Consider the following 57,671-nt stretch of genomic DNA (forward strand, 5'->3'; position numbering starts at 1 on the left):
TAGATATTATTTCATTTATAATATGATAATCGTTTCATCAAAAAAAACATATGATTTAATTGTTTTTCATAGAAAAAATGACGAGAAATTTTTATTCATTATAAAATTTATAAGAGAAAAAATTATTATGATTCATATAAATTTCCCATAAAATACAGCATATACCGACACTCCCTCCCATTCCTGATCCTATCAATGTTCCTATTATCATTCCGGCAGAAAGTGCTACTCCTATACCCATTGTGATAACTGGACCAAATCCTGGAAGAGCAATATAACCATAAGCTGCAAGAGTTGCCGCGATAGCTCCTGATATGCTACCATTTAAACCGCCAATGAAAGCAAATTCTTTAATAAAATGGCAGCACTTTTTTAATCTTTTTTTCTTACAACTATGAAAAGAAACGTTGCTGTAAGTTTTAAAATCAATCATATTTTTTTCTTTCATTTTGAATGCTAACTGTTCCTGAATAGTCAACCGATACGAAAAAATGAGACTTTTTAAATTTTACTAAAGCACGCCAGATGCCTTTGTCATCTAAACGCAATCGTTTAATATTCTCAAAACCATTTTGCATAAGACAATTTTTAACTTGTGAAGCAGTAAATGAGTTCTGACCTATTTTAGTGACATTTTGAGTAGAACTATAGGTAAAGGTTTGACAATAAGGAAGATGAAAAACTTCACTGATTGAAGTAGTGACTATCAACGAGACACATACAATCATTATAAAAAAAATACTTAATTTCAAAAATTTATTTAGTTTCATCTTGTCACCATTTGTTGAAACAACACTTCATTAACCTCTGTGTTACTAACAGGTTCCCAAGATGATTTTATTTTTATATTATACTTAATAATAAAAAATTTTGAAAAGCTATTGATTAAATAAAAATGTTTTTTTAGTATTTATTTTATTATTAAAATTAATGTTATAAAATAACTTTTTCAAAACGGTATTATTTTTCATTTGCTTTATATTGCAAAATTTAACAGCTATAATTTAGCAAGATATCTTTACAATTTCAGCTGTAGTCTATAATTAAGTTTTCTCTTATTTCATATCATTATGCTAAATATATATAATAATTTTTAATAAAAAATGATTTATAGTAATGTTAATTATACATGTTTTATTAGAAAGAACAAAAAAAATTTCACATCAGTAATAGATATGATTCAAAATGTAATATTAAACCATAGAGCGATTATATCGCTTATTATTGCTCAGTAGAGCTGTTTAGATGATTTTGTTGAAAATATTTGCATAATTTCCTGGAATCCATAACGTGGATACATTCCTTCACGCATAAATAAATTACGTAATGGTGAAAAACTATGTAACAAACCAAGGCCAACGCTTCGTATGATATGAACAGGCAACATATGAGAAAGTAGAGCAGAGTTAAGTGTATGAACAGCTCCACTTCGGATTAATATATCTGGTTTGCGGCATTTGTTATAATGTGCAACAATCATTTCAGAGTTAAAATTAGATATTTTATTGGATAAAATATTAATCAAAGTTTGGACATCACGGAATCCTAAATTCAATCCCTGTGCACCAATAGGGGGGAAAACATGAGCGGCTTCACCCACTAAAATTGTTCGATTAGCAGCAAAATAATGAGAAAGAAGTCCTGAAAGCGTCCATGCTTGAATTGATGTTTCTAAGCTTACCTTTCCAAGCATTGATTGCATTTGGTTTTCGATCATTTTTGCAATTACTTTTGGTTCTATATTCAATAATTCCTCAGCACGAGAAGGATTAACAACCCATACAAGACTAGATCTTCGCCCTGGTAGTGGAACCTGTGTAAATGGACCATGTTCTGTATGAAATTCGGTTGATGTATTTTGATGAGAAAACTCATGAGAAAAGTTGAGAACAAGTGCTTTTTGTGGATAATTCCACTGTTTGACACTTATCCCTGCTGCTGCACGTGTAATAGAGTGACGTCCATCGGCTGCAACAACAAGTGGTACTTGAAGGACTCTACGATCAGCAAGAGTAATACATACATGTTTTTTTGTGTGATGAAAAGATTTGGCTGCAGAAACAAATCTTGTAATATTAGGCGTATGTGTAACAGCATCGACTAAAGCACTGTTCAATTTTACATTAGGTATATTATAGCCAAAAGCTTTTTCACCAATTTCAGCAGAAGAAAAATGCACCGTAGGAGCATGCACAATTCTAGAAGTTATATCTATAATTCTCATGTACGATAAAGCAGCTGCATGTTTTTGAAGATTATCCCAAATATTGAGTTTTTGAAGCATGCGTATTGCAGGCATCATAAGAGCAGTTGTCCGTAACTCATCTGTATGAGCAGAGGGGCCAACAAGAAAAACAGAAAGCCCCTCATGTGCAAGACTCAGAGCGGCTAACATTCCGACAGGACCTGCACCAATAACAGCAATATCTTTATGCTCTTTCTTTTCAAAGATCACAACGATTTGAACCTTTATCCATTGAGAAAATATTTTAATATTTCCAAATGATCACTCTCTTTTTATTATATGAAGCTCTTCTATTATAGTATGTAATAAATAATGCGATATAAAAAAGTAACCTTTTTATGATTTTTTTAATGCTGAGTTATATCATCGGTAAAAAATGGCGTATTGATAAATGGTTGAAGACTTTAAAAACGAGGATAAGAAAACCTTGAAACGTAAATTAACAAAGAAAATTAAAACAAATGCTAAATTATTACGCCATAAAAAAGTAACAATGCCACAAGCAAAGGCTTTTTCTGTTCATTTACTAACAGCTTCGGGATCATTTTTAGCGTTTCTTTCTCTTATATCAGCCTCTCAAAAAGAATGGACAGCTATGTTCTGTTGGCTTGGGCTTGCACTTCTCGTTGATGGTATAGATGGACCAATTGCACGAAAACTTGATGTTAAATACGTTCTTCCAACATGGTCTGGAGAGCTGTTAGATAATATCATTGATTACGTGACCTATGTCTTAATTCCTGCTTTTGCACTCTATCAAAGTGGTTTTATGGGGGTAGGGTTATCATTTTCATTGAGTGCAATTATTGTTATCTCATCTGCTATTTATTATGCAGATACTGGTATGAAAAGCAAAGAAAACTTTTTTAAAGGATTTCCTGTTGTTTGGAATATGATGATTTTTACGCTTTTTGTCGTAAGACCGGGAGAGTGGATTACTTTTATCATTATTGTTTTATCGGCGATTATATCTTTTTTGCCAATTTATTTTATCCATCCAGTAAGAGTTCTTCGCTTACGTAGAGTTAATTTCCCAATTTTTCTCTTATGGTGTTTTTTTGGTGTTTCTGCATTCTTTTATCAATTAGAAGCTCCCTATTGGGTTAAAATAGGAATTTCGGTAACAGGAGTTTATATATATTGTATTGGCGCAATCATGCAAATATTTCCTCAACTTGGAGCAAAAGATATAAAAAAATAATAAAATAGTTGTTTTACGAATTGTGGTGTGAGATGCAAATCGATTTTGGAGCAGATGATGATATTTCTTTTACGAAAGAAGGGTGTGCTGGTATTATAAAGCTCACACGCCCTTCAGCATTAAACGCTCTTAATCAACGAATGGTTTCAGCTTTAAAAAAAGCTCTCAGAACATGGGAAACAGATGATAATGTTTCTTGTGTCTTAATTGAAGGGGAGGGGCGTGCTTTTTGTGCTGGTGGAGATGTTGTAGAAATCTATCATATGGGAAAAAGTGCCTTTGCTTGTCAATACTTTAGTGACGAATATAGTTTAAATGCTTATATCAAACGTTTTTCAAAGCCCTACATTTCTTTCTTAAACGGTATTTGGATGGGAGGAGGGGTAGGTATTTCTATCTATGGTTCGCATCGGATTGTTACAGAAAATACAGTTTTTGCTATGCCAGAAGGTGCAATTGGATTTTTTCCAGATGTAGGTGCAAGTTTTTTCTTACCATCTCTTCCTAATCATTTTGGCATCTATCTTGCATTAACGGGTGCACGCATAAAGTGGGGAGATTGCTTAAATTTAGGATTAGCAACACACGCCGTTGCTGAAATTGAATTCGATATGATTAGAAAAGCTATTATTGAGCAAGGAGATCCTACTTTAGCTTTAAACGAGCAAGCAATTACAAAAGACTATGAAACGAGTCATGAAATACGTTGTATTATTAACACTTGTTTTAGTGTCCATACCTTAGAAGAATGTCTTGAATTGCTATATAAAAAAAGTGATGAAGGTATTTTATTTGCTAAAGAATGTTTGGATATTTTGCAGTCACATTCTCCGATAAGTTTAAAAGTTATCTGGAAACAAATGAAACAAAATTCATCTCAAACATTAGAAGATTGTATGAAAATTGAAAACCGTATTGCACATCATATGATTAATTCACATGATTTTCATGAAGGTATACGTGCTATGTTAATCGATAAGGACAGAAGACCTCAATGGCAGCCAGATAAACTTTCAAGTATAACAAATGAAATGGTAGACTCTTACTTTCAACCCGTTGAGAAAGAGTTATTATTGTGAAAAATAATTCACACAAACAGATTTCAAAAATCAATTTAATCTATAACTGTTATTTACGATTTTTGGCACTTATTTGCTTAGTCCTAGGTATTTGTTATTGGATACGCCTTGTTGGTGTTTTTCCAGGTATTCTATGGCGTTTTGATCTTATGCCTTGGCAGTGGCAATTTGCATCAGCTATATTGGCTATTCTCTATCCTATTGCCTTAGTTGGACTTTGGATGTATTCATTATGGGGTATCATTGTGTGGTGTATTGCAGCATTGATTGAAGCAATAACAATATATTATTCCGATTTTATTTATCAGCCATTTGTACCATTATTTCATGGAATATTGTTTTTAGCTTTCATAATCTTACAAATTGTGATGATTTTTTTTAAAAGAGTAAAAAATAAAAAAACATCGTGATTGAAATTTTCGAGCCAGAATAAACAGTTTTCAAACATACGTTCCTCAAAGCGCTAATGCTAATATACTCTTTCAATAAGTTCCATAATATATATTATGCGATAATAATCGAACAGCACATTAAAAGTTGTAATGAAATTACGTCGTATAAATAATAAAAATTACTGGACTATTTTACAACGTTTTATACGTGCAAGATCACTTAAAGCTGAAATTTCATTACTTTCATTTGATTTTACATCCATAAAAAATAAAGCAGGTACAAATATAACACTTGCTGCTGCTAAAGCCACGTTTTTATTTCTTGCTTTAGAACGCTCTGCAATTGTATCATTAGTCTGACGTTTATTAGCAAAAAACTCCCGTTGAATATCGGCACAACTCATTGATCCGTCATGTATTGTTGTCGTTGAAATATTTTTTTCTAAACGCCCTCCACATGCTGTCAAGGAAAACGCTAGAACCACAATACATACACCTCGCTTAAAATTCTTATACCTAAAAGCCTCATATTCAATATAAAGAGCACTAAATATGCCAAAAGTAAAAAAATAAAGGATAAATTTAAAAGTATTTTATTTAACTTAAAATATTGCGCATAATAAGCTTACGCATCTGTTTCAAAAGTAAGACCTTGATATGCAGGTTTTACATAGGATGGAACATAATTTATAACCTTGTTGTAATCCAGCGATCTGTCCATATGTGTAAGTATTGCTTGTTTTGGCATTAAATATTCTATCCATTGTAATGCTTGATCAACAGAAAAATGACTCGGATGGGATTTAAATTGAAGAGCTTCAATGACAAGAACATCTAAATTCATCAATTTGGATAAAGTTTTTTCAGGAAATTCACTAACATCCGTACAATAGGCAACATTCCCAATCCGAAAACCTAAGGAATGGATGTTTCCGTGGTGTTGTAAATGTGTATTGACACTTATTGCTCCGCCCTGCCCCTGAATAATAAATTGGCTATCTTCATTGATAAGGTGCTCTTTTAAAATGGGAGAATAAGATGAATCTTTTGGTGTTTGAAAACAATATCCGAAAGCACTTTTGAGATGCTCTAGTGTAAATCTGTCGGCATAGACATCTATTAAACATTTTTGTGCAAGTGCATAGCTGCGTAAATCATCAATACCGTGGATATGGTCTGCATGAGAATGTGTGTAAAGAGCAGCATCAAGATGGCTTACACGCGCATCAATCATTTGTGAGCGAAAATCTGGACCTGTATCAATAACGATCGTTGTTTTCTCTCCTGAAGGTTTAATACGTTCAACTAATAAAGAACTTCTGTAGCGTTTATTTTTAGGGTTATTCGGATCACATGTTCCCCAATCACCATTGGGTCGTGGTACTCCTGGAGAAGGACCACAACCTAATATTGTAAATCGGTATTGATCACACATAATCTTTTGCCTTATTTCATTTTGCTAAATAAACGAAAAGCATTACGCGTTGTTATTTGAGCTGTTTCTTCAACGCTTAAGCCAATTGTTTCAGCCAAAACAGCTGCTGTATAGCATACAAAAGATGGTTCATTTGTTTTTCCCCGATGGGGACTAGGTGCTAAGAATGGAGCATCTGTTTCCACTAATAAATGCTCATGGGGCACAATTTTTGCTATTTCACGGATTTCAAGTGCGTTTTTAAAAGTAAGAATACCTGAAAAAGAAATATAACCACCAAGTTCAATTCCAGCACGAGCAAGTTGCATTCCAGACGAATAACAATGAAGGATAAAGGGAAAAGCTCCTTTTTTTATCTGTTCACGTAATATTTTCTCCATATCGATATCTGCATTGCGTGAATGTATAACAAGAGGAATCTGTGTTTCTCGAGAAGCAATGATATGTTCTTGAAAAACTTTCTTTTGTTCTTCTGGTGTAGAATAATCATAATGGTAATCAAGTCCCCCTTCCCCAAACGCAACAATTTTAGGGTGATTCGAGAGCTGTATAAGCTCTTCCGCTGTAATATTTTGTTCTTCATGCGCATGATTGGGGTGTGTTCCAACGGAACAAAAGACTTGATCATAGCTTTGTACAATGGCTAACAGCTTATCTAACTTATGAACATGGGTTGAAATTGTTATCATACGTTTAACGTCAGCATCTAAAGCCCGTTGGATAACATTATCCAAATCTTGTGAAAAATCTTCAAAATCAAGATGACAATGTGTATCAATCAACATGATGAGTGTCTTCTTTCTTCAAGATATAACGAGGAAAAATCGGTTCTGGTGGTGGAAGATCAAGCCCTTCTTGAATTTTTGAATGACTTATATGATATAATAACCGATCATCTTCAGCAACCGCAAGGCTATCAAGAAGTTTCTCTGCTGATTGGGGTATGAAAGGCAAAAGCATAATTCCTATTCTCCGCAAGGTTTCTACAGTTATATAAAGAACTGTAGAAAATCTCTCTCGATCATTTTTACGTAAACTCCAAGGTTGTTCGTTAGCAAAATAGCGATTGGCATCTGCTACAATTGAAAAAATAGCTGAAAGTGCTAAATGCATACTATAAGAAGACATAGCTTGGTGTACAGTTTCAAGCACTTGAAGAGATTGTTCTAAAAGTTGTTTATCTTGAGCTAAAAATGAAGTTAGTCTAGGGACTTTTGCATCACAATTTTTGGCAATCATAGACAAGGAGCGCTGCGCTAAATTACCAAGATCATTAGCAAGATCAGCATTAATACGGTTTACAAGGCTTTCATGGCTATAACTACCATCTTGTCCAAATGGCACTTCACGGAGAAGAAAATAACGAACCTGATCAAGACCATAATGATCAACCATTTCAAAAGGATTAACGACATTTCCAATAGATTTTGACATTTTTGCACCACGATTAAGTAAAAAACCATGTGCAAAAATATTTTTAGGCAATTCAATTCCAGCTGACATTAAAAATGCCGGCCAATAGACTGCATGAAACCGAATAATATCCTTACCAATAATATGCGTATTTGCAGGCCAAAAATCACGTTTTTTTGAATTTTCATTGAAAAACCCAATTGCAGATAGATAATTTGTAAGCGCATCAACCCAAACATACATCACGTGCTTTGGATTCTCTGGAACAGTAATTCCCCAATTAAAACTTGCGCGTGAAATAGAGATATCTTTTAAACCTGATTTGATAAAACTTATAATTTCATTACGCCGCTCAAATGGAGCAATAAAATCAGGATGTTTTTCATAATATTCAAGAAGAGGCTTTTCATAGTGAGAAAGTCTAAAAAAATAACTTTCTTCTTCATTCCATTCAACTGGAGAGCCTAATTCCTTCTCACGACGGATGTTGTCTGGTCCAATTTCCGTATCTTTTTCTTCATAATAGGCTTCTTGGCGAACCGAATACCACCCCGTATAACGACCGAGATAAATATCACCATTTGCTTCCATCTTTTTCCAAATTTCTTGACAAGCTTGATAATGGCGTTCTTCTGTCGTACGGATAAAATCATCGTTAGAACAATTTAATACTGCAAGCATTTTTTGAAACATAGCACTATTACGATCTGCAAGTTGCTGAGGTGTCATGCCTAATGCTGCTGCGGTTTGTTGCATCTTTAGACCATGCTCATCTGTACCAGAAAGAAAAAATACATTTTTTCCGTTTAATCGTTGAAAGCGGGCTAAGACATCGCTTGCAATTGCACTATAGGCATGTCCAATATGTGGAGAACCATTAGGATAAAAAATGGGAGTTGTTATGTAATATGTGTCACGCATGTCATACTCGTTATAAAACGCTATAAATAAAAGATATAATGACATAACGTCTGTTCATCGCATTGTCACGGAAAAACTAATCCTCATGAATGATCTTATGAACTTTTAAAAGTAAGTTAATAACAAACTGCTTTTTATCGAGATTAAACAGTTGTATTTCCTCTATTTCTTGATGAATCTCCTGCCATTTTTCCGCATATTTTTTTGAGAGAAATAAGTCTCCCTTTTCAACGAGCATGATAGCTTTTTTTTGAATTTTATTAAGAATTTCATCACAAAATTGTTGAAATTGGAATGTAGAAGAAACAGATGAAAATGTTTGTGCAAGAGCATGTACAATCATTGCGTTACAAACAGGTTTCTCTAGGAGAGCATCAATTGTTTTAATAATTTCAAGACCGCCATGGCAAATAAGCAAAGCAGCTTTTCGAGGACTTCCTTTAGATTTTTTAATAATCATTTCAATTGTTTTCTCATCAGGTAAGTCCTGATTGATAAAAATATGTGCAATAATTTTTTTCATTTCATCGTTATTCAACGGACGAAAAGAAATTTTCTGACACCGTGAATGGATTGTTGGAAGCAATTTTCCTGAAGAATGCGCGATAATAACAAATAACGTTTTTGTAGGTGGTTCTTCAAGTATTTTGAGAATTGCATTTGCTGCATTTCTATTCATATCATCTGCAGAATCAATAATAACAATACGCCATCCATTATCTTGCGATGTTCGGCTTAAAAAATGCATAATATCACGAATATCATCAACGAGTATTCCTGTTTTAAACTTTTGCGTTTTTACATCAAATTGACGTGAAATATACAAAAGACCAGGGTGACTTCCTTGTGTAATTTGGCGCCATGGAGTAGAATAAAGATCGGGTTTCAAGAAAGCACCCTGTTGAGAACTTAAAATGTTCCAAGCAAGATGAAAGGCTAATGTAGCCTTTCCAATCCCATATTCTCCTTCAAATAATAATGCATGATGCAAACGCTCTTCTTTAAGCATTTGTGTCAAAAAATGACGAACATCCTCATGACCAAAGACAACATTATTCTGGGATGGTGATAAAATTGTATCAATATCATCATATTGGCGTAAGATATTTACATTACTCATGAAAGCTAATCCAACAATATCTGATGACAAATATTTTTTATTTGATGTGCAATGGCTTCCACTGAGCCAGTGGCATCAATGACTCGAAATCTATGGGGTTCCTGTTTGGCCAATTGAAGAAAAGCTTGACGCCTTTGTTCTTGAATTTCCAACTGATCTTTTTCAAAATAATCAATTTCTTCTGTTTTTTTTCTTCGTAAATTTGCACGCTTCATTCCACACATTGCTGGCATATCTAATAAAAATGTTAAATGAGGCAAGATACCATTGAGCGCAATACACTCTAAAACAGCAAGAAGAGAAGAACTGACTGTATTATTGAGTCCTTGATAAACGCGTGTAGAATCAATAAAGCGGTCACATAAAACGATTTTACCTTTTTGCAAAGAAGGTGCGATAACCTCGGTCACATGGTCGACACGTGCAGCTGTAAACAAAACAGCTTCAATCAACGGTCCATACTGTTGTGCCTGCCCTGACAACAAAATATGCCGGATTGCTTCTGCTCCTGGCGTTCCTCCTGGTTCTCGTGTTGTGACAACATCATAACCTTGGTGAGAAAGAGACTCAGCAAGTAAAGAAATCTGCACTGTTTTTCCTACCCCGTCCCCTCCTTCGAATGTGATAAAATAACCTGACAACACGTATAACCTTACCTTATTAGCGTGTAACTAAAAATATTTCCGTAACCATCCAATTGTTATTTCATAGAATGCATTTTTTACTTTTGCAAAGAAACTTCCTTCCTGAATATTCATTCCGGCAAAAACTGGTTTTTCCAGAAGAACCTTTTTATCTTCTAAAATTTGAATAACGCCAACTGATTGTCCAGAAACGATAGGAGCTTTCAATGGACCATGATATTTAATTTTTGCTTTAACATTTACTTTTTTTTCATTCGAAAGCATAAAACTTATTGGTTTTTTTACAATGAGTGGAATAAATTTTTGCTTACCACCATAAACAGAAGCATGACCAACCGTTTCTTCTTTTGTGAAAATCGTTTTGAGATCAAATGCCGTCATTCCCCATTGAAGAATGCGTTCTATTTCTTTTGTATATTTTTTACCATCTTGCAAACCATTGATTGCTAAAAAAAGACGTCGATGATTTTTAGAAATGGTAGCAACCATTGAAAAACCTTCTTTTTCACTGTAGCCAAAACCAAATCCTTCTACACCAATTTCCTTAGAAATAAGAGGGTTTTTATTATCTTGAAAAATATTATTCCATGTAAAATGAGGCTCACGATAAAGTGCATAATAATCCGGATATTCCTGAACAATATGACGTGCTAATATAATCATATCACGCACGGTTACAAATTGTCCCTTTTCGGGTAGCCCTGTTGCATTAACAAAATGACTCTGAGATAATCCAACTATTTTTGCGCGCTGATTCATCAGTTTTGCAAAATGAACCTCATGCCCTGATATTCCTTCAGCAAGAATAATAGCAGCATCATTTCCATTCACAATAATTAAACCACGTAAAAGATCAGAAACACTGATTTCTGTCTTTATCTTTGCAAACATAGTGGTTGTACCGGAAGGTGCTCCACCTTTGCGCCAAGCATTTTCACTGACCTTGAATTTCTGCGTACTCTTTAACAATCCCTCCTTTAAGAGATGAAATACGACTTCTACTGTCATCAATTTTGCTAATGAAGCAGGAAAAAAAGGAATATCACTTTGTTTTTCATAAAGTATTGTCTCTGTATCATCATCGAGTAACAACAATTGTGATGCAGAAATTTGAAAATCTTCTGCTCTCCCCCACGTGTCAAATGCTAATATTCCCCATAAGGTCAATAAAATCCTTAATGTTATATACATAGCTGCTCCTCCCATCCCAAAGATTAACATAAAGAATCTTATATAGGAAAAAACTTTTTTATTTCTGTAAATTGAAGAATTATTGACAACTCAATAAAATATTTTATTTTTATTCAGCGTTAGCGAAAGTAATATGATGCACTTTTTATCTTTTACCTAGGTTAAGTTTAATGTTTTAAATTATGAGAGACAAAAAGATTTTTTATTTGTTGTTTTATGTTGATAGTACATTGAGTTATTATATCATTTTAAATTGTATATGATTAAAAACACTGTAAGATTCTTTCGTTATATTTCCTATTATATTGAATTCAATAAAATCGTTTGCTTACGCATCATAAATAGGGTTCATATATAGATAAAAATTATTAAAAAAAGAGAGTAAAAATACTTCTTATCAACCTCTCAAGTGTTAAGAATTATCGCACAAAACATTGGGGGCTTGCAAAGTGTATGATGGTGTCGGTTTATATCTTCATAAGTGTAAAGATAGTGATGTCTAAAGGCGTTACAGCCATACCACTCACAGGCGCTATCGTAAAATAGGCTTGTAGCGTGTTGAAATATGCCTCTTTTAAATAAGTACGTGAATTGGCAATGTAAATGTATTTTGTTTGAAACACTCTGTTTTTGTGAGGGGATTTACTCCATTAAAGAACATGATAAACAAAAGCATGAGTTAATACGAGGTAATACATAATCTCTTCATAAGATATTACCGTGGATACTTTGGAAAAGTGCAAAGCCGAATCAAAAGAAAATATTTTTTTACTTATTAAGCTTTTTATTTCTCTCAAATTGAGAGTATAGTTGTTTTGGAGATTACATAAACAGACGGATACAATAATCTATTATCGTCTAGAAAAAGCTATTACAGCAAGAAAAGTACATGCTTTATTAAGCAACCAATATCATAAAACAACGAATAGAGCAGCAATGGAGTGAAAAGAACGTACTGAATTTATAATAATACCCAACCACGCTTTTTTAAAAGGATAACGCGCTTTAAGATGAAAACCCTACACTAAATCCGTAAGTTCTTACCTTTTTTATTAGAATAATTATATAGATAAAAAATTAACGCATTTTTTCTTAAAATAGTTGTAGCTAATTGACCTTTGTTTTTTTGTTTAGCTTATTTATAGAAGCCACTTGATCGAATGGCATCGGCTTATCAACCATGATAGGACCAATTTCTGGCAATTTAACTACAACAGTTTTATTACGTTTTTCCTGTTCAACAGCAGCTGCTTTAGCTAATTCTTCTTCGTTTCCTGTACTGCGCTGCTCTTTTAACAAAACAGTTTCTCTTTTTTTCGAAACATTTTCCGACACTAATGAATATGAGGCAGCATTTCCAGGAGTATAAGAGGCCATTAAATATGCACCATCATAATAGCCAACGGGTGCTTCAGCAATATATTCTACTTTAACATCTGCAACCCCCCTATCTACATACCCGAGTATTGCTGCAGCTTGCCTTGATAAATCAATGATTCTGTCTTTCATAAAAGGTCCGCGATCATTCACTCTAACAATGATTGAAGATCCATTTTTCAAATTAGTAACACGAGCATAGCTAGGTAAAGGCATTGTAGGATGAGCAGCAGTCAAAAGATTCATGTCATAAATTTCACCGTTGGCAGTTAAACGTCCATGAAAATCTGAACCATACCATGATGCTTCGCCAACACGCTTATAAGTTGGATCATTTTGAGGATAATACCACTTTCCTTTTATTTGATAAGGTTTACCAACAATAGCTCGTCCACGCTTTTTTTCTTCCGATTGATTCTTCTTATTGGATATTTGTTGAGGTAGTACAGAAGTGTTTACGTTAATTGGTTTATTATGATAGGAATCTTTTATTGAAAAATTCATAGTTTGGCTTGCACAACAAGATACCAGTGACTGAGAAATGACGATCATAGAAAACAATTGAAGTGTTGGTTTAATAATAAAAGTAAATTTCTTTTTCTTATTTGAAGGCATCTATTCAGTCCACTTATTTCTGTTAAGTACTACTTGTAAAAACCATGTCACGCTTTTTGTACGCCAGGGAAGAATTTACGTTTTTAAATGATTTTCCTCGCGCATATACCATTCCTGAAATTGGCCCCTTTTATCAAGAAACTAACATATTGTTAACCTTTTTATGGTTTTAGTAAGAAATAAATGTACTATAGTAGATGTTAAAAAGAATGAAAATTAAACAAATCAACATCTTATAGAAAAGTCATATTCATAATATAAACTGTGAATAAGTGGTGATTTTGGCAACTTTTTTGCGAATCATGTAATGCAATGGGTATTAAAAAATCAACTTATGGATTGACAAAAGTAGCAACCACATGTGCTGCCAACGCAGGTGCAACCATATCGTAAGCTTAAAGCTCTTTTTTGTTGGACAGGAGACAGTATAGCATCGCTCTATTCCAAAACATCTGACAGAAAATGACTGACTTATAGAATCAATAAAAAACTTTAAAAAGAATCGGAACAATAAAAACAAAAAGAAGAAATATTCTTAGATCTTTGTATAGTCTATTGGATATTATTTAAAGTTGGTGAGCGCGCAGGGATTCGAACCCTGGACCTACTGATTAAAAGTCAGTTGCTCTACCGGCTGAGCTACGCGCTCTCACACAAGCTATCTAGTTTACAGACTATCTAATTTGCAGAAAGTGAAGGGAACATACGGTTGACTTTTCATTTGGTCAACACTTTTTGAAGAAAATATTATTATTTTCTTCAGTTATCAATAATTTTCCGTTTTCTTCCTTTTCTTCATCATTGTATAGGTACTCTTTAATCTTCTATTTGAAGTCTCAATAAAGAAAAAATTTCACTGCAAAATATTGCATAGATTCGAAGCGCTAGAATTATAAGAAATCACACCCCTCCCCTCACATGGGTTATTGAGCATAATGGGTAGAGAAGAAAAAATACCTTTTATTATAATATTATTTTTATATCTTTATATTTTAGTTTTCAATATTTCAAATATGAATACAGCTTTATAAAATAATATATTGATTTATAATAATTTATCGTTTCCTCACTTGAGTAAGAGATCTCAAATACTGTAAGCTTCTCTCATTTCAAATCTTTTTTATATTGAAACAGCAAAAAGCATTTTCTTGACTGATACAAGTGGGAGAATAACGCTATAAAAAAGAAATGAAAATACCTTTTATGCCTCCTTTCAATAACCAAAAATTATCGCAACATTCGGGTTCAGCAAAATAGTATATAGCGTTGGCACGTTAGACAAGAAAATGGGACAATGAGCAACAATAGCATTTTGAGGGTATGATTTTTATTCATGCATAATGAATATATAACGAAAGCCAATTTATCCTCCCGAATGACTATAAATTATGCTCACTATTACAGCTGTAGATAATTTTACTAAAAAAAGCAGAAATAATATGAAAAATGATTCTAAATACCCATAGAGTGTTTTAAATATATAGAATGCCTTCTAATTAAATTTTTTATATCAGAAATTACAAAATACGTAGATATATTTTTAGAAGAAAAGGATAACACTGATCATAAAATCTAGTGTTTGATAATTCAGTCAGAGCTATAAAGTATTTTTATACCTTATTTAATATTAATGTAGATATATAATATATAAATAATAATTTAATAAAATTTTTAAAGTAATTATTTATATAAATAATAATTTAAATATGTCTATAAATAAACACATTGCTTTATTAAATTAACTTATAAGATCAAAAATAAAGAAAATAATTTTGATTTGGCGAAAAAAATTGTAAAATTTTTATATATACATACATTTTTACTTTACTCATTTTTTATTATTTTGATTGGAATATTGAATGCTAACATGTAAACAATATGAGCTACTCTTGTTTATTCATAACCATACAAAAGAAACTGGTGTTCCTCCTTCTTTTGAAGAAATGAAAAATGCATTAGAACTTTCTTCAAAGTCTGGTATTCATAAGCTCATTATAGCCTTAGAACAACGAGGGTTTATACGTCGTTTGCCCAATCGCGCTCGTGCAGTGGAGGTGATTCGACTCCCTGAGAAAATAACATTTAACCTTTCTTTAGCACGTAAAATTTCTCCCAGTATGATAGAAAAAAAGAAAAGGGAAATATCAAAAAGCTTGAGTAACCTTGATCACTTTGATGAAGAGGAAAAAAAAAATATCATCATTCCTATTATGGGACGTATTTCTGCGAGCGTGCCTGCCTCTGCTATACTGCAACAAATAAACATTCTTTCTCTCCCACGCGATATGGTTAATACAGGTGAGCACTACGCATTAGAAGTTAAAGATGATTCTATGATGGAGGCCGGTATCCTTGATAAAGATACGATCATTGTGAAACGTCAAAATACAGCAATAACAGGAGAAATTATTGTTGCGTTTATTGATAAAAAAGAAGCCACATTAAAACGTTATCGACGCAAAGGAGCTTCTATTGCATTAGAAGCCGCAAATCCTCATTATGAAGTACGTACATACGAATCCGAGCGTGTAGAAATACAAGGCAAACTTACCGGACTTATTCGCAAATATTAAAAATAAACTTTATAGTACGCGATAGATATCGCAATAAGAAGCTGTTGAGTATTTTTTATTGTACCACACGCAATTGACTTCCTCTCCACAGCCAAAGAATGCCCCCAATTCGGTCTATAAACAATCCGGATCCTTATCAAGCGGGTTTCACTTTCCTTTCCATCCATGTCTTTCACTTACGAAAGGCATAACAAGTAAGCTTTAAAATATTCACCACGTACTTTAAAAAGAACTTGAATTCTTTGAAGAAAGCAGCCTTATATCATCGCCCTCAATGACGGAATTTTACGATATAATAAGACAAAATTGTATGCATGCATAAAAACATATAAAATTTTGTAGAAAAAAATAAAATAACTTTGTAACAGATTGTAAAATAAAGAACATTATTTTTAAGTTATAAAAGCGTAACTCAATCATTCATAGTAATTGTAGGATCATCATGGTAGCACCTCGTATTAGTTTTGTTTCCCTCGGATGCCCAAAAGCACTCGTAGATTCTGAGCGAATTATTACAAGCCTTCGCTCTGAAGGGTATGAAATTTCACGTCAACATCAAGGAGCTGATGTCGTTATTGTGAATACCTGTGGTTTTCTTGACTCGGCAAGGAGAGAATCATTAGCCAATATTGATGAAGCTCTCAAAAAAAATGGAAAAGTTATTGTAACAGGGTGTCTTGGTGCTGATCCTGATGTTATTCGCCAAACATATCCTAATGTATTGGCTATTACAAGACCGCAAGCTTATGAAAGCGTTATAGAAGCTGTTCATACAGCAATTCCTCCTGTTCATGATCCTTTTCTTGATTTAGTTCCTCCCCAAGGTATTCGTTTAACACCTCGCCATTACGCCTACTTAAAGATTTCTGAAGGATGCTCTAACCGGTGTAGTTTTTGTATCATTCCTACTCTGCGTGGTGATCTCACTTCACGTCCCATCAGCGATGTTCTTCGTGAAGCTGAAAAACTCGTGCAAGCGGGTGTAAAAGAACTTTTGGTTATTTCACAAGATACGAGTTCTTATGGTATTGATCTTAAATATCTCGAAAATTCTTGGAAAGATCGTACAATCAAAACGAAATTCTTTGATCTTTGTCGCGAACTAGGCGATATGGGTATTTGGATACGTATGCATTACGTTTATCCTTATCCCCATGTCGATGAAGTTATCGAACTTATGGCCGCAAAAAAAATTCTTCCTTATCTGGATATTCCTTTTCAGCATGCATCACCAGCTGTTTTGCGTCACATGAAGCGTCCTGCACTCATAGAAAAAACAAACCGTAGAATTGAAAAATGGCGAAAAATATGTCCAGATCTTACTTTGCGATCAACATTTATTGTTGGTTTTCCTGGTGAAACGAATGAAGATTTTAATATACTCCTAGAATGGCTAGAAGAAGCAAAAATTGAACGCGCTGGGTGCTTTAAATATGAAGAAGTAAAAGGAGCCGCTGCAAATGATTTGGGATTAGAAAATATTCCTGAAGAGGTGAAAGAAAACCGCTGGCATCGTTTTATGGCAAAACAACAACAAATTTCTACACATCTTTTAAAGAAAAAAATTGGAAAAAGACTCCAAGTGCTTATCGATGAAAGTCAAGGAAAAGTTGCCAAAGGACGTAGTCAATACGATGCTCCAGAAATAGATGGTGTTGTCCATATATCATCACGACGCCCATTGCGTGTTGGTGAATTTGTCAGCGTTAAAATTGAACAGTCGGATGCCTATGATCTTTATGGTGTAGCAGTTTGAAAATTTAACTTCTTCCCTCTCCTCAATGATGAAGATTTCTATCAGCATTGGTTTATAAAAAGATCGGCTACTCATAATCGAGCTTGATCACTTATGTAACTCACTTCATGAGAATTTACGAGCAATCCTTGCCCTGAATGTTTGGCTATACATTCCAAAAATATCAAGCAGTTATATATTCTCTTAGTTTAATGCCTTAAATGAGCCTTAAATGACGTGACGGAGGCACAACAGAATAAAATCAAATCCATAATGTTTACCATTTTTACTTAACAAAAGAGCAAATCAACAATTGTACTATTTTCCCATTTTTTATATTGCAACAGTCATTGGTTAGTGAAAGAAAACTTTTTTCAATAGTGTTTTATGCACACAAGAATTTCCTTTGTAATATGCAAGCGGATGTTTTTTATGGATGCAATATAAGAGAATTTGAAACAAAACAATCTTACGGTATTTAAATTAAAAAACAATAAATTATCATTATAAATAAGTATCTTACCTTAAGCTCTTTGAACTTATTTTTAAAATATCTAATTTTTATTAACACATTTTAAAATCAAAGAATTTCTTATCAAGCAAATGACTTGGGCGTACATTTGTTAAAGCGCGAATCATCGTATCTTTACGTCCTGGCATTTGTCTTTCAATATCTTTAAGCATTTCTTTCATTGCATTACGTTGTAAACCATCTTGACTACCGCAAAGATTACAAGGAATAATTGGAAATTGCATTGCTTGAGAAAATTTTTCCATATCTTCCTCAGCAGCATAAACAAGAGGACGTAACACAAAAAGATCTCCTTCATCATTTTTAAGTTTTCCAGGCATAGCAGCTAATCGGCCACCGTGAAACAAATTCATAAAAAATGTTTCTAAAACATCATCACGATGATGACCTAAAACTAATGCAGAACATCCCTCTTCACGTGCAATACGATAGAGATTACCACGTCGTAATCGAGAACAAAGTGCACAATATGTCTGCGACTCTGCCAATTTATCTGTAACAATGGAATAAGTATCCTGATATTCAATACGATATGGAATTTTATAAGAACTTAAAAAGTCTGGAAGAATATGCTTAGGGAATCCTGGTTGCCCTTGATCAAGATTACAGGCAAGAATTTCAATGGATAAAAGACCTCGCCACTTTAAGTCTAAAAGAAGCGCTAATAAACCATAAGAGTCTTTTCCACCCGATAAAGCAACAAGCCATTTTTTTCCTGTAGAGAGCATAGAAAAATCATCCAAAGCTTGTCGCATATGACGTAAAAGTCGTTTGCGCAATTTATTAAATTCTACGCTTGAAGGAGCAACACGAAACATTGGATGACAATTATCTGCTTCGCTTATTAAAGGATCATCTCTCCCTTCGTTTTCTTCTATTGCCTGATATTCAACTGAAACATTATTCATAATAACATATCCTGCACAATAAACAGCTCGTTTTGCAAAGATAAAAACAAATATTAAAGCAAGCTTACATTTATGTTTTTTGATTTTATAAATTAGATACACAAATAAAGAAATGGAACTATATAAGTTTATGACTATAAAACATAACAATAAACTTAATATAGAACCATTCACAAGTATTTATTAACTTCAAAGATTGTAAAAATAACACAATATTTTGAAGTTATAATAGTAGAAGAGAGAAACAACCTCTCTTACAGAAAAATTATCGAGAATAAAATTCAACAACCAAATTAGGTTCCATTTGCACAGCATAAGGAACATCTGCAAAAGCAGGAATACGTGTAAAGGTTGCTTTCATCTGTTTATGATCTGCTTCAATATAATCAGGGACATCACGTTCTGCCAATTGCACTGATTCTAAAACTAAAACAAGTTGTTTCGATTTTTCTCGAACCTCAATAACATCACCTGGTTTACAACGATAAGACTGAATATTTGTGCGCCGCCCATTTACATTAACATGACCGTGATTGATAAATTGGCGAGAGGCGAAAATCGTAGGCACGAATTTTGCACGATAAACAACAGCATCCAAACGTGATTCTAACAGACCGATAAGATTTTCACCGGTATCGCCCCGTCGACGAGCAGCCTCTTCATAGGTTTTATGAAATTGTTTTTCTGAAATATCTCCATAAAACCCTTTCAATTTCTGTTTAGCGCGCAACTGCACCCCATAGTCAGAAAGTTTTCCTTTACGACGCTGTCCATGCTGACCTGGGCCATAATCACGACGATTGACAGGAGATTTTGGACGACCCCAAATATTTTCTCCCATACGACGGTCAATTTTATACTTTGTTGTTTCGCGTTTACTCATCGCATTTCCTTATAAAATAAAACACGAGATCTTAAGACCCCAAGGAAACGCGCCCTCCTCTGCCTTTAAATACTAAAGACTGACAGAATACCTTAACATATCAATATGCAAAGTTATCCACGGGACACGTCAATTAATGCTACTTTCTTGAAAAAAATAGCCAGATCATCATTATTGGTCTCGTAATCCAAAGTCAACTCCTTTCATGAGTTTTAAGCCAAATCCTTTAAACAAATTCTCCGTTAAAGAAGTGATATTTTTCGATGTCAAAAACGCAACATCTTGATCTTTCTTTATATATTGATGATGTATTTTTCCCGACAATGGTAATAATGATCTGATATGCTTGGCGATCGCTTTCGCTGGATCAATCCACTCAACGGACCATAAAGCATGTTCACGAAAGAAGTTAATCAAAAAAGGATAATGTGTGCAGGCTAAAACAATAACATCAGTATATTGTCCATTTTTTTCCACAAAACATGGCAGAATTTCTTTTCTTAACTCTTCTGAATCGATAGATTTTCCCCGTAAATAATCTTCAGCAAATCCAGCCAACTTTTTACTTCCCACAAGCTGAACATGATACTGTCCAGCAAAAGAGTTAATTAATTCATTTGTATAGGCACGTTTAACTGTTCCAGGAGTAGCTAATACGGAAATAAAACCAGATTTTGTTTGTTCAGCAGCTGATTTAATTGCAGGAACCGTTCCTACAAAAGGGACATGAGGAAAATTTTGTCGTAAATCTGCCATCATCAGTGTAGAAACAGTGTTGCAAGCAATCACACATAAAACTGGATTGTAGCGTATTAAAAGATTTGTAAAAATCTTTAAAATACGCTCTTTCAAAATATTTTCTTTCCAATTTCCATAAGGAAATCCTGCATCATCAGCAACATAGATAAATTGCATTTCAGGGATAAGAATACGCGCTTCCCTGAACACTGTTATACCACCAATACCGCTATCAAAAAAAAGAACAGGTCGTTCATACATTAGTTATCACACTTATTTTTAATTTTTTTACGTTCACGCTCTTCAGGTGCTCTACTCCCCCGTGGATATTGTGGCGAAAAATGATCCAAAGAAGATATAATGCCTCGCAATAAACGAACCTCAGGTTCACTAAAGTTAGCGCGCGTAAAAACAGAGCGCAAATTTGCAAGCATTACTTCTTTGCGTTCCGGGGGTCTAAAATACCCACGGATATTCAAAGCCTCTTCTAACTGAGATAAAAAACCATGAAATATTGTTTTATTTGCAGGTTCCATCTCTGCGGCACGAAATGCCGTATCACTAACATTCTCTAGACCTGTTTTCATCCATTCGTAAGACATTAAAAGAACCGCTTGCGCAATATTAAGTGACGCAAAAGCAGGATTAACTGGAAAAGTAATAATTTCATCAACAAGGCTAATTTCATCATTTTCTAGTCCCCATCTCTCTCTTCCAAAGACAATCCCGGTCTTATGTCCGATACTTTCACGCTGACGTAATATGCTTGCTGCTTCGACAGCACTTTTTACAGTTTTAAATCCACATCTTTCACGTGCTGTTGTAGCAAAAACATAGTGTAAATCTGCAATTGAATCACGTAATGTGTTAAAAATCACAGCGTTGTTAATGACATGATCAGCTTTACTTGCAGCAGCTCTAGCTTTTTCATTTGGAAACATTTCTCGAGGTTTGACTAACCGAAGCTTAGAAAGCCCAAAATTTGCCATTGCCCTTGCGACCATACCAATGTTTTCAGGAAGCTGCGGTTCAACTAAAATAATAATGGGACCATTTGTTAAATTTTTACGATTCTTATTCGTTCCAGCCATCAATTTTACCTAGTTTCACTTAACTATCTCCCTCTCCATTATTTTTTATGAAACTTTCTTCACAGTACTCTAATGCTGTTTAATAATAAATTATAGACAATGTTATTTTTCACTCAAAGATAATAAATTTTAAAAGCCATTAAAGTGAACGATGGAATTTATAACAATTTATACAAAATATCGTAGCGTTTTTTACATCAATTTTATCTTTTTTAACCCTTACAAATCATAATCTCAGTTGAATTATGAAATCATAAATCCTAAAAAAGGGATATGCACTTTATTCTCAAACTTTTTCCTGCAAAGCTTATCCGTCGTTATAAACGTTTCCTTGCGGATGTTCAACAAGATGATCAGCATATCCTCACCGTGTCTGTACCTAATACAGGATCAATGCTTGGATTAACAGCTTTCAACTCCAATATTTGGCTTTCATACCATAACAACATCAAACGAAAATATGCCTATCAATTAGAAATTATTGAAGCCGATAATACTTTGGTTGGCATTAATACTGTTTTACCGAATAAACTTGCATTAGAAGCAATTCAAAACGGATTACTACCAGAATTAAATGGATATAAAACAATTTTAAAAGAACAACGCTATGGGACACAATCACGAATTGACTTTCTTTTACGTGATGACATTCTTCCTGATTGTTACCTAGAAGTCAAAAATGTTCATTTTATTCGTCAAAAAGGATTAGCAGAATTTCCTGATAGCGAAACAAAACGTGGTGCACATCACCTTGATGAGCTCATAGGAGTTGTACAACACGGAAAACGAGCTGCTATGCTTTATATTATTCAACGAGAAGATTGCGCAGCTTTTACAATCTGTCATGATCTTGATCCACTCTATGGACGTAAATTTGATTTAGCATTAAAATCAGGGGTAGAATGTTATGCTGTAAAGTGTCACGTAAGTGTAGAAGGCATTTTTCCGATTCAGAGAGTAAAAATAGAAAACAGAAAAAACAATGACTGAGTATATTGAATATAATAAAAGCCCTTTAAAATTTAATGGAAAAATTCGCATTTTCGATGATTATGCTTTTGCTAAAATGCGTGAAGTTGGTCGCATTGCTGCAGAATGCCTTGATGCGCTTACGGATATTATTAAGCCAGGCGTTACTACGCAAGAAATTGATGATTTTGTATTCATTTTTGGTGCTAAGCGAGGAGCGCTTCCTGCTGATCTAAATTATCATGGATATAGCCATTCATGCTGTACATCTATCAATCACGTTGTCTGTCATGGCATTCCCAATAAAAGACCCTTGCAAGAAGGCGATATTGTGAATGTTGATGTAACCTTTATCCTTGATGGTTGGCATGGGGATTCAAGCCGAATGTATCCTGTTGGAAAAATCAGGCGTGCTGCTGAACGCCTGCTAAAAATAACCTATGAAAGTCTTATGAAAGGAATCGCTGTTGTTAAGTCTGGAGCAACCACAGGTGATATTGGTGCAGCCATTCAACAGTATGCAGAATCTGAACGATGCTCAATTGTGAAAGATTTCTGTGGACATGGTATTGGACAGCTTTTTCATGATGCACCCAATATCCTCCATTATGGAAACCCTGGAGAAGGAATAGAATTAAAACCAGGTATGATGTTTACAATTGAACCTATGATTAACCTTGGTAAACCACAAGTCAAGATTTTATCTGACGGTTGGACTGCTGTTACCCGTGACCGCTCTCTGACAGCACAATATGAACATACAATTGGTGTCACAAATGAAGGGTATGAAATATTCACACAATCTCCTAAAAATATTTTTTACATTCCAAATTCGCATACCTAACGCAATGTAGAGATGTTATGGCTAAAAAATTAAATCAAAAGGAAGATAGTCAAAGTAATCACTTTGCATTAACATCGAGTTCTCCACTCACCCCAGTATCAGAAAGAAAAAGTGAAGAGCTTCAGAAAAACGCACAGCTCTATAAACATTATCAAGGACATCGTGAGCGTCTTCGGAAGCGCTATTTAAAGTCAAAAGGAAATGCAATCGAAGATTATGAATATCTTGAATTATTGCTTTTTCGCACAATACCCCGTGCAAACACAAAACCCATAGCTAAAAATTTGATAGCACGTTTTGGTTCATTAGCTGATGTGTTGGGAGCAGATATTCACCGACTTCAAGAAATTCCAGGATGCGGTCCCGCCACTGCAATTGATTTAAAAATTATTTCAGATGTTGCTGGACGTCTTGCTCGTGCGCAATTGTTTAAACGCGATATTTTTTCATCATGGGATAAAGTATTAGCTTATTGTAAAGCTGTTATGGCTCATGAAACACGTGAACAATTTCGTATTTTGTTTCTTGATAAGAAAAACGGCTTACTTGCTGATGAGGTGCAACAAACTGGAACCATTGATCATACCCCTGTTTATCCTCGTGAAGTTATTTCTCGAGCTTTACAGTTATCTGCATCAGGACTTATCTTAGTCCACAATCACCCTTCTGGCGATTCCACCCCCTCTGATGCAGATATAACAATGACATATAGATTAAAAGATGCAGCAAATGCATTAGGCATTATTATCCATGACCATCTTATTATTGCACGAAATAACCATACGAGCTTTAAAGCGTTAAAACTTATATAAATTTTATAGGATAAAAAAGACTTTATTCAACTATGAATAACGAATTAATTTTCTAAATCAATATCTAATATAGCCATTGAGAAATTATAGGAGAGCTCATCTTCATCTTCATCTCGATAGATAACACCTAAAAACTCATCTCCCATATAAACCTCACAAGAATCACCCTTTTTAGGCCGTGCTCTGACTTGCAATGCTGAGTTTTGGAATATATTTTTTAAATAATTATCAAGTTTTTTTATTTCATCAGCATTCACTATGCTCTCCTATTTTTTAAAACGATTAAAATAATTGCGTGTCGCGCAAATAAGACACTCTCATGATTCTGTAAAGTCAGTAAAAAAGCTTAATCTGAATATTTACTTAATGTTACATATATTTACAACGTCCTTTATACATTCATAAAGAACTTTTACAAAAGGATTCTATCATTATTAAATATACCCATATAGATTTAAAAATGGCTAAAAACTGTATATTTTTAATAATTTTACTTTATCTCCAATTTTAGCATCTGCATTTAGAATTCATATTCGTAAGAAAAATTGATCAATAATTTATCATTTTGTTCCTTTTATAAAAAATACAAATAACAATAATTTTTTTATTCAAAACTACATTTTTTAGCAAAAAATATTATTACATCACTCAAAAATAATTCTTTTTAATAACTTTTAAAATATAAATATCTAACCTTAGACGAATTACATCTCTAAAAAATATACAAAATAAGCTAATAAGAGTTTATTTTTCTTTCCATTTTTTATAAAAACTTATGTCATAATAGAAAAATCTTTAAAAATTTTCAATTTATATGAGATCAAAATACTGAGCATTTTTGTAAATGCTAAAACCTATAAAGAATGCTTATCTTATAGGATAACGAGAAAGAAAATCTATAACACCTTTTTTATAAACTTTATCGCCTACAGAAAGCATATGATCTCGACCAGGAATTGATAAAGCTTCACCACAAGGCAATAAAGCTGCTAATGGCTCTGCAGCACCGCCAATTTCATCTAATGAACCAACGGCAACAAGTGCAGGTTGCTTAATTTTGTAAACTTCAGACGCCGTTAACTCCTGTTTTGATGTGATAATACATGCAGCCAGTGCACGTCTATCGCTTTTCGTTTGATCTGCAAATTTACGGAACATTAAACCGCGCGTATTGGTAATGGTAGAAATATCTTCTGCTAAAAGGGCTTCAGCAACAGGCTCCCAATTTCCTGCTCCCGTTACCATACCAATACCTAAGCCACCAAAAATAACACTGTGTACATATGTTGGATACAAAAGAGCCATGAAAGCACTAATACGAGCTCCCATAGAATATCCCATAACATGGGCTTTAGATAACTCTAAATGCTGTAGTAACTTTATTGCGTCGCCGGCCATAGCTTGAGATGTATAAAAGACAGGATCATAACTTTTAACTGAATCTCCATGACCGCGATTATCAAGAGCAATAACACGATATCCTGCTTCAGTGAGAACACGAAACCAACCCGTTGCATACCAATTCACCCGTGCAGAAGATCCAAAACCATGGATCAACAAAATAGGCGCGCCCTGCCCTTCTTCTCGATAAGCAAATCGCAAACCATCATATTCAAAAAAACGAATATCTTCAGCGGTCATTTTTTATTGCACTTTCCACAAAGTACAGGATGAATAACACGTTGCCCTTTTTGTATCTTTTTTTTAAAAACTTCACCAGCGTTAATCTCAAGTGCAAAAGCTGCAGGAACCTCTGATGAAATGGTATTTCTAGAAAATGAAGAAGTATTTTCAATAATTGATACAATAATTCCTTCAGAGTTTAAGAAAATCATATCTAAAGGTAAAGGCGTATTTGCCATCCACATAAAAATTTTCTGCTCATCTCCCGATTGAGAACTTTTTAGCTGCTTAAAGAGCATTGCACGATCGCGTGGAAAATCAGTCCGATACATTAAACCAGCTGCTGCTTGAGATGGCGTAAAAGCAATCTCTACCTTATAAAAAACCGTACCTTCCTTTGTATGTATTTCTAAAGGAATCGGATGAACAGGAATCTCTATGGGCTTTTTTGCTACAACAACACGCATTTCTAACATAAAAAGCATCACCAATAAAATAATATGCCCCTTTTTAAAAGGCTTTAACATTCTTGTCTCCACTACAGAAAAATTTTAAATTTTGTTTCTAAAATAAAAAGTACCAGAGTTTAAAAGTCAAAAACAAGAGGATTGCTTCCTTGTTGTTTTCTGATTTCTTCCAACGCAATATGCGCAATTTTTTCCATTTGGTTTATCGATTCACTAGAGCCATATTTTCTTTAAAAATCTACCTCTATAGCAATTTACGGAATAACTACTTTTAAAAAATAGAAAATATACTGATTTCACTCGTGAAATTCAATGCGTAGCTAAAGGAATGCCTATATCCGGATAAATCTCTGCTGTCATTAAACCTTTTTCTCCTTTACCAAAACGTACAAGAACAACTTGTCCGGAACGAAGCTCTGCTAAACCAAAACGGCGCAACGTTTCCATATGAATAAAAATATCTTCTGTTCCTTGCCCACGGCTAAGAAAACCGTATCCTTTGTCACGATTAAACCATTTAACAATTGCACGTTCTAGTCCACTTTCTGGAGTAACAACAACATGGGTACGGGCTGGAACTTCTGATGGATGAATTGCTGAAGAACAATCTATGGATTTCACCTGAACGCACTTTAACCCTCGTTCAGTTTTTTCCACAGCACAAATAACTTTAGCTCCCTCCAAAGCTGTTTGAAAACCATCCCTTCGCATTACCGTAACATGCAATAATATATCGGGGAAATGAGGTAAATCAGGTACAATAAATCCATACCCCTTACTACCATCAAACCACTTAATGACACCACTGATTTCGATAATCTCCCCACAAGCACCTATACTATCTTCAGATAGGGGACAATCCTTTAATGCATCCTTACTCGTCATAATAACGTGATCCTGTAGCTTATAAATTGTACGATATTGATTCTCTAGGTTTAAGTAAACATTGCTCTTGTATCAACACGCAAGCCCCAAGATAAGATTTCCCCATATTGTCGTATCTTCTATGTTGATGTCAGAGAATATCAACATGAATATTTATAAAACTATTTGATTGTACGCTTTACATATCTTACAAGGAGTGGACTACAAAAGAGGTTATATGAAAGTTTTTTACATAATGATATTTTCGTAAATGTGTAACTTGCATGATGAAGAAGTTCAATATAAGGTGCAAAAATAACAATGCAATTAAGGAAAATGCGCAATGCAATTGAAGAAAATCCTTACGACAATCACAGCATTCATAGCATTTACAGCAAATGTTTATGCAAGTGAACCCATAAAAATTGGTGTTTATCTTCCATTAAGTGGTCAAAATGCATTTGGAGGTCAGCTTGAAATTAGAGGTATAGAATTAGCCCATAAAAAAATCCCAGAAATTTTAGGACGTAAAGTGGAACTTGTTATTATTGATAATAAGTCTGATAAAGTAGAAGCGGCTAATGCTGTTATGCGTTTAACAGCAAGTGAAAAAGTGAGTGGAATCATTGGTAGCTATGGTTCCTCGCTTTCGTTGGCAGGTGGTGAAATATCTGAAAAAGCAAAGACTCCAACCATTGCAACTTCCTCAACGAGTCCTCTTGTTACACAGGGTAAAAAATATTATTTTCGCGCTTGTTTTATTGATTCCTATCAAGGGGTAGGAATCGCGACTTATGTAAGTCAAACTTTACACGCAAAAAAAGCAGCTATCCTCAAAGATATTTCAAACGATTATGCCATTGGTCTTGCAAGCTATTTTATGCGTGCTTTCAAAAAATTAGGTGGTGAAGTTGTCTCAAATTTAAACTATAATTCCGGAGAGCAGGATTTTTCAGCTGTTCTTACGCAAATTATCGCACAAAAACCTGATATCTTATTCATTCCATCTTACTTTTCTGAGGGTGCTATCATTATGAAACAAGCACGAGAATTAGGAGCAAAGTTTCAAATTATGGGTGGAGATGCTATGGATAATCCAGAAACTATTACGATTGCAGGAAAAGCTGCAGAAGGCTTCTTACATACAACACTTCCCTATAGTGAGGATATGCCAAATATGTCAGTAGCTGCACAAGAATTCACAGAAGAATGGAAAAAAGCCTATCCTGACAAAGAGCCGAATATCAATTCTGTTTTGGGATATACGAGTTATATGATGTTCATGAAGGCTATTCAAAATGCTGGTAGCACTGATCGTGAAAAAATTACTATTGCTCTTAGCAAATTAAAAGATTTTCAAACCCCCTTCGGTGATATGTCAATGGATGAAAATCATAACCCTAAAATTCCTATTGGTATCATTAAAATACAGGATGGAAAACGTGTTTATTTAGAAGAAGTTAAGCCTGCTTTTTAATTAAAAAGTTTTACTTATTAAAATGCAAGAATTGATTGAGGATTTTTCTTCAACCAACAACTTAGAAATTTCTTGTTATCCTATGTAAATTAACAAATGTGGAAGGATGAGAGATGAGCACTGAAATGTTCATCCAGTATTTTTTTAATGCACTGGCATTGGGATCTCTTTATGGGCTTATCGCTATTGGTTACACCATGGTCTACGGTATACTGAGACTCATTAATTTTGCCCACGGTGATATCTTTATGCTGGGAGCATATTTTGTTTTCTTTTCCACAATTAGCTTTATGCCTGCTTGGGCAGCACTTCTTCTTTTGTTTTTCGCGGCTCTTATTTATTATTCGGTCTTTGTAGGATTTAAAAGGCGCCCTTCAATTTATTGGATTGCTGTTTTTTTAATTTTTGCATTAATTTTTGTTTATTATTTTAAAATTTCTCCACAAGATTTTACCCCAATTTGGGTTTTAGCTCTTTGTTTTTCTATTTTTATTACAAGTGCAGTGGGTATTATTGTTGATCAACTTGCCTATAAACCTCTACGCCATGCTCCACGTATCTCGGCACTTATCGGTGCAATTGGTGTTTCTTTTTTTATTGAAAATCTTTCTACTGTACTCTTTAGTGGTGTTCCGAAAGGTGTAAAACAACCAGATTTTCTTGTAACACCATTTCTATGGCATTTAGGATCAGAGGCAGATGGTATCATTAGAATTGCTCCCATGTCTCTGATCGTTCCCGTTGTGTCATTGATTCTTATTGTTTTACTGTTATGGATTATCCATAAAACAAAACCGGGTCTTGCTATGCGTGCAATCTCCCATGATATTGAAACAACGCGTTTGATGGGTGTATCTGTAAATAAAGTTATTGCATTTACATTTGGAATAGGCTCAGCTCTTGCAGCTATAGCAGGTATTATGTGGTCTTTACGTTATCCTCAAATTCAGCCTTATATGGGCGTTCTTCCTGGTCTCAAAGCATTTATCGCTGCTGTTATCGGAGGTATTGGTTCGATACCAGGAGCAATGTTGGGAGGATTATTATTAGGGTTTATTGAAATTATGATTATCGCATTTTTACCTGCGCTATCTGGATATCGAGATGCCTTCGCTTTCATTTTATTGATTCTGATTTTATTGATATTACCCACAGGATTAATGGGTAAAAAAAGTCAGGAGAAAATCTAATGGAAAAGTCAGTGACAACTGTTTTATCGTGTATAAGTGTTTTAGTTCTCATAGTTTTTTTATTTTATGCTGATAGCCATTTTAATGACTATACGCTTCGTATCATAAATCTGATTGCTATTAATGCGATATTGGCAATTTCGCTTAATTTAATTTACGGTTTCACAGGTATGTTTTCTCTTGGACATGCTGGATTTATGGCTATTGGTGCTTATGTTTGCGCAATTTTACTTCTTTCCCCTGAACAAAAAGAAATGATGTGGATTCTGGAGCCTATCGCTGAACCATTATATCATCTACAATTACCTTTTTTTGTCGCTGTTGTTATAAGTGGTATATGTGCTGCAGTTGTAGGTTTATTGATTGCTTTGCCAATATTGCGTCTTGGTGGTGATTATCTTGGAATTGCAACATTGGGTTTTGCAGAAATTATTCGCATTGTCATTACGAACGCAACATCGCTTACAAATGGCTCTTTAGGAATCAAGGGAATACCTCAAAATGCAACATTATGGTGGAACTATGGTTGGTTAGCATTTACAGTTCTCTTTATTGTCCTTTTACTGCAAAGCAATACTGGTAACGTATTACGTGCCATTCGTGATGATGAAATTGCTGCGAAAACTATGGGAATTAACGCTTTTTTCTACCGTAGTTTTTCTTTTACTGTTGGAGCGTTTTTTGCAGGTATAGGTGGAGCATTAATGGCTGCTCTTATTTCAACCATTGATCCCAAAATGTTTAATTTTCTTCTAACTTTTAATATTTTGATGATTGTAGTTGCTGGTGGTCTCGGTTCAATTACAGGAAGTATTATTGGCAGCATTATTATTACAGTTATGCTTGAATGGCTTCGTATTATTGAAAGTCCATTTGACTTAGGTTTTATACATATTCCAGAAACACCAGGACTTCGCATGGTTGTTTTTTCTCTTTTATTGCTAGTAATTATCTTGTTTTGGAGAAAAGGGTTGATGGGACAACAAGAATTCTCATGGAATGGAATTTATAGCTTTTTGACACGCAAAAAGCTTCCTAATACTGAGGGAAAGCTATGAACGACACCATCCTTTCACTCAATAATATTGTAATGCGTTTTGGCGGATTAGTTGCTGTAAATAATGTTAATATGGCAATTAAACGAGGAAGTATTACTGGATTAATTGGTCCCAATGGTGCTGGAAAAACAACAGTTTTCAATATGATTTCTGGATTTTATGCTCCTACAAGCGGTAACATTCTTTTTGATGAGCAAAAAATTTCTGGAGCGTCTCCTTACATTATCTGTAGACGCCATATTGCCAGAACATTTCAAAATATTCGTCTTTTCTCAGGATTAACGGTTTTGCAGAATGTTATGGTGGGAGCGCACGTTCGACAAAAATATCCTTGGTTTTCTTCAGCTCTATTTTTTTCAAAAGCAATGAAAGAAAAGAAGGAAGTTTATAAAAATTCCTTGGAGCTCCTTGAACAGCTACAACTTGATCACCTTGCCAATCAATCGGCAACAGCTTTACCTTATGGTGTGCAACGACGTCTAGAAATTGCACGCGCGTTAGCCACAAAACCCAAATTGCTTCTTCTTGATGAACCTGTTGCTGGCATGAATCCACAAGAAAGTGAAGATCTTAAAAAATTCATAGCAAAAGTGCAAAAAGACTTTGATCTTACAATTCTTCTTATTGAGCACGATATGAAAGTAGTTATGGAGCTTTGCCAACATATTTTGGTTATGGAATATGGCTGTTGCATTGCCCATGGTACACCAGATGAAATTCGTAATAACCCTAAAGTTATTGAAGCTTATCTTGGCGGAGATGTTTATGGATATTCTTAAAATAAAAAATCTTTACGTTCATTATGGCGTCATTAAAGCTGTCCAAAATCTTTCTATGTCTATAAAAAAGGGAAGTATTGTTACTTTAATTGGAGCTAATGGTGCAGGAAAAAGCAGTATTGTACGTTCTATTACAGGACTTAATCGCTCTGTTTATGGAAAAATTACCTATAATGGTGAATCTATTATTAAAAAATCACCAGAAGAGATTTTGCGATTAGGTATTGCTCTAAGTCCTGAAGGACGACGTATCATGCCCCATCTCACTGTTTTAGAGAATCTTCATCTAGGCGCTTATATCCGTCGTGATAAGCAAGGAATTTCCTGTGATATTGAATGGATTTTTGATCTTTTTCCGCGCCTACGTGAAAGAGCAAAACAGTTGGGAGGAACAATGTCAGGTGGTGAACAACAGATGGTTGCCGTGGGCCGTGCACTCATGAGCAATCCTGATATGATCATATTAGATGAACCCTCATTGGGGTTAGCCCCACTTCTCGTTCGAGAAATTTTTTCGATTATTCGAAAAATTAATGATATGGGAAAAACTGTCCTTCTTATTGAACAAAATGCGTTTGCTGCGCTTTCCATAGCTGACTATGCTTATATTTTAGAGGTAGGACATATTTTATTTCACGGTGAAGGAAAAACTATGCTCTCTGATTCGCGTGTTAAAGAAGCCTATCTTGGTGGATAAAGACTACGAATTAAGGAAATAGCGCTCATCCATCCACCTTTTAAAGAAGCATTTCTCATCCTTAATGAGAAATGCTTCTTTGTGAAGTTTGACTATTACATCCACCATTTTTCTACACTGAATATCCCTGCTTCTTTTTCAATAATGTGCGCTATCTGAAAAATGATTTCTTCAGCAAAAGGTTTACCAATCAATTGCAATCCTAAAGGTAAACCATTTGATGACAGACCTGCAGGAACAGAGATTCCTGGTAAACCAGCCATATTAACTGGTACCGTAAAAATATCATTAAGATACATTGCTATAGCATCATTTTTTATTTTTTCATCCGCAATACCAAAGGCAGGTGTTAGTGTTGCTGGTGTCAGAATAGCGTCAATGCCTGAAGCAAAACATTGATCAAAATCACGTTTTACGAGTGTTCTTACTTTTTGAGCTCTTAGATAACAGGCATCATAATAACCAGATGAAAGAACATAAGTCCCAACCAAAATACGTCGCTTGACTTCATCACCAAAACCAACAGAGCGCGTATTTTCATACATCTCAATGATGTCTTTTCCAGGCACGCGCAGACCAAAACGCACACCATCATAACGCGCTAAATTAGAAGAAGCTTCTGCAGGAGCTATAATATAATAAGAAGGTAGAGCATATTTTGTATGGGGCAAAGAAATATACTTAATCTCAGTTCCTGCTTCTTTTAACCAACTTATGCCTTTTTGCCAAAGCTCAATAATTTCTGGAGACATTCCATCCATATGATATTCTTTTGGAATACCAACTTTCATTCCTTTGATTGATTGACCAAGATAACTTTCATAATCAGGAATTGGAAAATTCACGGAAGTAGAATCTTTTTCATCAAAAGAGGCCATTGATCTTAGTAAGATAGCACAATCACGAACATCTCTAGCAACAGGTCCAGCTTGATCAAGAGATGAAGCAAATGCAACAATGCCCCACCGTGAACAACGTCCATAAGTTGGCTTTATTCCTACAGTTCCAGTAAAAGCTGCTGGTTGACGTATTGAGCCACCTGTATCGGTTGCAGTAGCACCAGCACAAATTTGAGCTGCAACAGCGGCAGCAGATCCTCCTGAAGAACCACCGGGGACAAGTCTTTCATTCGAGCCTTTTTTTCTCCATGGATTAATAACGGGACCATAATATGATGTTTCGTTGGATGAGCCCATAGCAAACTCATCCATATTAAGTTTTCCTAACATCACAGCACCGTCTTGCCATAAATTAGCCGTAACAGTTGATTCATAGTGCGGTTTAAAACCATCAAGGATATTTGAACAAGCTTGAGTATGAACACCATAGGTTGCAAAAAGATCTTTAACCCCCAAAGGGATTCCTTCTAAAAGCCTTCCCTGCCCTCTCGCTAAGCGACTATCTGATTCAGCAGCCATTTTCATTGCTTGTTCTGCTGTTATTGTTACATAAGCATTCAAAATTGGATTAGCTGATTCTATTGCTTGTAAATAAGATTCCGTTAATTCTGTTGCTTTGAGATTTTTCTTTATTAGAGCATCACGAGCTTGCGCAATTGTGAGGGTTGTTAAATCAGTCATATTGGTTCTCAAATATTCAAAAATATAAAAAGTTACTCAACAATTTTTGAGACAAGAAAAAAATTTTCTTCTGTAACAGGGGCATTGGCTACAATATCTGCTGCTTTATCGCCATCTGTAACACTATCTTCACGCATTCGTAGAGTCATCGGCATCACAGATGTTAATGGCTCAACTCCACTGACATCAACTTCATTCAATTGCTCTACAAAACCTAAAATAGCATTGAATTTTTTTGTCACAGGTTCTATCTCATCATCGTAGATAGCAATCCGCGCTAAATGTGCGATCCGCTTGACGGTTTCTTGATCAATAGACATACTATTTAAGCCTTTCTGTTTTTATTAATCTCTATTCTGGCTATACAAGGCTGAGCTTGCAAGCGCAAGAATATTAGATAACATGAATGAAGAATATCACCATTAGATCTGAAACATTAAAAAACGCATTATACCCTTATGACCGTTATTAATATAGACGAAGTTATGACACATCTTTTGCCTGGACAAACAATAGCAGGCTTAGATTTAGGAAAAAAAACTATCGGAATTGCAATTTCTGATATGGGGCTGACTGTCTCAAATCCGCGTCCTGTACTACAGCGAAAAAAATTTACAGAAGATGCTTACACACTTATTAAAATTTTTGACTGTGAAAATGTAGGCGTTATTATCGTTGGCTTACCCCTTAACATGAATGGAAGCAGCGGTTCTCGTGTTCAAGCAACTAGAGCTTTTGTGAGCAATATGAAAGCTTATACAAAAATTCCATTTGTTTTTTGGGACGAACGTTTATCAACAATTGCTGCAGAACGTTCTCTTCTAGAAATGAATGTATCGCGCGCTAAAAGAGCAAGCCGAATTGATTCGGCAGCCGCCGCTTTTATATTGCAAGGTGCTCTCAATAGAATTCAAAACTTTCATCATATGGAAGGATAGAGGACATTGAGCAAATGCCCTGCATTATATCGTGCAATGAGCATTCCGTAGGAAGATCTCCATTGTCCCCCAAGGCGGCTTTCCATATAGGCATTTGCAACATGTTCTATGTCTGTAGAACGTAATGCTGCTGCTGCTGCTGCATAGGCTACCTGTTCAACAAAAAACCTTCCTGAACCTTCATTTGCTGATGCCATATCACCTGCTGACTTAATAATTTCAATTGCTCGTGGTCCCGCTGGTCCAATATCAAGAGCAATTTTTTCTAACAATTTCTGAAACAATCCCGGTGCTTTTTCAGCAATAAGAATGGCATCCTTTACCAGTTGATTAGCAGAACTATTTCTTACAATTCGCGCAGGCCCATTATGCAACATTTGTGATAATGGATTATTCTCTATAAAACTTTCAATACCAAGTTGTGCAATAATCTCGCCAATAATAGGCACAACCAATTGACTTACGTGATAAGCAATAATAGGTGTCATAATGCGAGCAAAAGCTGCTTCAGAACGGTCGTTTGCTGCATTGTCAAATGCTCTCGCTAAACGCAAAACCAATGCTTGTGAAGCAGCTATATCTAATGCAATATCTGCAAAAATACGTTCTGTCAGTGGTGGTAAAGGCTGATTAGGCATTTTTTTCCGGAAAAAATCTATGCCAAATTGAAGAGCTGCTCGCAAAACACCTGCCGATATGACCGATTGATCGAAACGCATCATCGTCTCAATATCTTTAATAACTTTAAGCCCTTCTCCAGCATTTCCCAAAAGCCAGCCATAACTGCCTTGGAAATCAACAACCCCCTCTGGTGTTAAAAGTTCTCCAGAACGCTGAATTAAATGACGAATCGATATAAATCCATTTAATGCGCCATTTTCTTGTATGCGTGGAATAAAAAAACAACTTAAATGACCATTTAAATCTGCACTCACAAGATATCCGTCAGCGGTAGGATTAATAACATTGGTTTTTACAACATTTAAACGATATAGATCACGTTCCATACTTTCATCGAAAGAAATTTTCTTAACACTTGGAAAATTGAAAGCATATTTTTCAATATCATCAAATGCACAAGTTAGAGAAGCAGCCTTTTTATGATGAATAGACTTTGAAGAAGAATCATATTGACGTGATAAAAGTACATTTTGCCATTTTTTGAAGAGCTCAATATCACTAATTAAAACAGCAATAGCTGCACTCGTTATAATAACTTCATTCAAATGTCCTGTTTCTAAACCAGCAGATAAAGCTAAACGAATCGCACGCGCTTGATAACGGACTCCATTTTCTGAGCTCGTATTTTCCCAAAGCGAGGTAACCAAACCTGCTTGTCTAGAATATTGTTGAAGAGCTTGATAGGAAGAATGGATCTCTAATTTTTCCGTTGGTTGCCCCCATTCATCATTATAACATAATAAAGGTTTATAATAATTCGCTAAGCAGGAGAGTTTCCATGCTTCTCGACTCGCTGCAAAATCCCCTATTTCTTCAAAACTTGCTAGCAAAAACTTAGGCAAAGTAGAGGCAATACGAAACATAAGCGTATCGCTAAGAAATGTATTTTTTCGACGACTATTTTGCGCAGATACAGCACTCATAGGTATATTCCTACATTCAAATCATTCATATTATAGACTATTTGTCTTTTTAGAGTTAAGAAACATTTATCATATTCAAACAAATGCTTGTTTAACCTGTTTAGAGAGAGATAAAGAAGAATGCTATGATTCAAGATAATTTTTTTCCACTTTTCCCTCATCAACATCTTTTAGCTATTAAAGATCTGAGTGTACAAGATCTTAATACATTGCTTGATCGTGCAGAAGCAAATGTTATCCTTTCTAACAAAATTGATAAAATAAAATCTACTTTGCATGGACGGACTCAAATTAATCTCTTTTTTGAAGCCTCTACGCGAACACAATCTTCTTTTGAATTAGCGGGTAAAAGGCTAGGTGCACACGTGATGAGTCTTGCGATCGGCAACTCATCTGTAAAAAAGGGAGAAACATTACTTGATACTGCTACAACTCTCAATGCGATGAAGCCAGATATACTGGTTTTTCGCCATAACAGTGCAGGAGCGGCAGCTTTATTAGCGCAAAAAGTTGATTGTTGTGTTATTAATGCAGGTGATGGTGCCCACGAACATCCAACCCAAGCTTTATTAGATGCTCTAACCATTAAAAGGGCAAAAGGTCGTATTGAAGGATTAACTGTTGCGATTTGTGGAGATATCTTACACTCACGTGTTGCCCGTTCCAATATCTTGAGTCTCAATGCTTTGGGTGCTCGTGTTCGTGCTGTTGCTCCTTCAACACTCTTACCTGCAAAAATCGCTCATATGAGTGTTGAGGTTTTTAACACGATGAAAGAAGGTCTTAAAAATGCTGACGTTATCATGATGTTGCGCTTACAGCATGAACGGATGACAGGCTCTTTTATTCCCTCTACGCGTGAATATTTCCATTATTTTGGCTTACATAAAGAAAATCTAGCCTATGCCAAAAATGATTCCATTATTCTTCATCCTGGCCCAATAAACCGTGGTGTAGAAATTGCATCCGACATAGCAGATGGACCACAAAGTATGATTCATACACAAGTAGAAATGGGAATTGCAGTGCGTATGGCTGTCATGGAGGCTTTATTAGATTCACGTGCAAAGATCAGTGGAGAAAAAAAATGATAAAACCAATTGTTTTTCAAAATGCCCGTATTATTGATCCTTCGCGCGCAATCGATGAAATTGGTACAGTTATTGTTGAAGATGGACGGATTATAGCCGCTGGAAAAGAAGCCCTAAATCAAGGAATCCTAGAGGGAGCAGAAGTTATTAACGCACAAAACAAAGCAATTCTCCCTGGACTTGTTGATGCGCGCGTTTTTGTTGGAGAATTAGGGAATGAACACTGTGAAACAATCGCATCAACAAGTCAATCCGCAGCAGCAGGTGGTATTACTTCTTTCCTCATGATGCCAAATACGCGTCCAGTCATTGATAATGTAGCACTTGTTGAATTTATTAGGCATACAGTACAAGAAAAGTCATCGGTCAATATTTATCCCGTTGCTGCGATCACACAAGGTTTTAACGGACAAGAAATAACGGAATTTGGCTTACTAAAAGATGCAGGAGCTGTTGCCTTTTGTGAAGGAAAAAAAACGCTTCAAAGTTCATCTGTTATGCGGCGTGCAATGACTTATGCACGTGATTTCGATATCACATTAATACACGAAACACAAGACAAAGATCTTACAGGCCAAGGTGTGATGAATGAAGGACTGCTGGCCAGTTGGCTTGGTCTTTCTGGCATCCCCCGCGAAGCAGAAGTTATCCCACTTGAAAGAGATCTGCGATTAGCAATATTAACGCAAACACGCTATCATGCAGCTCAAATATCGACAGCACTCTCTGCTGATGCACTTCGTTTCGGTAAAAAACGCAGTAAGAAAATTTCAGCGGGTGTATCTATAAATCATTTATCGTTCAATGAAAATGACATTGGTGAATATCGCACATCTTTTCGCTTAATGCCCCCATTGCGTACAGAAGAAGACCGTATAGCAATGATTGAAGCAATAAAGGATGGGACTATAGATGTTATTGTCTCTTCTCATGATCCTCAGAGTAAAGATACAAAACATTTACCATTTAATGACGCAGCGGTCGGCGCTATTGGTATGGAGACCTTATTGAGCGCAGCCTTACGCCTTTATCATGATGAAAGCCTATCTCTTCTACGGATAACTGAACTTTTGTCAACGGCGCCTGCAAAGCTCTTTGGACTTAATGCAGGAACACTAAAGAAAGGTGCTCATGCAGACCTTATTGTGGTTGATCTTGAAGAACCATGGATTGTGTCAACAGAAAAGCTCTATTCACGTTCAAAAAATACCCCTTTTGAGAATGCACGTTTTCAAGGACGCGTGCTCCAGACCTTTGTGAAAGGGAAAACCGTTTTTAAACTTGATCAACAAACTTAATGAGATTCTTAATGAATGAAGCAGAAATATTTTTTCAGTTCACTCCATGGTTTATTTTCCTCATATCTTATCTAATTGGCTCGATTCCATTTGGTCTTCTTTTTACGAGATTGTCCAAAATTGGTGATATAAGAACAATCGGTTCCGGCAATATTGGAGCAACAAATGTTTTACGAACAGGAAATAAAAAGCTTGCTGTTCTAACACTTCTTTGTGATATGTTGAAAGGAACTATCGTTGTTTTCGTTATAAAGTTTTTTAGTGATCCGCTAGACCATAGTATCCTTGTTTCTCTAGCAGGTTTTTTTGCTTTCTTAGGACATCTTTTCCCCGTATGGCTTAAATTTAAAGGTGGCAAAGGCGTTGCTACCTATCTTGGTGTGTGTTTAGGGATCTACTGGCCAGCAGCAATTGTTTTCATTGTTGTGTGGATGGCAATTTTTCTACTCACACGCTATTCTTCATTATCCGCACTCGTTTCTGTTATTATAACTGCGATATTTGTTTTTTACTTTTCCAATCCTTATTTCTATTTTATGCTGATTACGATGAGCATATTTGTGTATATAAAGCATTACGCAAATATCGGTAGATTATTAGTTGGGAAAGAAATTAAGATTGGGACTCAGAACGGGGATAAATAAAGGAATCCTGCTCACTGATCGTCAACGTCTAAACTGGTTACGGTTGTTGCGTAGTGAAAATATTGGAGCAGTAAGTTTTCGCAATCTCATTGATCATTATAAAACAGCAGAAAATGCTCTAGCAGCGCTACCTGAGCTTAGTAGAAAAGGTAGTGGTTCTGTATCTATTAAAATAGCAAGCTTAGAAGATGCAGAAAAAGAAATACAAAAAGCTAAAAGATTAGGTGTTCGGTTTATCGGCATGGGAGAACCAGATTATCCAGCTTTTCTTAAGGTTACAGAAGCTCCTCCGCCGCTTATTGCTATCAAAGGTAATATTTCAATTTTTCAAAAAACTTCTATTGGAATTATAGGTTCTCGAAATGCTTCAGCTGCTGGAAAAAAGCTTACGGCTCAATTTGCGCGTTTTCTCGGAGAAGCGGGCTTTGTAACAATTTCTGGACTCGCTCGTGGAATTGATAGCGTTGCGCATCAAGCAAGTTTAAAAACAGGAACTGTTGCAGTCATGGCTGGAGGAATTGATCATATCTATCCTCCTGAAAATAAAAAGTTGCATGAAGATATTATCGCCAACGGTGGAGCCATCATCAGCGAAATGCCTATTTCTTGGAAGCCGCGTGCTATCGATTTTCCAAGAAGAAACCGTATTATTGCAGCTCTATCACTTGGTCTCTTGGTTGTAGAGGCAGCCCTGCGCTCAGGGTCCTTAATTACCGCACGTCAAGCAGCTGAAATGGGACGGTTAATTTTTGCCATTCCCGGTTCTCCACTTGATCCAAGATCTGTTGGCACAAACAATCTTATCAAGGACGGTGCTCTACTCACCACACATCCTTCTGACATTATAGAAACACTTACGCCATTAATTTCACCGCTTCCAAATTCCCAACTCAATTTTTTTGAGGAACCATCTTTTTTACAACTTGAAAAGAAGAATTCTAATTTAGCAGATGAAAAAAACAGCACTCCTCCTTTAACAGGTGAGGATACAGCACGTGCAGCAGTTCTCTCCGCTCTTTCAACAACGCCAATCGATTTAGACACACTCAGTACCCACACAGGTATTCCACTCCCAACACTCTACCTCTTATTGGTAGAACTCGACCTTGCTGGAAAGCTTATTCGACACTCTGGTGGTTATGTGTCATTGTCGAATCTTGATCTTCCCCAAGAGCCTCAGCACTATTAATAATGCTTTGCCCTTCTTTGGCAACCATATCCAAAAGCAATGCTAAAAGCGGACTATGCGCCTGACGCGCCATTTGATTCATTTGCTTTGACATGTCTGTAATATATTGGATAACTTTTAAATGATTTATAAACATAATCCTCTTATCCTTGAGCATTTCCCCTCCTACCTCTCAATAGACGTTATCTTAGTATTTCGCCGTATGTTTTTGTAATAACAGTGGAAAATAAATCGTGTAATTCTATATAGGGTGTATTCTAATAATAACAATCACAAGTTGTACAATATTCATGTTTTTTATATGGCTAATATTTTTTTATGTGCTCTTAAGCAATTGTCATTAGCTATTCGCGTAAAAGGCGTTTATAAAAAAGTTTTTTATTTCAATATTTGGGTAAAATTATGAATATCGTTATCGTTGAATCTCCAGCAAAAGCAAAAACAATTAATAAATATCTTGGGTCTCAATACAAAGTTGTCGCATCATTTGGACATGTTCGTGATTTGCCTGCAAAAGATGGTTCTGTTTTACCGGATCAAGATTTTTCTATGAAATGGGATATAGATTCTGCTGCCGCTAAACGTTTAAATGAAATAGCAAAAGCCGTTAAAGAAGCCGATAGTCTTATATTAGCAACAGACCCTGATCGTGAAGGAGAAGCTATTTCATGGCATATTCTGGATGTTCTTCGTCAAAAAAAAGTTTTAAAAGATAAACCTATTAAAAGAGTTGTCTTCAATGCCATCACCAAAAAGTCTGTGCTTGATGCTATGAACAATCCACGTGATATTGATACATCACTTGTAGATGCTTATCTTGCACGTCGCGCTCTTGATTATCTCGTTGGTTTTACACTTTCACCTGTTTTATGGCGGAAACTCCCTGGTGCGCGTTCAGCAGGACGCGTTCAATCGGTTGCTTTGCGTATTATTTGTGATCGTGAAGCAGAAATAGAACATTTTATCAAAGAAGATTATTGGTCCGTTACAACACAGTTAAAAACCATCCGAAATGATAGTTTCCAAGCAAGATTGACAATGTTCAATCAAAAAAAAATAGGCAAGCTTGATATTCAATCTCAAGAACAAGCAGACCAAATTCGTTTTATGTTGGAGAAAGCCCAATATCATACACTCAGTGTTGAAGCAAAACCTACAAAGAGAAATCCTTTTCCTCCATTTACAACCTCCACACTACAACAAGCAGCTTCTTCAAAATTGGGATTTTCAGCTTCTCGCACTATGCAAATTGCCCAAAAGCTTTATGAAGGCATTGAAATTAATGGTGAAACAGCAGGGCTTATTACTTATATGCGTACCGATGGTGTGCAAATAGCACCAGAGGCCATTGATTCAGCACGAAAAGTTATTCATGAAACTTTCAGTAAAGACTATCTTCCTGAAAAACCACGTTTTTATTCAACAAAGGCAAAAAATGCACAGGAAGCACACGAAGCGATCCGTCCAACAGATTTTCAACGCAATCCTAGTCAAGTCCGTAATTTTCTCGATAGCGATCAAGCAAAGCTCTATGAGCTGATATGGAAGCGTGCTATTGCCAGCCAAATGCGTTCTGCTGAAATTGAACGTACAACTGTTGAAATTGAAGCACAGCAAGGAGAAAACCGTGCAAATCTACGAGCAACAGGATCTGTTATTCGCTTTGATGGTTTTATTTCCGTCTACACCGATCAACGAGACGAAGAAAATAATGAAGAAAATGAAACAACACGTTTACCACAAATAAACACTGGTGAAGCACTTACAAAAGAAAAAGTTGAATCTGTACAACATACCACAGAGCCCCCTTCTCGTTATTCTGAAGCTTCATTAATTAAAAAGCTTGAGGAGTTAGGAATTGGTCGTCCCTCAACTTATGCCTCCACATTGGCGACATTATGTGACCGTGGATATATTGTAATTGATAAACGAAAGCTTATTCCCGATGCTAAAGGACGTATTGTTACAGCCTTTCTTGAAAATTTTTTTAATCGCTATGTAGAATATGGTTTCACAGCAGATCTTGAAGAAAAGCTGGATCTTATCTCTGATGGCAAACTTTCTTGGAAAGACGTATTGCGAGATTTTTGGGATGGATTTAATGCATCTATTAGCAATATCCAAGAACTCCGTATAACCAATGTCCTTGATGTTTTAAATGTAACATTAGCACCTCTCGCCTTTCCTGAACGCGAAGATGGAAGTGATGTGCGTTCCTGTCCTCTTTGTAAAAGTGGTCAATTATCATTAAAACTCGGTCGTTATGGTGCTTTTGTTGGCTGTTCCAATTATCCCGAATGTAAGTACACACACCAACTTGGTACAGATACTGGAGAAGAGAATGACGCTGTACGCAATGATGAACCTATTATACTTGGTAATGACCCTGAAACAGGAAAAGATATCTCTCTTCGCAATGGCCGGTTTGGTCCCTATATTCAACTTGGTGAAAGCAAAGAAGTTAAGCGTGCAGGATTACCAAAAGAATGGCGGGCAGAAAATGTAACCCTTGATAAAGCCTTGGCTTTACTATCCCTTCCCCGTGAAATTGGCATTCATCCTGAGACTGGAAAAACAATCACGGCTACGATTGGACGATATGGTCCCTATCTTAGCCATAACGGAAAATCTGCGCGCCTTCTGCATGCAGATGAAGTTTTTGATATTGGTATCAATCGCGCTGTTACAATATTAGCAGAGCAACAAGAAAACAAAACCAAGCAAAGCAGACCAACACCTACAGCATTGGCAACATTAGGAGAGCATCCCGAAGGAGGAACCATTACTGTACGCAATGGGCGTTATGGTCCTTATGTTAATTGGGGTAAAATTAATGCAACATTGCCAAAAGATAAAGATCCCATTAGCGTAACACTTCCAGAAGCATTAGAACTTATATCGGCTAAAGCATCGAGTAAAAAAACAACTTTAAAAAGAGCTTCTTCTAAAACAAAAGCAAAAATACAAGAGACATAAATTTTGGCTAAAGGTGAAAAAAACATAAAATATCTCTCTTCATTCAAAGGAAAAAAAATTCCTAATAAGGAACAAATCCTTTCCTTTATAAATGAGAATCCTAACCACTCAAGTAAACGAGAAATCGCCAAAGCTTTTAACTTAAAAGGCGATTCTCGTATTTGGCTGAGAGATATATTACGTGAGTTGAAGGATCAAAATCTTATATCTAAACAGCGCAAAAGAGCAATAAACAAAGGAAAATTACCTCCCGTTACTTTAGTAAAAATTAGTGGACGTGATAAAGATGGAAGTTTTATTGCACAACCTCTTGAATGGGATGATTCTCCAAAGCCTAATATTGAAATACACTCTTTTCATCACATAAAAGGAAGTGGCATTGGTGTTGGAGATCATATTCTTGTAAAAGTTTTTCGAAATAAAAATTCTGAAAGCTCAAGCCTCCCTTATACGGGACGAATTATTCGTAAAATTGATGTATCTCCCAAAAGCGCATTTGCTGTTGTACGAAAATTTGAAAATAATCAATGGTGCCTTGATCCTATAGACCGTAAAACCAATGAACTCATTGTTGAAATGTCTCCAGAAATGAAAATTGAAATTGGTGATCTCGTTGAAGTCGAAATTAAAAAAAATACTGGTTACGGATTAAAGAGCGCAAAAATAAAAAATGTTTTAGGGCACATTAAGAGTGAAAAAACACTCTCTATGATTGCTCTTCTTTCGAAAGCAATTCCTTATATTTTTCCTGAAAGTGTTCTTAAGGAAGTTAAACATATCAAAGCTGCCAATATAGATAATCGTGAAGATTGGCGACAATTACCATTTATTACAATTGATCCACCAGATGCAAAAGATCATGATGATGCAGTCTATGCAACCAAGGATAAGGACCCAACCAATAATGATGGTTGGATTATTATTGTGGCCATTGCAGATGTTTCTTCCTATGTCAAAACAGGAAGTGCTTTAGATAAAGAAGCTTTGAAGCGGGGAAATTCTGTTTATTTTCCCGATACCGTTGTGCCAATGCTCCCCGAGCGCATTTCTCATGATTTATGTTCTCTACGTGAAGGAAAAGAAAGACCAGCTTTAGCCGTTCGTATGATTTTTGATGCAAACGGTAATAAACGAAAACATAGTTTTCATCGTATTATGATTCGTGTAAGAGCTAAACTTTCTTATCAAGAAATGCAATTGGCAATTGAAGGTAATATAAATGAAAAAACAGCTGCTCTTTTTGAGAGCATTTTGCAACCCTTATGGGAAGCCTATGCATGCCTTAAAGTTGCACGAAATCGTCGCCAACCACTAGAATTAGAAATAGCAGAAAAAAAGATTATTCTTGATCAAAATGGATGCATAAAAGATGTTGTGAGTGAAACACAGTTAGAAGCACATCGTTTAATTGAAGAGTTTATGATACAAGCCAATATTGCAGCTTCTGAAACATTAAAACAACATCACCAGCCCCTCATTTATCGTATTCATGAAAAACCTTCTCTTGCTAAGCAAGAAATACTTCGGAGATTTCTTCAAAGTTTGGGGATACCACTCTCCCGCGGAAGCGAACTTACCCCAGCGCGCCTTAATAGCATTCTGGCAAAAGTAACGAATACACCACAAAAAGAATTAGTCAACCAAGTTATTCTGCGTTCACAATCTCAAGCTGAGTATAATCCAAAAAATATCGGCCACTTTGGTTTAAACCTACATAATTATACACATTTTACATCACCAATCCGTCGTTACGCTGATCTCATTATTCATCGAGCACTCATTAAAGCCCTGAAGTTAGGAAATGATCAATTAACAAATACACAAGAACAAAATCTTGCAGAAATTGCTACGCAAATTTCTTTATACGAGCGCCGTGCAATGATGGCTGAAAGAGAAACTATTGATAGGCTTGTTGCTCACTATTTAACGAATAAAATCGGCCGTATTTTTACAGGTCGCATTTCCGGAGTTACAAAAGCAGGTCTTTTTGTCTCACTTGATAAACTCAATACAGATGGTTTTATCCATATTTCTACACTTAAAAATGATTATTATCATTTTGATGAAGCACAACATGTTCTTGTAGGACAGCGTAGCCATAAAGGCTATCAGCTCAGTGATGTTGTAGAAGTAAAACTTATAACTGTACAACCTTTTGCTGGCGCTTTATGCTTTGAGCTCTTAACAAAACCTCGTCCAATAAAATTTTCACCGACATCCTATCATAAAAATAAATTAAAAAAACAAAAGCATAGTTTTTATGGGAAAAGAAAATATTAATTAAAAATAAAAAGTAAAAAATATTTTTACAATTTTTACTGTCTTATTTTTTTATTTTAAAATCTAAAATTTTTGTTGAAAAAAATTAATCTTCTTGTCCTCCATTAAATAGTATATGAATAATAAAATAAGAATAACTTTAAGTTAAGAAATGACCTATAATATGTATTATTTTATGTGTACAATCTTCTTTCTTTAGTATATAAGAGGGTGTATTTTATCATTATATCTATAACAACCATGTAAAAATCTTGCAGTTTTTTATACTCAGGAAATGAGAAAAGCTGCAAAAGATAGTGTGGGCTTCCTTTCATTTCAGCTCATCTTTTCATTGTTTAATAAAAAAGTAGCTTAAGCTATTCTCATGAAAAAAAGCTTTTAACTCTCAAAACAATTCTTTGCGTGCAATATTGCAGCTATTGTTACTTCTCGAATCGTCTTATGCTTAGGCATTTCTAAAACGATATTATTTATGATGTCCATAGGATCTTTAAGTTTTTATGATACTATTTTTTTGAATCTATATGGGTTTGGTTCATTTTAAGGTTTATATTACATTTTACTATGACTGTTATGTTTATACTGTCAGAGTTTTAGATCAACAGTTATGCTCCTCCTAAAAGACGTGGTTTGGTTCCATCCATTTATGCTATTGTCCTAGGATTAGGGTTTGCGGTAGGTCCAACGCTGTTGGCAATAGTCTTATTATACTGGCTGCTATCCCAATTCTTGTCGCTTGGAAATTAAGTCTAAAATTTCAAAAAAGCCAATATACACCATTTTTTCGTTATCTTTTTCACGTTCCAAGCGCAATGATAGCAGTACTGGTTTACAGTGCTATTCAAATGGGCGCATTAACTCTTATTACTCCCTTTAGTTTATCCATTGGTTATAATGAGAATGAAGCAGCACACTTTATGGCCACCCTTGCGCTCGGGAATGTTTTCCTCTTAATTCCTATCAGCATTATAAGCGATTATGCCAAAGATCAACTCTATCCGCTGATAAGTTGCGCTATCTTAGGTTTTGTTGGAACTTTCATGATACCATAGATCATTCAATATCCATGGATTCTGATGCTTGATCTGTTCCTTCTTGTCTGTTCCTTCTTGGTAGTGTGTAGCAACGAGCCTTTATACAATCGGTCTAGCACATCTAGGGGCACGTCTCAAGGGACAAGAACTTACTGCTGCTAATTCTGCTTTTATTTTTTGCTATGGAATGGGTATGTTTATCTGGCCGACCTTTATCGTAAAATCCATGGATATCTTTAATCCCTTCAGTTTTTCAATAACCATGGCTGTTTTTTTTAGTTTATATGCCACTTTGATGTTTGTCCAACTTATGAGAAAATTAATCAGCTCTTGACTTTTTTGAGAACATCCGTAGTGTTGCTGGAAAATCTGATGACATCAGAAATAGGTTTTGATAGCAAGATAATATTTTTTCAGTATAAATAAGGTTCTTACATTATGGCTAAAGCAGCAACCATTAAGATCAAGCTTTTATCAACTGCAGATACGGGTTTTTTCTATGTAACAAAGAAAAACAGCCGTACAATGACAGATAAAATGAGCAAGCGTAAATATGATCCAGTTGTAAAAAAGCACGTTGAATTTAAAGAAACAAAAATTAAATAAATAGGCTTATCATTGAATTGATAGATTTATACTCCAAAAGAAATGTGGGGATCTTGCTCTTCAAAGTTATTTTTTGAGAGATATTTTTTCTGTTTCCTTAAGTTTAAAAAGTTTACTTTAAAATTTGTATGTTTTGTACGGATTTGGATAAGTTGATTTATTATTTAAGTTGCTTACATATATTCTATATGAGTATTTCATTATTGTGATATCTAACGAAAATTTTGTCATTAAAACGAAACATTGTTTCGTCATATGAGTAAAGTTTCTCGGACGAATTATAAGCAATACTAAAATAGAGTGCGTTATAATAATGTTAGCAGTTTCGTTGTTTCATGAAAAAAATTCTCATTTTAATCTAAGAAGCTTAAAAAAAATCACTGGTTTCAATATTTTTGTTGCTGCTAGCATTCTTATTGTTATATTAATTTATTTTAAGCAGAATCAGCAGTTTCCTCAAAAAGAAAATTTTTCTTCTCAAAACTCTATTAGAGGAAATGCATTAATCATTGATGGTGATTCTATCATGATTTCTTCAATTAAGATTCGACTGGTTGGAATTGATGCTCCTGAACTCCACCAATTTTGTGGAAAAAAGGAGGAACGCTACCCTTGTGGGCTTGAGGCTAAAAAATATTTAGAACAACTACTAGAAAATCAAACTGTTACATGTCACTGGCATAAAACAGACCAATACCGTCGTGTTCTTGCAACATGTAAAACAAAACAAGTTAGCAATATCAATGCAACGCTTGTACATAATGGTTGGGCTGTAAGTTATTATGAATACCCCAAAGAAGAACAAGAAGCTAGAAGGAAAAAGAAAGGAATATGGGCATCAAGTTTTCAACGACCGCGAGAATGGCGCAAAGCAAATCCTCGCACTGAATAAGAAAAATATTTTTTAATTTCATTGAGCAATGAAACGATGTAATCAGATTATTACACTTGAAAAAAAAATCTATTCCTGTCGTGTTTGTATCCAACAACCACATTATTTTCCTCCTCTTCCTCACGAACCAAATCCCGTCGTTTATTTATCTGATACGGCTTCGATTGCGGTTGCAGGACAAGCACCAGGATTGCGTGTCCATGAAACTTCTATCCCTTTTAATGATCGCTCTGGCAAAAGGCTGCGTGATTGGCTGGGGGTAACGAAAGAAGAATTTTATAACAGATCTCTTTTTGCTATTGTTCCTATGGGATTTTGTTTTCCAGGTTATGACAACAATAAAGCTGATTTACCACCAAGGCGTGAATGTCGAGAAATATGGCATGAAAAGATATTTCAAGCGATGCCTCAAATAAAGCTTGTTCTTGCTATTGGCAGTTATGCGCAAAAGTGGCATATTACAGGATTAAAACATAAAACTGTTTCAGCAACCGTTAGTGATTGGAGAAATATTCTTCCCATCCCCCAACCTCAAGGCTATAATGTTATGCCTTTGCCTCATCCATCATGGCGAAATACTTCTTGGTTACAGAAAAACCCATGGTTTAACGATGAGTTTATTGTATATCTGCGTCGTTTAGTGCGTAATTTTTTATAAATTAAAATATTGAGAAAAAATATGGATCGTCTTGATAGAAAAATTTTACATCTTTTGCAAGAAAATGCAACACTTTCTGTTGCTGATATTGCTAAAAAAGTGGGACTTTCGACCACTCCTTGCTGGCGTAGAATTCAAAAACTTGAAGAAGATGGCGTCATTCAGCGTCGTGTTGCCGTTCTTTCTCCAGAAAAAGTAAATGCGCACGTCACTGTTTTTGTGTCTATTCGCACAAACACACATAGTCATGAATGGTTTAAGCGTTTTTCAAAAATTGTGCAAGAATTCCGTGAAGTTATTGAATTTTATCGAATGAGTGGAGATATTGACTATTTATTGCGTGTTGTTGTGCCCAACATTGAAGCTTATGATCTTTTTTATAAAAAATTAATTTCTAAAATTGACATCCGTGATGTCTCATCTTCTTTCGCAATGGAACAAATTAAATATACAACGGAGCTTCCTCTTAATTATATTAAATTACACGACAAGACGCATGAACACAACTCTTAAGAGTTTTTTATATCGTCTCATTATCTTTTAGGCATTCAAACTTTCTTGTTTAAAAACCACCATTTGTGCATGTATTAAAACAGCAGCTTTGACAATGCCAGCTGCCATAGCTGCTCCTGTCCCTTCACCAAGATGCATCCCCAAATCCAGAAGTGGTTCTTTGCCAATTTTTTTTAAAAGTTTACGATGGGCTGTCTCAGAAGAAAGATGTCCAACAAGGGTATGATCAAGAGCTTTTGGATGCATTTTATAAAGGACCGCTGCAGCTGCTGTTGCCACAAAACCGTCTAAAATAACGGGTATTCTTTCCATTCTTGCTGCTAAAATAGCACCAACCATAGCAGCAATTTCACGTCCTCCTAAGCGACGCATTATCTCAAAAGGATCATTAAAATAATCCTTATGCAAAGAAATGGCTGTCTTAACCGCTGCAATTTTACGCTGATAAAAATCACCTTCTGATTCCATACCATTTTCTGTCCATTCTTCCACTTCTCCTCCAAACAATGCTAAGCATAAAGCTGAAGCTATTGTTGTGTTTCCAATTCCCATTTCTCCAATACATAAAAGATCTGCCCCATCCGCAATGGATTCCATTCCAAATGCCATTGTAGCAGCTGCACTCCGCTCATCCATTGCGGCATCCTTCGTAATATTCATTGTTGGATATTCCAATGCTAAATCAAATATTTTTAATCCAAGATCATAAGCAATACAAATTTGATTGATAGCAGCTCCACCAGATGCAAAATTTTGCACCATCTTTTGTGTCATAGATTGTGGAAATGGTGTCACATTTTCTTCTACTATACCATGGTTTCCAGAAAAAATAGCGACCAAAGGTCGCGTTACGATAGGTTTTTCTGTCCCCCTCCATCCTGCATACCAAACAGCAATATCTCCCAGTTTTCCCAATGTTCCTTGCTCTTTTGTTAAGTTTTTTTGGCGTTTTTTTGCCAAAATTATAGAAAACTCATCAGCAATAGGTAAATGTGTAAGCAAAGCACGAAAATCATCAAATGGACTAGCGGTCATAAGGATACCTTTTAAAATCTACAATGTTTATGAAAATCACGTCATATATAGATGATATGAATAATTTGTTGTTTTTTTAAACAGTTCTTTAAAAAGTTAAATATTATGAGAACAATAATTTCTATATTCTATTTTATAATCAAATAATAAACATGCAAAATTTAAAATATTATCAATATGTTATTACTATTTTTACATTATGCTCTTAACCTATTTCTCTATTAAATAGGAGCAATCAGCATGTTGTTTAATATATAAATTTTAACATTCCTTCTATAACAAAAGTTATAAACTTTTAAAAACTTATAAAATTGAAGGGATCAAAATTATCGCAAAGAAATCAAAACACAAAGGATCTCAACTTTAACATATGTTAATTGTCAGGCTGTTATTAAATGAGAGCATAAAAAGCTTCTTTTAAAATACATATATCTGCATTTGGTTTTGTCGCATCATTTGATAATATTTGCCTCCATCGACGTGCCCCACTCCGCCCATGAAATAAACCAATCATATGACGCGTCACATGAGAAAGCCGCCCCCCCGATGCAATATGTCGAGCCGCATAATCACACATAACCTCAATAAGATCACTCTCACTCAGATTATTTTTCGCCTTATCATAGAGTTCAAAATCAATATGTTTTAACAAAGCTGGATCACGATAAACTTGGCGACCAAGCATGACAGCATCACAAAAAGTTAAGTGTTCTTTTATCTTATCAAGAGATTTAATTCCACCATTTATCCCAATGAATTTATGAGGATATTTACGTTTTAATTTATAAACCCTTTCATAATTAAGGGGCGGAATATCGCGATTCTCTTTCGGACTCAATCCTTGTAGCCATGCCTTGCGTGCATGTATCCAGAGCGCATCACATCCAGCATTCCAAACCTGATTAGCCAAAAGATCTAACGCTAACTCTTCATCTTGTTCGTCCACTCCAATCCGACATTTGATAGTTACAGGTATAGTAACCTCTCGTTTCATCGCTTCCACGGCATTTGCCACAATGTCTGGATGTAGCATCAAACAAGCCCCAAAGACACCTGCTTGAACACGATTTGATGGGCAACCAACATTGAGATTTATTTCGTTGTAGCCAAAATCTTCAGCAATTCGTGCAGCTTCTGCTAACTTTTTCGGATCTGCCCCCCCTAATTGTAATGCAACTGGACGTTCTTTATCGCTAAAAGCCAACAATTGTTTGCGAACACCATGAATGACAGCATCTGCTACCATCATTTCCGTATAAAGGAGTGCTTTTTTTGTTAAAAGACGATAAAAAAACCTGCAATGTCGGTCTGTCCAGTCCAACATTGGTGCTACTGCAAATTTTACAGGCGATGGAAGGTTGTAAAATATCATAAGAGCATTACTCTCATATCCCTATAGTTCTCTCTTTATACATAGAAAAATACTTACTTTTAGTTTACGGAAAGTTTTATTCTCTTATACTATCATGAATATAATAACAGCTCATTATCTTCAATTGATATAAAGGCTTACTACAATCAATCATGATAAAATACATTATCGCATTTCTCATAGATTAGTGTTCAGGTATATAAACATGAAAAAAGAAGATTTTCACTATAATATAAGAAACTTATTTACAACTTCTTCTTACGCTCATCAAGCCTCTACCCTTACATGATTTAGCACAGCGTTTAAGACAATAAATGATAAACTAACACATTATACAATTTTTCATGATAGATTTAATTTTCTTTAAATTTTTTTAACTTATTACGCAAATAAACGCTACAGAAAGTACTTCTATCTTCTCTTCAAGAATGAACCAAAATCCTTATTTCGTACGAATCTAATTATAAATCATTTTTTCTCAATGAGTTATTCTTGGATTTCACTTTATAAGATAGACAAATTTCATCCTAAATATTCTATCTAATTTTGCCATTTTATGATTCTTGTAAAAAACTAAAATTAGAGTATAGACAAACATCGTCTTTTAATATGTATGACTGACATCAGTATCTCTTGAAGGAAAATATTTTACAATATTGCAGATAAAATCTGTAAAATGAAATGATCATAAACGTTATTCAATCTCTTGTTAGCTTTGCATATAGGAAGAAAGAGTATCAACCTCTTGTTCATTAAATAGGAGACCAAGTTTTGAACGACGCCATAACACATCTTCACATGCTTTAGCCCATTCTTTTTCCATCAACCATTTAACTTCTACTTCATAAAGCCCATGTCCAAAATTTTTTCCTCTATTTGCCTTACCATGTGCAAATATCACTAATGCTTCCGTACCATAGGAGCGTGCAAGTCTGCGATGTGTAAAAGCATCTAAATCTGGCATCAAAAGAGCAATCCTATTTTCGATTATATCTAATTGATTATAGGGAAAATCACCCCCTGGAAGTACTGTCTTAGCCGTCCATGATTCTCCCTTTTTACCAAGCGCTTTTTCAACAAATTTCATCGCATCTTCAGCCAACTTACGATAAGTTGTAATCTTTCCACCATAAAGATTAAGAATCTTTGGTGTTGTTCCTGTTCCCATTTCTTTTAAAACATAATCGCGCGTAATTTCTTGTGCTTTTGAAGCTCCATCATCATAGAGTGGACGAACTCCAGAGTAAGACCAGACAATCGTTTCAGGCAACACTGGTTGTATGAAATATTCACTAGCTGCTGCACAAATATAATCAATTTCTGTATCAGTAATATGAACATCAGCTGGATCTCCTTGATAATTACAATCTGTTGTTCCAAGCAAGGTAAACTCTTCTTGATACGGAATAGCAAATATAATACGCCCATCACCATTTTGAAAAATATAAGCACGATCATGAGTATAAAGCTTGGGAACTAAAATATGAGAACCTCTGACAAGCCGTACTGGTGGATGTTCTTTACAGTCTAATATGCTTGCCAAAACATGATCAATCCAAGGTCCTGTCATATTCGCGACATAAGAAGCTGTGACACTATATTCTTTACTACTTAACTTATCTTGAAGAACAATACGCCATTTATTGTCTTCTTTTTTTAAAGAGAGAACTTCTGTTCGTACTTTTATATCAGCTCCCCACTTTTCTGCATCACGAGCATTGCCAATAACTAAACGCGCATCATCTACTCTTGCATCAGAATATTCAAAACCTCTCTGATATTCTTTCTTTAATGTAGAGCAAAACTTTTTTGAAAAATTAATCGTTTTACTGCGCCACAATTTCTGATTCCAATTCCCTAAATAATCATAAATAAAAAGTCCAAAACGCAACATCCAAGCAGGACGCAATTCTTTATGATAAGGAAGGAGAAAACGCAAAGGACGCACAATATGTGGAGCCATACGTAAAATGATCTCGCGTTCTTTCAATGCCTCACGAACAAGTTTGAACTCATAGTGTTCAAGATAACGAAGCCCACCATGAATAAGCTTTGTTGACGCACTTGAGGTCCCAGATGCAAGATCGTTCATTTCAGCCAATCCCACTTTAAAACCGCGTCCTGCTGCATCTCTTGCCAATCCACACCCGTTTATCCCTCCCCCAATGATAAACAGTTCATAATGTGTTGTGGTTTTCATAATTTCACTTTTCATTATTTAATTTTGTTTCTCAGTACTCAATAAAGCAACAGGAAAAAATAATACAATGAAGAACACTTGTATTATCAACGTACTTTTTCCTAAAATAAACACGCATAAAAAGCTTTTTGATACCCTTATACATCAAAACAACATTTGACAATAAAGAGAATTTTTTATCTTTTACAAAACATAATCCTTGCCAAGCCACGGTTCATCATATGAAATCTTTTTAGAGAAAAATTGATGTTTTTTCTCATACTTAAATACACACTATAGCTTAAATGCTTTATTGCACATAGATAAAGCTTTTCATATAGTTCACTCAATGACACACTAGAAAATGTGAAGATATACAGATGACTTATCATTCTCAAAATTCGAAAATAAAACTTCTTTCAAAAATTTTAGTCCCAGTTATGTCGAGTATTTTAATTTTTTTACCTTCTTTATCAAACGCAACATCACACTCAAAAACAGCAAATCATTTAAGCTTAGAAAAGCTTAAAACACAACTTTTGGAAGATTCTAGCTTTTTATCTAAGCTTAAAGAAAAAATGGTACCACATACTGATTCTCATCATATTCAACAAATTGTTAGAGAATACCTTCTTACTCATCCAGAAATTTTGATTGAAATGCAGCTTATTCTTCAAGATAAGCTGGAAAAACAGAATAAATACGAAAACCAAATACAAATATTAGAAAAAGAAATTTTTCATTCTCCTCATGACGCTGTTTTGGGAAACCCAAATGGTAAAAGAGTGCTTATCAATTTTTTTGATTACAACTGTGGATATTGTAAAATTTCCTATTCAGATATAGAGGACTTGATAAAAGAATATCCAGATTTAAAGGTTATTATCAAGGATTTACCAATTTTAAGCTCTGATTCTATGGCGGCCCATACTGTTGCCTACGCATTTCGAAAACAATTTCCAGAGAAATATCCTCAGTTTCATAAAATGCTTTTAATGTATCAAGGTCGAGCAAATGAATCAAAAGCTATTAAAGTAGCTGTCTCATTAGGAGCAGATGAAAAAAAACTACGTAATGCAATAAAAGATCCCACTCTGCAAAACGCTTTTAGAGAAAATATTCAAATTGCCTCTACACTTCATATTACGGGAACACCTTCTTACATCATTGGTAATAAAATATTGATTGGCGCAGCTAGACAAGATATTCTAAAACAAGCAATAGACAATACACAGTGAATACCTGATCAGTTTTAGGAAAATACTGTAAATGAGGTAATTTTATGCTTTCTCTTTTTTGATAACAGGCTTATAAGTGCAATTTTGCGTAAAGCAGATACGAGTTTTAAATTGCAAAGTATAATGATTTAAAGGAAATAAAAATCTTTAAAGCCTCAAAAGATATCATCCCTAATCTAGAGATATTCGGTCATAAAATGAGATAATGACGATCTTCATTGATCAAGGAGTTAAAAATAAAATGGCAACAAAAAAAATGGATTCGGCAAAAACCGCAATTGATACGAAAATTATTCGTGATCTTGCTGAAATTTTGAATGATACAAATTTAACGAACATTGAAGTTGAACAAGGGGAGCTTCGTATTTGTGTCTCACGCCAAAATACCTTAACTTCTTCTGAGCAAGCAATTTATGCTCCTGTTTCTACTCCTACTTTTTCTGTAACATCTTCTCCAGCCCCAACAACTGAATCTCCTATACAATCTATCCAAGAAGATAAATCAAAAAACACAATAACCTCTCCGATGGTTGGAACAGCTTATCTTGCACCTTCACCAGGCGCGCAACCTTTTGTAGAAGTAGGACAAAATGTTTCTGAAGGGGAGACATTACTTATTATTGAAGCCATGAAAACAATGAATCAAATTTCATCACCGCGCTCAGGCACGGTAACCACTGTTCTTGTCAAAGATGGTCAACCTGTTGAATTTGGTGAACCACTTATTATCGTTGAATAAAGCGAGGGGCAATCATGATTCGAAAAATCCTCATTGCTAATCGGGGAGAAATTGCTCTTCGCGTTTTACGTGCATGTAAAGAACTTGGCATAAAAGCCGTAGCTGTTCACTCTACCGCTGATGCAGACGCAATGCATGTTCGTCTTGCCGACGAAAGTGTTTGTATTGGCCCTCCTCCCGTTCGCGATTCTTATTTGAGTATTCAACAAATTATTGCTGCTTGTGAAATTACAGGGGCTGATGCTGTTCATCCAGGTTATGGCTTTCTTTCTGAAAATGCAAAATTTGCAGATGTTCTAGAAGCCCATGATATTACATTCATTGGTCCAACAGCTACTCATATCCGAATCATGGGCGATAAAATCGAAGCAAAGAAAACCGCCAAAAAACTTGGTATTCCTGTAGTTCCAGGTTCAGATGGAGCAATCACTGAAGAATCAGATGCTTTACGCATTGCTCATGAAATTGGTTATCCAGTTATTATCAAAGCTTCTGCCGGTGGTGGTGGACGTGGTATGAAAGTCGTTCATTCTGAACAAGAATTTTCTATAGCTCTTAAAACAACGCGTTCAGAAGCGAAAGCTGCTTTTGGTAATGACGCTGTTTACATAGAGAAATATTTAGAAAAACCCCGTCATATTGAAATTCAAGTCATAGGTGATGGTGCGGGAAATGCTATTCATTTAGGAGAACGCGATTGTTCACTTCAACGACGGCATCAAAAAGTATGGGAAGAAGCTACGTCACCTGCACTTAATGAAAATGAACGAAAAAAAATTGGCAGTATTGTTGCAAATGCCTGTGCCCAACTTGGATATCGTGGAGCTGGTACTATTGAATTTCTTTATGAAAATGGCAAATTTTATTTTATTGAAATGAATACGCGTTTACAAGTCGAACATCCTGTAACTGAAGCAATTACAGGTATAGAT

54 protein-coding genes, 1 tRNA gene and 1 pseudogene (1 of these 56 only partly in view) are annotated in these 57,671 nt (G+C 35.2%); 29 read left to right on the forward strand and 27 right to left on the reverse strand.

Annotated elements, in window-relative coordinates:
• Nucleotides 1-91: 91 nt before the first annotated feature.
• The 3 genes from ACFIJS_RS04305 to ACFIJS_RS04315 all read right to left on the reverse strand — a co-directional run bounded on the left by ACFIJS_RS04305 (nt 92) and on the right by ACFIJS_RS04315 (nt 2,455).
• Nucleotides 92-448 (reverse strand): hypothetical protein, encoded by a 357-nt coding sequence (locus tag ACFIJS_RS04305; protein ID WP_375650260.1) that lies wholly within the window; start codon nt 446-448, stop codon nt 92-94.
• Nucleotides 426-770 (reverse strand): hypothetical protein, encoded by a 345-nt coding sequence (locus tag ACFIJS_RS04310; RefSeq protein ID WP_375650262.1) that lies wholly within the window; start codon nt 768-770, stop codon nt 426-428. The genes ACFIJS_RS04305 and ACFIJS_RS04310 overlap by 23 nt, the downstream gene beginning before the upstream one ends.
• Nucleotides 771-1,228: 458 nt before the next feature.
• Nucleotides 1,229-2,455 carry a UbiH/UbiF family hydroxylase gene (locus ACFIJS_RS04315; RefSeq protein WP_375650263.1) on the reverse strand — a complete coding sequence of 409 codons (1,227 nt, stop codon included), beginning with the start codon at nt 2,453-2,455 and terminating at the stop codon, nt 1,229-1,231.
• A 181-nt stretch (nt 2,456-2,636) separates the two neighbouring features.
• Here ACFIJS_RS04315 and pcsA point away from each other — a divergent pair, with 181 nt between their 5' ends.
• Genes pcsA through ACFIJS_RS04330 form a run of 3 tightly spaced genes read left to right on the forward strand, consistent with a single transcriptional unit; the run spans nt 2,637 to nt 4,935 of the window.
• Complete coding sequence (gene pcsA, locus ACFIJS_RS04320; protein WP_375650264.1) at nt 2,637-3,446, forward strand: phosphatidylcholine synthase; 810 nt, start codon at nt 2,637-2,639, stop codon at nt 3,444-3,446.
• Between the two features lie 32 nt (nt 3,447-3,478).
• A complete protein-coding gene (locus tag ACFIJS_RS04325; RefSeq protein WP_375650265.1) occupies nt 3,479-4,525 on the forward strand; it encodes an enoyl-CoA hydratase/isomerase family protein in 1,047 nt (348 codons plus the stop codon).
• Nucleotides 4,522-4,935, forward strand: coding sequence for a DUF6163 family protein (locus tag ACFIJS_RS04330; protein WP_375650267.1), 414 nt, complete (start codon nt 4,522-4,524; stop codon nt 4,933-4,935). Before ACFIJS_RS04325 ends, ACFIJS_RS04330 begins: the two co-directional genes overlap by 4 nt.
• A gap of 161 nt (nt 4,936-5,096) precedes the next feature.
• On the opposite strand, the gene ACFIJS_RS04335 is transcribed toward ACFIJS_RS04330, so the two are convergent.
• From ACFIJS_RS04335 to ACFIJS_RS04370, 8 genes are all read right to left on the reverse strand, one after another.
• On the reverse strand, nt 5,097-5,402 hold the full coding sequence (locus ACFIJS_RS04335; RefSeq protein ID WP_375650268.1) for a hypothetical protein: 306 nt from the start codon (nt 5,400-5,402) through the stop codon (nt 5,097-5,099).
• 140 nt (nt 5,403-5,542) lie between these two features.
• Nucleotides 5,543-6,352: an MBL fold metallo-hydrolase gene (locus ACFIJS_RS04340; RefSeq protein ID WP_375623613.1), complete on the reverse strand. Its 810-nt coding sequence runs from the start codon at nt 6,350-6,352 to the stop codon at nt 5,543-5,545.
• A gap of 11 nt (nt 6,353-6,363) precedes the next feature.
• A complete protein-coding gene (locus tag ACFIJS_RS04345) occupies nt 6,364-7,137 on the reverse strand; it encodes a TatD family hydrolase (protein WP_375650270.1) in 774 nt (257 codons plus the stop codon).
• On the reverse strand, nt 7,127-8,686 hold the full coding sequence (gene metG, locus ACFIJS_RS04350; RefSeq protein ID WP_375650271.1) for a methionine--tRNA ligase: 1,560 nt from the start codon (nt 8,684-8,686) through the stop codon (nt 7,127-7,129). Before metG ends, ACFIJS_RS04345 begins: the two co-directional genes overlap by 11 nt.
• Nucleotides 8,687-8,762: 76 nt before the next feature.
• On the reverse strand, nt 8,763-9,806 hold the full coding sequence (locus tag ACFIJS_RS04355; RefSeq protein WP_375650272.1) for a DNA polymerase III subunit delta': 1,044 nt from the start codon (nt 9,804-9,806) through the stop codon (nt 8,763-8,765).
• Between the two features lie 5 nt (nt 9,807-9,811).
• Nucleotides 9,812-10,447, reverse strand: coding sequence for a dTMP kinase (gene tmk, locus ACFIJS_RS04360; RefSeq protein WP_375650333.1), 636 nt, complete (start codon nt 10,445-10,447; stop codon nt 9,812-9,814).
• Nucleotides 10,448-10,477: 30 nt separating this feature from the next.
• Nucleotides 10,478-11,641, reverse strand: coding sequence for a D-alanyl-D-alanine carboxypeptidase family protein (locus ACFIJS_RS04365; protein WP_375650273.1), 1,164 nt, complete (start codon nt 11,639-11,641; stop codon nt 10,478-10,480).
• A 1,107-nt stretch (nt 11,642-12,748) separates the two neighbouring features.
• Nucleotides 12,749-13,633 carry a septal ring lytic transglycosylase RlpA family protein gene (locus tag ACFIJS_RS04370; RefSeq protein ID WP_375650274.1) on the reverse strand — a complete coding sequence of 295 codons (885 nt, stop codon included), beginning with the start codon at nt 13,631-13,633 and terminating at the stop codon, nt 12,749-12,751.
• A 279-nt stretch (nt 13,634-13,912) separates the two neighbouring features.
• Between ACFIJS_RS04370 and ACFIJS_RS04375 the strand changes: the two are divergent.
• Nucleotides 13,913-14,099: pseudogene (locus ACFIJS_RS04375) on the forward strand (integrase); the annotation flags it as partial.
• Between the two features lie 107 nt (nt 14,100-14,206).
• Here the strand turns inward: ACFIJS_RS04375 and ACFIJS_RS04380 are convergent.
• Nucleotides 14,207-14,282, reverse strand: a tRNA-Lys gene (locus ACFIJS_RS04380).
• A 1,210-nt stretch (nt 14,283-15,492) separates the two neighbouring features.
• Here ACFIJS_RS04380 and lexA point away from each other — a divergent pair.
• Complete coding sequence (gene lexA / locus ACFIJS_RS04385) at nt 15,493-16,206, forward strand: transcriptional repressor LexA (RefSeq protein ID WP_375650275.1); 714 nt, start codon at nt 15,493-15,495, stop codon at nt 16,204-16,206.
• Between the two features lie 442 nt (nt 16,207-16,648).
• Complete coding sequence (gene rimO / locus ACFIJS_RS04390; protein ID WP_375650277.1) at nt 16,649-17,962, forward strand: 30S ribosomal protein S12 methylthiotransferase RimO; 1,314 nt, start codon at nt 16,649-16,651, stop codon at nt 17,960-17,962.
• 543 nt (nt 17,963-18,505) lie between these two features.
• On the opposite strand, the gene ttcA is transcribed toward rimO, so the two are convergent.
• The 4 genes from ttcA to ACFIJS_RS04410 form a co-directional block, all read right to left on the reverse strand.
• The gene (gene ttcA, locus ACFIJS_RS04395; protein WP_375650278.1) at nt 18,506-19,381 is read right to left on the reverse strand and encodes a tRNA 2-thiocytidine(32) synthetase TtcA; all 876 of its coding nucleotides are present in this window, start codon (nt 19,379-19,381) and stop codon (nt 18,506-18,508) included.
• Nucleotides 19,382-19,646: 265 nt separating this feature from the next.
• Complete coding sequence (rpsD, locus tag ACFIJS_RS04400) at nt 19,647-20,264, reverse strand: 30S ribosomal protein S4 (RefSeq protein ID WP_273722651.1); 618 nt, start codon at nt 20,262-20,264, stop codon at nt 19,647-19,649.
• Nucleotides 20,265-20,435: 171 nt separating this feature from the next.
• Nucleotides 20,436-21,263, reverse strand: coding sequence for a glutamate racemase (gene murI, locus ACFIJS_RS04405; protein ID WP_375650279.1), 828 nt, complete (start codon nt 21,261-21,263; stop codon nt 20,436-20,438).
• Nucleotides 21,263-22,093: an RNA methyltransferase gene (locus ACFIJS_RS04410; RefSeq protein WP_375650281.1), complete on the reverse strand. Its 831-nt coding sequence runs from the start codon at nt 22,091-22,093 to the stop codon at nt 21,263-21,265. The genes murI and ACFIJS_RS04410 overlap by 1 nt, the downstream gene beginning before the upstream one ends.
• A 273-nt stretch (nt 22,094-22,366) precedes the next feature.
• Here ACFIJS_RS04410 and sfsA point away from each other — a divergent pair, with 273 nt between their 5' ends.
• From sfsA to radC, 3 genes are read left to right on the forward strand one after another with little or no spacing between them, the layout of a single operon-like run.
• Nucleotides 22,367-23,083: a DNA/RNA nuclease SfsA gene (gene sfsA, locus ACFIJS_RS04415; RefSeq protein WP_375650282.1), complete on the forward strand. Its 717-nt coding sequence runs from the start codon at nt 22,367-22,369 to the stop codon at nt 23,081-23,083.
• Nucleotides 23,076-23,906 carry a type I methionyl aminopeptidase gene (gene map, locus ACFIJS_RS04420; RefSeq protein ID WP_375650283.1) on the forward strand — a complete coding sequence of 277 codons (831 nt, stop codon included), beginning with the start codon at nt 23,076-23,078 and terminating at the stop codon, nt 23,904-23,906. The genes sfsA and map overlap by 8 nt, the downstream gene beginning before the upstream one ends.
• A gap of 17 nt (nt 23,907-23,923) precedes the next feature.
• Nucleotides 23,924-24,718, forward strand: coding sequence for a DNA repair protein RadC (gene radC / locus ACFIJS_RS04425; RefSeq protein WP_375650284.1), 795 nt, complete (start codon nt 23,924-23,926; stop codon nt 24,716-24,718).
• Between the two features lie 44 nt (nt 24,719-24,762).
• On the opposite strand, the gene ACFIJS_RS04430 is transcribed toward radC, so the two are convergent.
• From ACFIJS_RS04430 to ACFIJS_RS04445, 4 genes are all read right to left on the reverse strand, one after another.
• Complete coding sequence (locus tag ACFIJS_RS04430; protein WP_375623645.1) at nt 24,763-24,975, reverse strand: DUF3126 family protein; 213 nt, start codon at nt 24,973-24,975, stop codon at nt 24,763-24,765.
• A gap of 610 nt (nt 24,976-25,585) precedes the next feature.
• Nucleotides 25,586-26,359, reverse strand: coding sequence for an alpha/beta fold hydrolase (locus ACFIJS_RS04435; protein WP_375650286.1), 774 nt, complete (start codon nt 26,357-26,359; stop codon nt 25,586-25,588).
• Complete coding sequence (locus ACFIJS_RS04440) at nt 26,356-26,868, reverse strand: DUF192 domain-containing protein (protein WP_375650288.1); 513 nt, start codon at nt 26,866-26,868, stop codon at nt 26,356-26,358. Before ACFIJS_RS04440 ends, ACFIJS_RS04435 begins: the two co-directional genes overlap by 4 nt.
• A gap of 249 nt (nt 26,869-27,117) precedes the next feature.
• On the reverse strand, nt 27,118-27,693 hold the full coding sequence (locus ACFIJS_RS04445; protein WP_015856414.1) for a cold-shock protein: 576 nt from the start codon (nt 27,691-27,693) through the stop codon (nt 27,118-27,120).
• A 322-nt stretch (nt 27,694-28,015) separates the two neighbouring features.
• On the opposite strand from ACFIJS_RS04445, the gene ACFIJS_RS04450 reads away from it, so the two are divergent.
• The 5 genes from ACFIJS_RS04450 to ACFIJS_RS04470 all read left to right on the forward strand — a co-directional run bounded on the left by ACFIJS_RS04450 (nt 28,016) and on the right by ACFIJS_RS04470 (nt 32,873).
• Entirely contained in the window at nt 28,016-29,149 is a 1,134-nt protein-coding gene (locus ACFIJS_RS04450) for an ABC transporter substrate-binding protein (RefSeq protein WP_375650289.1), read from the forward strand.
• Nucleotides 29,150-29,262: 113 nt separating this feature from the next.
• Nucleotides 29,263-30,339, forward strand: a complete 1,077-nt coding sequence (locus ACFIJS_RS04455) for a branched-chain amino acid ABC transporter permease (RefSeq protein ID WP_375650290.1) — start codon at nt 29,263-29,265, stop codon at nt 30,337-30,339.
• Complete coding sequence (locus tag ACFIJS_RS04460) at nt 30,339-31,397, forward strand: branched-chain amino acid ABC transporter permease (RefSeq protein ID WP_375650292.1); 1,059 nt, start codon at nt 30,339-30,341, stop codon at nt 31,395-31,397. Before ACFIJS_RS04455 ends, ACFIJS_RS04460 begins: the two co-directional genes overlap by 1 nt.
• Nucleotides 31,394-32,176, forward strand: a complete 783-nt coding sequence (locus ACFIJS_RS04465) for an ABC transporter ATP-binding protein (protein WP_375650293.1) — start codon at nt 31,394-31,396, stop codon at nt 32,174-32,176. Before ACFIJS_RS04460 ends, ACFIJS_RS04465 begins: the two co-directional genes overlap by 4 nt.
• Nucleotides 32,163-32,873: an ABC transporter ATP-binding protein gene (locus ACFIJS_RS04470; protein ID WP_375650294.1), complete on the forward strand. Its 711-nt coding sequence runs from the start codon at nt 32,163-32,165 to the stop codon at nt 32,871-32,873. Before ACFIJS_RS04465 ends, ACFIJS_RS04470 begins: the two co-directional genes overlap by 14 nt.
• A 95-nt stretch (nt 32,874-32,968) precedes the next feature.
• On the opposite strand, the gene gatA is transcribed toward ACFIJS_RS04470, so the two are convergent.
• Nucleotides 32,969-34,453 carry an Asp-tRNA(Asn)/Glu-tRNA(Gln) amidotransferase subunit GatA gene (gene gatA, locus ACFIJS_RS04475; protein ID WP_375650296.1) on the reverse strand — a complete coding sequence of 495 codons (1,485 nt, stop codon included), beginning with the start codon at nt 34,451-34,453 and terminating at the stop codon, nt 32,969-32,971.
• A 32-nt stretch (nt 34,454-34,485) separates the two neighbouring features.
• Nucleotides 34,486-34,773, reverse strand: a complete 288-nt coding sequence (gene gatC, locus ACFIJS_RS04480) for an Asp-tRNA(Asn)/Glu-tRNA(Gln) amidotransferase subunit GatC (protein WP_375650297.1) — start codon at nt 34,771-34,773, stop codon at nt 34,486-34,488.
• A 138-nt stretch (nt 34,774-34,911) separates the two neighbouring features.
• Here gatC and ruvX point away from each other — a divergent pair, with 138 nt between their 5' ends.
• Nucleotides 34,912-35,391 carry a Holliday junction resolvase RuvX gene (gene ruvX, locus ACFIJS_RS04485; RefSeq protein WP_375650299.1) on the forward strand — a complete coding sequence of 160 codons (480 nt, stop codon included), beginning with the start codon at nt 34,912-34,914 and terminating at the stop codon, nt 35,389-35,391.
• Here the strand turns inward: ruvX and ACFIJS_RS04490 are convergent.
• Nucleotides 35,376-36,995: an acyl-CoA dehydrogenase family protein gene (locus ACFIJS_RS04490; protein ID WP_375650300.1), complete on the reverse strand. Its 1,620-nt coding sequence runs from the start codon at nt 36,993-36,995 to the stop codon at nt 35,376-35,378. The two genes, ruvX and ACFIJS_RS04490, sit on opposite strands and share 16 nt — an antisense overlap.
• Before the next feature lie 125 nt (nt 36,996-37,120).
• Between ACFIJS_RS04490 and ACFIJS_RS04495 the strand changes: the two genes are divergently transcribed.
• The 4 genes from ACFIJS_RS04495 to dprA are packed head-to-tail and all read left to right on the forward strand — an operon-like array spanning nt 37,121 to nt 41,217.
• On the forward strand, nt 37,121-38,086 hold the full coding sequence (locus ACFIJS_RS04495; RefSeq protein ID WP_375650301.1) for an aspartate carbamoyltransferase catalytic subunit: 966 nt from the start codon (nt 37,121-37,123) through the stop codon (nt 38,084-38,086).
• The gene (locus tag ACFIJS_RS04500) at nt 38,083-39,384 is read left to right on the forward strand and encodes a dihydroorotase (protein WP_375650303.1); all 1,302 of its coding nucleotides are present in this window, start codon (nt 38,083-38,085) and stop codon (nt 39,382-39,384) included. Before ACFIJS_RS04495 ends, ACFIJS_RS04500 begins: the two co-directional genes overlap by 4 nt.
• 11 nt (nt 39,385-39,395) lie before the next feature.
• Nucleotides 39,396-40,028, forward strand: coding sequence for a glycerol-3-phosphate 1-O-acyltransferase PlsY (gene plsY, locus ACFIJS_RS04505; protein WP_375650304.1), 633 nt, complete (start codon nt 39,396-39,398; stop codon nt 40,026-40,028).
• Nucleotides 40,003-41,217, forward strand: coding sequence for a DNA-processing protein DprA (dprA, locus tag ACFIJS_RS04510; RefSeq protein ID WP_375650305.1), 1,215 nt, complete (start codon nt 40,003-40,005; stop codon nt 41,215-41,217). The genes plsY and dprA overlap by 26 nt, the downstream gene beginning before the upstream one ends.
• Here dprA and ACFIJS_RS04515 read toward each other — a convergent pair.
• Nucleotides 41,147-41,353, reverse strand: coding sequence for a hypothetical protein (locus tag ACFIJS_RS04515; protein WP_005773510.1), 207 nt, complete (start codon nt 41,351-41,353; stop codon nt 41,147-41,149). The two genes, dprA and ACFIJS_RS04515, sit on opposite strands and share 71 nt — an antisense overlap.
• A 266-nt stretch (nt 41,354-41,619) precedes the next feature.
• Here ACFIJS_RS04515 and topA point away from each other — a divergent pair, with 266 nt between their 5' ends.
• The 7 genes from topA (at nt 41,620) to ACFIJS_RS04550 (ending at nt 50,176) form a co-directional block, all read left to right on the forward strand.
• Nucleotides 41,620-44,193: a type I DNA topoisomerase gene (gene topA, locus ACFIJS_RS04520; RefSeq protein WP_375650307.1), complete on the forward strand. Its 2,574-nt coding sequence runs from the start codon at nt 41,620-41,622 to the stop codon at nt 44,191-44,193.
• A 3-nt stretch (nt 44,194-44,196) separates the two neighbouring features.
• Nucleotides 44,197-46,473 (forward strand): ribonuclease R, encoded by a 2,277-nt coding sequence (gene rnr / locus ACFIJS_RS04525; protein WP_375650308.1) that lies wholly within the window; start codon nt 44,197-44,199, stop codon nt 46,471-46,473.
• A gap of 812 nt (nt 46,474-47,285) precedes the next feature.
• Complete coding sequence (locus ACFIJS_RS04530) at nt 47,286-47,525, forward strand: hypothetical protein (RefSeq protein WP_375650309.1); 240 nt, start codon at nt 47,286-47,288, stop codon at nt 47,523-47,525.
• A 420-nt stretch (nt 47,526-47,945) separates the two neighbouring features.
• Nucleotides 47,946-48,113: a 50S ribosomal protein L33 gene (rpmG, locus tag ACFIJS_RS04535; RefSeq protein ID WP_004864083.1), complete on the forward strand. Its 168-nt coding sequence runs from the start codon at nt 47,946-47,948 to the stop codon at nt 48,111-48,113.
• A gap of 313 nt (nt 48,114-48,426) precedes the next feature.
• Entirely contained in the window at nt 48,427-49,005 is a 579-nt protein-coding gene (locus ACFIJS_RS04540; RefSeq protein WP_375650311.1) for a thermonuclease family protein, read from the forward strand.
• Nucleotides 49,006-49,033: 28 nt separating this feature from the next.
• Entirely contained in the window at nt 49,034-49,663 is a 630-nt protein-coding gene (locus ACFIJS_RS04545; protein ID WP_375650312.1) for a uracil-DNA glycosylase family protein, read from the forward strand.
• Between the two features lie 21 nt (nt 49,664-49,684).
• A complete protein-coding gene (locus ACFIJS_RS04550; RefSeq protein WP_330167634.1) occupies nt 49,685-50,176 on the forward strand; it encodes an Lrp/AsnC family transcriptional regulator in 492 nt (163 codons plus the stop codon).
• A gap of 27 nt (nt 50,177-50,203) precedes the next feature.
• Here ACFIJS_RS04550 and cobT read toward each other — a convergent pair whose 3' ends face one another.
• The 3 genes from cobT to glpD all read right to left on the reverse strand — a co-directional run bounded on the left by cobT (nt 50,204) and on the right by glpD (nt 54,798).
• The gene (gene cobT / locus ACFIJS_RS04555) at nt 50,204-51,211 is read right to left on the reverse strand and encodes a nicotinate-nucleotide--dimethylbenzimidazole phosphoribosyltransferase (protein ID WP_375650313.1); all 1,008 of its coding nucleotides are present in this window, start codon (nt 51,209-51,211) and stop codon (nt 50,204-50,206) included.
• Between the two features lie 391 nt (nt 51,212-51,602).
• Nucleotides 51,603-52,583: a tRNA dihydrouridine(20/20a) synthase DusA gene (gene dusA / locus ACFIJS_RS04560; protein ID WP_375650315.1), complete on the reverse strand. Its 981-nt coding sequence runs from the start codon at nt 52,581-52,583 to the stop codon at nt 51,603-51,605.
• Nucleotides 52,584-53,292: 709 nt separating this feature from the next.
• On the reverse strand, nt 53,293-54,798 hold the full coding sequence (gene glpD / locus ACFIJS_RS04565; protein ID WP_375650316.1) for a glycerol-3-phosphate dehydrogenase: 1,506 nt from the start codon (nt 54,796-54,798) through the stop codon (nt 53,293-53,295).
• Between the two features lie 344 nt (nt 54,799-55,142).
• On the opposite strand from glpD, the gene ACFIJS_RS04570 reads away from it, so the two are divergent.
• The 3 genes from ACFIJS_RS04570 to accC form a co-directional block, all read left to right on the forward strand.
• The gene (locus ACFIJS_RS04570; RefSeq protein ID WP_375650317.1) at nt 55,143-56,000 is read left to right on the forward strand and encodes a DsbA family protein; all 858 of its coding nucleotides are present in this window, start codon (nt 55,143-55,145) and stop codon (nt 55,998-56,000) included.
• A gap of 241 nt (nt 56,001-56,241) precedes the next feature.
• Nucleotides 56,242-56,739 carry an acetyl-CoA carboxylase biotin carboxyl carrier protein gene (gene accB, locus ACFIJS_RS04575; protein WP_375650319.1) on the forward strand — a complete coding sequence of 166 codons (498 nt, stop codon included), beginning with the start codon at nt 56,242-56,244 and terminating at the stop codon, nt 56,737-56,739.
• 14 nt (nt 56,740-56,753) lie between these two features.
• Nucleotides 56,754-57,671 carry the 5' portion of an acetyl-CoA carboxylase biotin carboxylase subunit gene (gene accC, locus ACFIJS_RS04580; RefSeq protein WP_375650320.1) on the forward strand. It continues 441 nt past the right edge of the window, so 918 of the gene's 1,359 nt are visible here — the first part of the coding sequence; the start codon lies at nt 56,754-56,756; the stop codon falls past the right edge of the window.

Origin of the sequence: Bartonella sp. OT172YNZD, from assembly GCF_042193725.1 — a bacterium.
Taxonomy (GTDB): Bacteria; Pseudomonadota; Alphaproteobacteria; order Rhizobiales; family Rhizobiaceae; genus Bartonella; species Bartonella grahamii_A.

Bases quoted from the DNA above. Each gene is read 5' to 3' on its own strand.
- ACFIJS_RS04440 (WP_375650288.1), bottom strand. From the start codon at position 26,868: ATGTTAAAGCCTTTTAAAAAGGGGCATATTATTTTATTGGTGATGCTT.
- ACFIJS_RS04515 (WP_005773510.1), bottom strand. From the start codon at position 41,353: ATGTTTATAAATCATTTAAAAGTTATCCAATATATTACAGACATGTCA.
- ACFIJS_RS04370 (WP_375650274.1), bottom strand. From the start codon at position 13,633: ATGCCTTCAAATAAGAAAAAGAAATTTACTTTTATTATTAAACCAACA.
- ACFIJS_RS04450 (WP_375650289.1), top strand. From the start codon at position 28,016: ATGCAATTGAAGAAAATCCTTACGACAATCACAGCATTCATAGCATTT.
- ACFIJS_RS04325 (WP_375650265.1), top strand. From the start codon at position 3,479: ATGCAAATCGATTTTGGAGCAGATGATGATATTTCTTTTACGAAAGAA.
- ACFIJS_RS04530 (WP_375650309.1), top strand. From the start codon at position 47,286: ATGATAGCAGTACTGGTTTACAGTGCTATTCAAATGGGCGCATTAACT.
- ACFIJS_RS04540 (WP_375650311.1), top strand. From the start codon at position 48,427: ATGTTAGCAGTTTCGTTGTTTCATGAAAAAAATTCTCATTTTAATCTA.
- ACFIJS_RS04460 (WP_375650292.1), top strand. From the start codon at position 30,339: ATGGAAAAGTCAGTGACAACTGTTTTATCGTGTATAAGTGTTTTAGTT.
- sfsA (WP_375650282.1), top strand. From the start codon at position 22,367: ATGCACTTTATTCTCAAACTTTTTCCTGCAAAGCTTATCCGTCGTTAT.
- metG (WP_375650271.1), bottom strand. From the start codon at position 8,686: ATGCGTGACACATATTACATAACAACTCCCATTTTTTATCCTAATGGT.
- accB (WP_375650319.1), top strand. From the start codon at position 56,242: ATGGCAACAAAAAAAATGGATTCGGCAAAAACCGCAATTGATACGAAA.
- ttcA (WP_375650278.1), bottom strand. From the start codon at position 19,381: ATGAATAATGTTTCAGTTGAATATCAGGCAATAGAAGAAAACGAAGGG.
- ACFIJS_RS04410 (WP_375650281.1), bottom strand. From the start codon at position 22,093: ATGGCTGGAACGAATAAGAATCGTAAAAATTTAACAAATGGTCCCATT.
- ACFIJS_RS04365 (WP_375650273.1), bottom strand. From the start codon at position 11,641: ATGTATATAACATTAAGGATTTTATTGACCTTATGGGGAATATTAGCA.
- ACFIJS_RS04495 (WP_375650301.1), top strand. From the start codon at position 37,121: ATGATTCAAGATAATTTTTTTCCACTTTTCCCTCATCAACATCTTTTA.
- pcsA (WP_375650264.1), top strand. From the start codon at position 2,637: ATGGTTGAAGACTTTAAAAACGAGGATAAGAAAACCTTGAAACGTAAA.
- gatA (WP_375650296.1), bottom strand. From the start codon at position 34,453: ATGACTGATTTAACAACCCTCACAATTGCGCAAGCTCGTGATGCTCTA.
- lexA (WP_375650275.1), top strand. From the start codon at position 15,493: ATGCTAACATGTAAACAATATGAGCTACTCTTGTTTATTCATAACCAT.
- ACFIJS_RS04455 (WP_375650290.1), top strand. From the start codon at position 29,263: ATGAGCACTGAAATGTTCATCCAGTATTTTTTTAATGCACTGGCATTG.
- glpD (WP_375650316.1), bottom strand. From the start codon at position 54,798: ATGAAAAGTGAAATTATGAAAACCACAACACATTATGAACTGTTTATC.
- ACFIJS_RS04310 (WP_375650262.1), bottom strand. From the start codon at position 770: ATGAAACTAAATAAATTTTTGAAATTAAGTATTTTTTTTATAATGATT.
- ACFIJS_RS04305 (WP_375650260.1), bottom strand. From the start codon at position 448: ATGAAAGAAAAAAATATGATTGATTTTAAAACTTACAGCAACGTTTCT.
- ACFIJS_RS04465 (WP_375650293.1), top strand. From the start codon at position 31,394: ATGAACGACACCATCCTTTCACTCAATAATATTGTAATGCGTTTTGGC.
- rimO (WP_375650277.1), top strand. From the start codon at position 16,649: ATGGTAGCACCTCGTATTAGTTTTGTTTCCCTCGGATGCCCAAAAGCA.
- ACFIJS_RS04490 (WP_375650300.1), bottom strand. From the start codon at position 36,995: ATGAGTGCTGTATCTGCGCAAAATAGTCGTCGAAAAAATACATTTCTT.
- ACFIJS_RS04545 (WP_375650312.1), top strand. From the start codon at position 49,034: ATGAAACGATGTAATCAGATTATTACACTTGAAAAAAAAATCTATTCC.
- cobT (WP_375650313.1), bottom strand. From the start codon at position 51,211: ATGACCGCTAGTCCATTTGATGATTTTCGTGCTTTGCTTACACATTTA.
- rpsD (WP_273722651.1), bottom strand. From the start codon at position 20,264: ATGAGTAAACGCGAAACAACAAAGTATAAAATTGACCGTCGTATGGGA.
- gatC (WP_375650297.1), bottom strand. From the start codon at position 34,773: ATGTCTATTGATCAAGAAACCGTCAAGCGGATCGCACATTTAGCGCGG.
- ACFIJS_RS04435 (WP_375650286.1), bottom strand. From the start codon at position 26,359: ATGACCGCTGAAGATATTCGTTTTTTTGAATATGATGGTTTGCGATTT.
- ruvX (WP_375650299.1), top strand. From the start codon at position 34,912: ATGACCGTTATTAATATAGACGAAGTTATGACACATCTTTTGCCTGGA.
- radC (WP_375650284.1), top strand. From the start codon at position 23,924: ATGGCTAAAAAATTAAATCAAAAGGAAGATAGTCAAAGTAATCACTTT.
- dusA (WP_375650315.1), bottom strand. From the start codon at position 52,583: ATGATATTTTACAACCTTCCATCGCCTGTAAAATTTGCAGTAGCACCA.
- murI (WP_375650279.1), bottom strand. From the start codon at position 21,263: ATGTATGAACGACCTGTTCTTTTTTTTGATAGCGGTATTGGTGGTATA.
- topA (WP_375650307.1), top strand. From the start codon at position 41,620: ATGAATATCGTTATCGTTGAATCTCCAGCAAAAGCAAAAACAATTAAT.
- ACFIJS_RS04470 (WP_375650294.1), top strand. From the start codon at position 32,163: ATGGATATTCTTAAAATAAAAAATCTTTACGTTCATTATGGCGTCATT.
- ACFIJS_RS04550 (WP_330167634.1), top strand. From the start codon at position 49,685: ATGGATCGTCTTGATAGAAAAATTTTACATCTTTTGCAAGAAAATGCA.
- ACFIJS_RS04345 (WP_375650270.1), bottom strand. From the start codon at position 7,137: ATGTTGATTGATACACATTGTCATCTTGATTTTGAAGATTTTTCACAA.
- ACFIJS_RS04445 (WP_015856414.1), bottom strand. From the start codon at position 27,693: ATGACGAGTAAGGATGCATTAAAGGATTGTCCCCTATCTGAAGATAGT.
- plsY (WP_375650304.1), top strand. From the start codon at position 39,396: ATGAATGAAGCAGAAATATTTTTTCAGTTCACTCCATGGTTTATTTTC.
- ACFIJS_RS04340 (WP_375623613.1), bottom strand. From the start codon at position 6,352: ATGTGTGATCAATACCGATTTACAATATTAGGTTGTGGTCCTTCTCCA.
- ACFIJS_RS04500 (WP_375650303.1), top strand. From the start codon at position 38,083: ATGATAAAACCAATTGTTTTTCAAAATGCCCGTATTATTGATCCTTCG.
- ACFIJS_RS04355 (WP_375650272.1), bottom strand. From the start codon at position 9,806: ATGAGTAATGTAAATATCTTACGCCAATATGATGATATTGATACAATT.
- ACFIJS_RS04570 (WP_375650317.1), top strand. From the start codon at position 55,143: ATGACTTATCATTCTCAAAATTCGAAAATAAAACTTCTTTCAAAAATT.
- rpmG (WP_004864083.1), top strand. From the start codon at position 47,946: ATGGCTAAAGCAGCAACCATTAAGATCAAGCTTTTATCAACTGCAGAT.
- map (WP_375650283.1), top strand. From the start codon at position 23,076: ATGACTGAGTATATTGAATATAATAAAAGCCCTTTAAAATTTAATGGA.